This is a genomic window from Corallococcus praedator (genome assembly GCF_003612125.1).
GTDB lineage: Bacteria > Myxococcota > Myxococcia > Myxococcales > Myxococcaceae > Corallococcus > Corallococcus praedator.
On sequence record NZ_RAWI01000021.1, the window covers coordinates 1 to 51719 of the forward strand.

At 70.0% G+C, this 51719-nt stretch carries 41 protein-coding genes; 13 read left to right on the forward strand and 28 right to left on the reverse strand.

Annotated features, from left to right (window positions below; genetic code table 11):
- Positions 1-505 (reverse strand): rhomboid family intramembrane serine protease (locus D7Y13_RS04610; protein ID WP_279637067.1); only part of this gene is annotated, 505 nt, incomplete at its 3' end.
- Between the two features lie 240 nt (positions 506-745).
- On the opposite strand from D7Y13_RS04610, the gene D7Y13_RS04615 reads away from it, so the two are divergent.
- Positions 746-2551, forward strand: coding sequence for an FHA domain-containing protein (locus tag D7Y13_RS04615; RefSeq protein ID WP_120583002.1), 1806 nt, complete (start codon positions 746-748; stop codon positions 2549-2551).
- A 45-nt stretch (positions 2552-2596) separates the two neighbouring features.
- Positions 2597-3190 carry a response regulator gene (locus D7Y13_RS04620; RefSeq protein ID WP_014398871.1) on the forward strand — a complete coding sequence of 198 codons (594 nt, stop codon included), beginning with the start codon at positions 2597-2599 and terminating at the stop codon, positions 3188-3190.
- Here the strand turns inward: D7Y13_RS04620 and D7Y13_RS04625 are convergent.
- Genes D7Y13_RS04625 through D7Y13_RS04635 form a run of 3 tightly spaced genes read right to left on the reverse strand, consistent with a single transcriptional unit; the run spans position 3187 to position 5591 of the window.
- Entirely contained in the window at positions 3187-3951 is a 765-nt protein-coding gene (locus tag D7Y13_RS04625) for an enoyl-CoA hydratase/isomerase family protein (RefSeq protein ID WP_120532007.1), read from the reverse strand. The two genes, D7Y13_RS04620 and D7Y13_RS04625, sit on opposite strands and share 4 nt — an antisense overlap.
- A 27-nt stretch (positions 3952-3978) precedes the next feature.
- Positions 3979-4191, reverse strand: a complete 213-nt coding sequence (locus D7Y13_RS04630) for a biotin/lipoyl-binding carrier protein (protein WP_120532008.1) — start codon at positions 4189-4191, stop codon at positions 3979-3981.
- A 50-nt stretch (positions 4192-4241) separates the two neighbouring features.
- Positions 4242-5591: an acetyl-CoA carboxylase biotin carboxylase subunit gene (locus D7Y13_RS04635; protein WP_120583003.1), complete on the reverse strand. Its 1350-nt coding sequence runs from the start codon at positions 5589-5591 to the stop codon at positions 4242-4244.
- A 173-nt stretch (positions 5592-5764) separates the two neighbouring features.
- Here D7Y13_RS04635 and D7Y13_RS04640 point away from each other — a divergent pair, with 173 nt between their 5' ends.
- Positions 5765-6109 (forward strand): hypothetical protein, encoded by a 345-nt coding sequence (locus tag D7Y13_RS04640; protein WP_233595403.1) that lies wholly within the window; start codon positions 5765-5767, stop codon positions 6107-6109.
- Positions 6110-6117: 8 nt separating this feature from the next.
- Here the strand turns inward: D7Y13_RS04640 and ftsZ are convergent, their stop codons facing one another.
- From ftsZ to mraZ, 18 genes are all read right to left on the reverse strand, one after another.
- Positions 6118-7347, reverse strand: a complete 1230-nt coding sequence (ftsZ, locus tag D7Y13_RS04645) for a cell division protein FtsZ (protein ID WP_120532011.1) — start codon at positions 7345-7347, stop codon at positions 6118-6120.
- A gap of 338 nt (positions 7348-7685) precedes the next feature.
- Positions 7686-15410, reverse strand: a complete 7725-nt coding sequence (gene agmC, locus D7Y13_RS04650) for an adventurous gliding motility protein AgmC (RefSeq protein ID WP_341870396.1) — start codon at positions 15408-15410, stop codon at positions 7686-7688.
- 336 nt (positions 15411-15746) lie between these two features.
- Entirely contained in the window at positions 15747-16982 is a 1236-nt protein-coding gene (ftsA, locus tag D7Y13_RS04655) for a cell division protein FtsA (RefSeq protein ID WP_120532012.1), read from the reverse strand.
- Between the two features lie 41 nt (positions 16983-17023).
- Complete coding sequence (locus D7Y13_RS04660; RefSeq protein WP_120532013.1) at positions 17024-17881, reverse strand: cell division protein FtsQ/DivIB; 858 nt, start codon at positions 17879-17881, stop codon at positions 17024-17026.
- Between the two features lie 132 nt (positions 17882-18013).
- A complete protein-coding gene (locus D7Y13_RS04665) occupies positions 18014-18970 on the reverse strand; it encodes a D-alanine--D-alanine ligase (protein ID WP_120532014.1) in 957 nt (318 codons plus the stop codon).
- Positions 18967-19899 carry a UDP-N-acetylmuramate dehydrogenase gene (gene murB, locus D7Y13_RS04670; RefSeq protein WP_120532015.1) on the reverse strand — a complete coding sequence of 311 codons (933 nt, stop codon included), beginning with the start codon at positions 19897-19899 and terminating at the stop codon, positions 18967-18969. Before murB ends, D7Y13_RS04665 begins: the two co-directional genes overlap by 4 nt.
- Before the next feature lie 3 nt (positions 19900-19902).
- Positions 19903-21324, reverse strand: a complete 1422-nt coding sequence (murC, locus tag D7Y13_RS04675; protein WP_120532016.1) for a UDP-N-acetylmuramate--L-alanine ligase — start codon at positions 21322-21324, stop codon at positions 19903-19905.
- Positions 21321-22490 carry an undecaprenyldiphospho-muramoylpentapeptide beta-N-acetylglucosaminyltransferase gene (gene murG, locus D7Y13_RS04680; protein ID WP_120532017.1) on the reverse strand — a complete coding sequence of 390 codons (1170 nt, stop codon included), beginning with the start codon at positions 22488-22490 and terminating at the stop codon, positions 21321-21323. Before murG ends, murC begins: the two co-directional genes overlap by 4 nt.
- The gene (ftsW, locus tag D7Y13_RS04685) at positions 22487-23650 is read right to left on the reverse strand and encodes a putative lipid II flippase FtsW (protein ID WP_120532018.1); all 1164 of its coding nucleotides are present in this window, start codon (positions 23648-23650) and stop codon (positions 22487-22489) included. Before ftsW ends, murG begins: the two co-directional genes overlap by 4 nt.
- Positions 23651-23655: 5 nt before the next feature.
- Positions 23656-25035, reverse strand: coding sequence for a UDP-N-acetylmuramoyl-L-alanine--D-glutamate ligase (gene murD / locus D7Y13_RS04690; RefSeq protein ID WP_120583004.1), 1380 nt, complete (start codon positions 25033-25035; stop codon positions 23656-23658).
- A gap of 24 nt (positions 25036-25059) precedes the next feature.
- Positions 25060-26238 carry a phospho-N-acetylmuramoyl-pentapeptide-transferase gene (gene mraY, locus D7Y13_RS04695; protein WP_120532020.1) on the reverse strand — a complete coding sequence of 393 codons (1179 nt, stop codon included), beginning with the start codon at positions 26236-26238 and terminating at the stop codon, positions 25060-25062.
- Positions 26239-27639: a UDP-N-acetylmuramoyl-tripeptide--D-alanyl-D-alanine ligase gene (locus tag D7Y13_RS04700; RefSeq protein WP_120532021.1), complete on the reverse strand. Its 1401-nt coding sequence runs from the start codon at positions 27637-27639 to the stop codon at positions 26239-26241.
- Positions 27640-27669: 30 nt separating this feature from the next.
- Positions 27670-29208: a UDP-N-acetylmuramoyl-L-alanyl-D-glutamate--2,6-diaminopimelate ligase gene (locus D7Y13_RS04705; RefSeq protein WP_120532022.1), complete on the reverse strand. Its 1539-nt coding sequence runs from the start codon at positions 29206-29208 to the stop codon at positions 27670-27672.
- A gap of 51 nt (positions 29209-29259) precedes the next feature.
- Complete coding sequence (locus D7Y13_RS04710) at positions 29260-31281, reverse strand: PASTA domain-containing penicillin-binding protein (protein WP_120583005.1); 2022 nt, start codon at positions 31279-31281, stop codon at positions 29260-29262.
- Positions 31278-31670, reverse strand: a complete 393-nt coding sequence (ftsL, locus tag D7Y13_RS04715) for a cell division protein FtsL (protein WP_120532024.1) — start codon at positions 31668-31670, stop codon at positions 31278-31280. The genes D7Y13_RS04710 and ftsL overlap by 4 nt, the downstream gene beginning before the upstream one ends.
- Positions 31667-32581 carry a 16S rRNA (cytosine(1402)-N(4))-methyltransferase RsmH gene (gene rsmH / locus D7Y13_RS04720; RefSeq protein ID WP_120532044.1) on the reverse strand — a complete coding sequence of 305 codons (915 nt, stop codon included), beginning with the start codon at positions 32579-32581 and terminating at the stop codon, positions 31667-31669. The genes ftsL and rsmH overlap by 4 nt, the downstream gene beginning before the upstream one ends.
- A gap of 7 nt (positions 32582-32588) precedes the next feature.
- A complete protein-coding gene (locus D7Y13_RS04725) occupies positions 32589-32972 on the reverse strand; it encodes an STAS domain-containing protein (protein ID WP_120532025.1) in 384 nt (127 codons plus the stop codon).
- Between the two features lie 61 nt (positions 32973-33033).
- Positions 33034-33486 carry a division/cell wall cluster transcriptional repressor MraZ gene (gene mraZ, locus D7Y13_RS04730; protein ID WP_120532026.1) on the reverse strand — a complete coding sequence of 151 codons (453 nt, stop codon included), beginning with the start codon at positions 33484-33486 and terminating at the stop codon, positions 33034-33036.
- Positions 33487-33722: 236 nt separating this feature from the next.
- Here mraZ and D7Y13_RS04735 point away from each other — a divergent pair, with 236 nt between their 5' ends.
- The gene (locus D7Y13_RS04735; protein ID WP_120532027.1) at positions 33723-34433 is read left to right on the forward strand and encodes a PilZ domain-containing protein; all 711 of its coding nucleotides are present in this window, start codon (positions 33723-33725) and stop codon (positions 34431-34433) included.
- 27 nt (positions 34434-34460) lie between these two features.
- Here D7Y13_RS04735 and D7Y13_RS04740 read toward each other — a convergent pair whose 3' ends face one another.
- Positions 34461-36269, reverse strand: coding sequence for an acyl-CoA dehydrogenase FadE (locus tag D7Y13_RS04740; protein WP_120583006.1), 1809 nt, complete (start codon positions 36267-36269; stop codon positions 34461-34463).
- 185 nt (positions 36270-36454) lie between these two features.
- A complete protein-coding gene (locus D7Y13_RS04745) occupies positions 36455-37360 on the reverse strand; it encodes a hypothetical protein (RefSeq protein ID WP_120583007.1) in 906 nt (301 codons plus the stop codon).
- Between the two features lie 52 nt (positions 37361-37412).
- Between D7Y13_RS04745 and D7Y13_RS04750 the strand changes: the two genes are divergently transcribed.
- The 7 genes from D7Y13_RS04750 (at position 37413) to D7Y13_RS04780 (ending at position 45072) form a co-directional block, all read left to right on the forward strand.
- Positions 37413-39626, forward strand: coding sequence for a serine/threonine-protein kinase (locus D7Y13_RS04750; protein WP_120583008.1), 2214 nt, complete (start codon positions 37413-37415; stop codon positions 39624-39626).
- 96 nt (positions 39627-39722) lie between these two features.
- The gene (locus D7Y13_RS04755) at positions 39723-39938 is read left to right on the forward strand and encodes a hypothetical protein (RefSeq protein WP_120532031.1); all 216 of its coding nucleotides are present in this window, start codon (positions 39723-39725) and stop codon (positions 39936-39938) included.
- 78 nt (positions 39939-40016) lie between these two features.
- Positions 40017-40985, forward strand: coding sequence for a CarD family transcriptional regulator (locus tag D7Y13_RS04760; protein WP_120583009.1), 969 nt, complete (start codon positions 40017-40019; stop codon positions 40983-40985).
- 91 nt (positions 40986-41076) lie between these two features.
- A complete protein-coding gene (locus tag D7Y13_RS04765) occupies positions 41077-41589 on the forward strand; it encodes a zinc metalloprotease (protein WP_120532033.1) in 513 nt (170 codons plus the stop codon).
- Positions 41576-42526: a hypothetical protein gene (locus D7Y13_RS04770; RefSeq protein WP_120583010.1), complete on the forward strand. Its 951-nt coding sequence runs from the start codon at positions 41576-41578 to the stop codon at positions 42524-42526. The genes D7Y13_RS04765 and D7Y13_RS04770 overlap by 14 nt, the downstream gene beginning before the upstream one ends.
- The gene (locus tag D7Y13_RS04775) at positions 42523-44358 is read left to right on the forward strand and encodes an ArnT family glycosyltransferase (RefSeq protein ID WP_120583011.1); all 1836 of its coding nucleotides are present in this window, start codon (positions 42523-42525) and stop codon (positions 44356-44358) included. The genes D7Y13_RS04770 and D7Y13_RS04775 overlap by 4 nt, the downstream gene beginning before the upstream one ends.
- Before the next feature lie 153 nt (positions 44359-44511).
- Positions 44512-45072 carry a hypothetical protein gene (locus D7Y13_RS04780; protein WP_120532036.1) on the forward strand — a complete coding sequence of 187 codons (561 nt, stop codon included), beginning with the start codon at positions 44512-44514 and terminating at the stop codon, positions 45070-45072.
- Positions 45073-45167: 95 nt separating this feature from the next.
- Here D7Y13_RS04780 and D7Y13_RS04785 read toward each other — a convergent pair whose 3' ends face one another.
- The 4 genes from D7Y13_RS04785 to D7Y13_RS04800 all read right to left on the reverse strand — a co-directional run bounded on the left by D7Y13_RS04785 (position 45168) and on the right by D7Y13_RS04800 (position 49953).
- A complete protein-coding gene (locus tag D7Y13_RS04785; protein WP_120532037.1) occupies positions 45168-45581 on the reverse strand; it encodes an ATP-dependent DNA helicase in 414 nt (137 codons plus the stop codon).
- Between the two features lie 156 nt (positions 45582-45737).
- The gene (locus D7Y13_RS04790) at positions 45738-46922 is read right to left on the reverse strand and encodes an iron-containing alcohol dehydrogenase (RefSeq protein WP_120583012.1); all 1185 of its coding nucleotides are present in this window, start codon (positions 46920-46922) and stop codon (positions 45738-45740) included.
- A gap of 13 nt (positions 46923-46935) precedes the next feature.
- On the reverse strand, positions 46936-48399 hold the full coding sequence (locus D7Y13_RS04795; RefSeq protein WP_199732717.1) for a glutamine synthetase family protein: 1464 nt from the start codon (positions 48397-48399) through the stop codon (positions 46936-46938).
- A 66-nt stretch (positions 48400-48465) separates the two neighbouring features.
- The gene (locus tag D7Y13_RS04800) at positions 48466-49953 is read right to left on the reverse strand and encodes an aldehyde dehydrogenase family protein (protein ID WP_120532039.1); all 1488 of its coding nucleotides are present in this window, start codon (positions 49951-49953) and stop codon (positions 48466-48468) included.
- 89 nt (positions 49954-50042) lie between these two features.
- Here D7Y13_RS04800 and D7Y13_RS04805 point away from each other — a divergent pair, with 89 nt between their 5' ends.
- The gene (locus tag D7Y13_RS04805; RefSeq protein WP_233595404.1) at positions 50043-50804 is read left to right on the forward strand and encodes a glutamine amidotransferase; all 762 of its coding nucleotides are present in this window, start codon (positions 50043-50045) and stop codon (positions 50802-50804) included.
- Positions 50805-50915: 111 nt separating this feature from the next.
- Positions 50916-51719: esterase/lipase family protein (locus D7Y13_RS04810; RefSeq protein ID WP_147452421.1), on the forward strand; the 804-nt coding region annotated here is incomplete at its 3' end.

Genomic DNA, 51719 nt, shown 5'->3' on the forward strand with positions numbered 1-51719 from the left:
CCGCCGCACGCACCCCGCCCGAAACGCCAGCCCCCCGCGTCCGCGACCGCAGGAAGACGCCCACCAGGAGCCCCGCCAGCAGGCCGCCCAGGTGCCCCGCGTTGTCCACGCCCGCGCTCGTCCACCCGAGCCACAGGAAGACGAGCACCGTGGGCAGCGCGCTCTCCCCGGAGAACCACCCGAAGCGCGCCTTCGGCCCGTTGCGCGAACGCCGCCCCAGCACCAGCAGCGCGCCCACGCAGCCGAACACGAGCCCCGAGGCGCCCACGCTCACCGTCGGCGACCACCAGAGCGAGCCCGCCATCGTCGCCAGGCCGGACACCCCCAAGAGCGCCAGGTAGTCCCACCAGCGGCACGCCCGCTCCACCGCCGAGCCCACCACCGCGAACACCAGCAGGTTGAGTCCCAGGTGCAGCCCGTCCCGGTGCAGGAGGTTGGCCGCCAGGAGCCGCCAGCCCTGCCCCACGTCCGTCACCAGGGGGCCGGCCTTGGCGCCCCACCGCACGAGCGCATCCACTCCGGGGGGGCCACCGGGCGCCAGCGCGACGTACAGAATGGCCTGCGCCCCGACCAGTGCTAGCGTGAGCCACGGTAGCCTCGACTCCCCACCCTTTCCGGCCAATCGACCGATGGACAACACTGCCTCCCTGACCCTGGGATGGGCAAAAAACCCTGTTGTTCCCGGGGGATACATGGCTTGTCTCGGCAAAGGGCATTCTGCTATAGCTGTACTCGGACCGGACCCGTGCTGAAGCTCATCATCGAAGACGACGAGGGGCGCAAGACCGTTGTTCCCTTCGTGCGCGACGAAATCACCATTGGCCGTCAGGAGGGCAACACGATCCGCCTGACCGAGCGCAACGTGTCACGTCGACACGCTCGACTCGTGCGCCTCAATGGTCACGTCGTGCTCGAAGACCTGGGGAGCTACAACGGCACCCGGATCAACGGTGAACGCGTCGCAGGCCAGCTCCCTCTCAAGGAGGGCGACCTCATCCAGATCGGCGACTACGATCTGGCGCTGCAGGTCGAAGGCGCGGCCGCCACCGCCGCCCCTACTGGCGCCATCACCGCCAAGGTGCCTGCCTCCCGCCGGGCGGAGCCCGACGACGAGGACGACGCCCCGGCGCCCGCCGCGTCGCAAGACGACGAAGAGGAGGACGAGGACGGCGCCGAGGATGGCGACGAACACGACCACACGCCTCCGTCGGCGGAGATGCGGCGCAACGCCACCTCCATCATCCGCATGGATCAGATGGAGGCGGACCGCCCCCGCAAGGTGGAGCGCGTCCCGGACGACGAGCAGCCCCGGCTGCTGGTGCTGTCCCCCACCGAATTCAAGGGCCAGGAGTACGACTGCAACCGCACGGAGCTGCGGATCGGTCGCACGTCGGAGAACGACATCGCCCTGGACCACCGCTCGCTGTCCCGCACGCACGCGAAGATCGTGCGCGAGGAGACCGGTGAGTGGCGCGTCATCGACATGCAGTCGGCCAACGGGATGACGGTCAACGGCGAAAGCTACGCCCAGGCCACGCTGTCGCACGGCGACGTCATCGAGATGGGCCACGTGAAGCTGCGCTTCGTGGGCCCGGGCACGCTGGCGGAGGACATCGCCGCGCAGAGCCGCTCGGGCTCGAAGAAGATGCTCGTGACCGCGGTCGTCGCGTTCCTGTCCATCGCCGCGGGCGCCGCCATCTTCGTGGTGAAGGGCGAGGAGTGGTTCGGTCCGCCGCAGCCGCCGCCCGTCGTCACCGACAATCAGCCCCCGCCGACGAACCCGCCCGACACCGCGCCTCCGCAGCAGCCTGAGACCGTGGTCGCGACGCCGGAGACGCCGCCGGACACGAAGACCCCTGAAGCCCCGAAGCCTCCCGCGGTGACCCGCGACGACTTCTACGCGGCCCTCAAGGACGGCAACCTCCAGAACGCCGCAGCCGTCCTGAAGGGGCTGCGGGAGACCGCGAAGGGGCCGGCGTCCGCCAAGGCGCTGGATGGACTGGAGAACGACCTCAAGCGGGAGACCGCGGCCGACAAGGGCCTCACCGACACGGAGACCGCCCTGAACCAGGGCAATGACGCGGAGGCCATCCGCGTCTTCGCGAAGGTGTCCAAGGACACGGTCTTCGCCAGCCGCTACAGCGACCTGGGCGCCCGGGTGGACGAGGCGAAGAAGAAGGCCGCGGAGGAACCTCCGCCGGAAGCCCCGGTCGCCGCCGCGGAGACCGACGCGACCCGGGAGAAGTTCAAGGTCATCAACCAGCAGGCCTATGACCTCGCGACCGCGCGCAAGTACGACGAGGCGCTCAAGGTGGCCCAGCAGTGCCCGGCCATCGCCGCCAGCAATCCGGATTGTGCGCTGCTGCTGGGGTACCTGTATGCCAAGGTCAAGGACTTCAAGAAGAGTGAGGAAAACTACGAGCGTTTCCTCACCCTGGCCCCACCGGATCACCCCCGCCGGACGCGGGTGATCGACATCCTGAAAGTCAACAAGGCCGAAGGGGCAGGCTCCCCCCAGGACAAACCTTCCGCCCAGAAGACCAGTCAGTAATTCCCCCCCGCAGCACTTCCCTCAACCTTGCAGCGAGGAGACGCTGTGCAGATTCGCATCCTGGTAGTTGATGACGAGCAGGACAACTGCGACTACCTCAAGCTGGTGCTGACCCGTGAGGGCTACGAGGTGGTCACCACCACCGACCCCACCCAGACGGTGGACATCCTCCGGGGCTCTGACTTCCACCTCGTCATCCTCGACATGATGATGCCGCAGATGTCGGGCACCGAAGTGTTGGAGCTCATCCGCAAGTACGACACGGACATCGCGGTCATCGTCGCCACGGCCTATCCCACGGTGGACACGGCGGTCGCCTCGCTCAAGGCGCAGGCGTCCGACTACGTGAAGAAGCCCATGGAGCCGGAGCAGTTCACGGCCGCCGTGCGCAACGCCCTCCAGAAGAAGGGTCTGTCGCAGGACCCGGAGGCGGACCTTCACCGCGCCATCGGCCGCACCATCCGCGACGCCCGCAAGACGCAGGAGCTCACGCTCAAGCAGCTTGCCCGCCGCACCGGCCTGTCCGTGTCCCTGCTGTCGCAGATTGAACGCGCGGAATCCTCCGCGTCCATCTCGTCGCTCTACAAGATCGCCTCCGCGCTCCAGCTGCGCATGGGCGAGCTGTTCGGCGACACCTAGCGCCCGTTGAACAGGGGCGCGCGCTTCTCCAAGAAGGCCGCGCGCCCCTCCTTCGCATCCTCGCTGCCGAACGCCTCGCCGCGCACCTGACGCAGCCGCGCGACGTCCTCCGGAGCCAATCCGGAGCGCGCCAGCAGCCCGAACGCCTCCTTCATCCCCGTCACCGCCTTCGGGGCCTGCGCGGCCAGCGTCGCGCACAGCGCCAGCGCGCGCCCCTCCGCGTCCTCCAGGCACTCGTCCAGCAGCCCCCACGCCAGGGCCTCCGCCGCCGGCAGCCTGCGCGCGGTGAGGAACAGCTGCTTGGCCCGGGACAGCCCCACGAGCCGCACCGCCCGCGCCAGGCCCTCCGGCGAGTACACGATGCCCAGCCGGGCCGGGGGCATGAGGAAGAACGCGTCCTGGGCGCCCACGCGGAAGTCGCACGAGGCCGCCAGGTCGAAGCCCGCGCCCACCGCGCCGCCCTGCACCAGCGCCACCGACGGCACCGGGTGCCGCTCCAGCTTCAGCAGGCACGCCACCAGGGGGTCATCCGGCAGCCGCCCGTCCGCGCCGGGAGGCCCCAGGTGCGTCAAATCGTAGCCCGCGCAGAAGTGCCCTCCCTGCCCGCGCACCAGCAGCACGCGCACGTGGGGGGCGGGCTCCAGCGCCGCGTCCAGGCGGGCCAGCAGCGCGTCGTTGAGGGCATTGCGCCGCGAGGGGTTGGAGACGGTGAGCACCCGGACGCCGCCCTCGCGGTCCTCCACTTCCAGCGTGGGCTCCATCGCCGTCTCCTGGAACACGGGCCCGGACTAGCCGAGCACCACGAGGACGTCGCCCTCGTTGACCGGCTGCGCTTCCTTGCAGCGGATCTCCTTCACCGTGCCGCCTTCGTCGGTCTCCACCGGCATCTCCATCTTCATCGACTCGAGGATGACGAGCGTGGTGCCGGGCTCCACCTTGTCGCCGACCTTCACCTCGATCTTCCACACCGTGCCCGTGATGTGCGCCGCAACGTCCGCCATGAACCAGTCCCTCCTCGGGTGTGAAAACGATGCGCGGCCTGCCCGCGCTCCTACGGCTTCGCGTGATGATCCAGGAAATGCGTGTCCAGCTCGCCCGCGCTGAAGGCAGGGTCCTTCAGGATGCGCAGGTGCAGCGGGATGTTCGTCTTGATGCCCTCGATGCGGAAGTTCTCCAGCGCCTTCACCGCGCGGGCAATCGCCTCGTCGCGCGTGGCGCCGGTGATGATGAGCTTCGCGATCATCGGGTCGTAGTTCGGCGTCACCACGTCGCCCTCGGCATAGCCCGAGTCCAGGCGCACGCCCTCGCCCGTGGGCGGCTGGTACACCTTCAGCGGGCCAGGGGACGGGAAGTACTTCACCGGGTCTTCCGCGTAGATGCGGAACTCCAGCGCCGCGCCCTTCCGCTTCACGTCCTCCTGCTTCACCGTCAGCTTCTCACCCGCGGCGATCCGCAGCTGCCAGCCGATGAGGTCCAGGCCCGTGGTCAGCTCCGTCACCGGGTGCTCCACCTGGAGCCGGGCGTTCATCTCGATGAAGTACACCTGCCCGTCCGAGTACAGGAACTCCACCGTGCCCGCGTTCGCGTAGCCGAACGCCTTCGCCGCGGTGACGGCCGCCGTGAAGAGCTTCTCCGACAGCGCCGCGTTCTTCCCGTTCGCGAACAGCACCGACGGGGCCTCCTCCACCACCTTCTGGTGCCGGCGCTGGATGGAGCACTCGCGCTCCAGGCCGTGGATGAGGTGGCCGTGGGTGTCGCCCAGGATCTGGACCTCGATGTGGCGGGGCGCCGGGAAGTAGCGCTCCAGGTACACGCCCTCGCGGCCGAAGGCGGCCTTCGCGCGGTCCGTGCACTGACGGTAGACCTTCTCCAGCTCCGCGGGGGTGTTCGCCGCCGCCATGCCGATGCCGCCACCGCCGCTGGCGGCCTTGCACAGCACCGGGTAGCCGATGCGCTCCGCGGCCTCCAGGGCGCTCTGCACGTCCGGCAGCACGCCGTCGCTGCCGGGCACCACGGGCACGCCCGCGGCGGACACCAGCTTGCGCGCCTGGCTCTTGTCCTTCATCCGCGCCATGGCCTCCGGCGGCGGCCCCACGAACACCAGGCCCGCGTCCGCGCACGCCTGCGCGAACTCGCCGTTCTCCGACAGGAAGCCGTACCCGGGGTGCACGGCCTGCGCGCCCGTCTTCTTCGCCGCCTCCAGGATGGCGGGGATGCTCAGGTAGCTGTCCTTCGCCGGCGCGGGACCGATGCGCACCGACTCGTCCGCTTCCTTCACGAAGGGCAGCGTCGCGTCCGCGTCCGAGTACACGGCGACCGTCTTGACGCCCATGCCTCGGGCCACCGTCCCGATGCGGCGCGCGATTTCACCCCGGTTGGCGATGAGCAGCTTCTGGAACATGGCGGAAACCCCGGCGTTGCGAAGGGCGGCCAAACTAACCCCCACCCCCCTGCCTGACAAGCGCTCGGGCAGGCGCGCAACAGGTCCGTACAGTCCCGTAAATTTGCGGGGTTGAGGACCCCTGGCGTACCTTGCCCGACGTGAAGCCTCCCTCGACAGGAACGGAAGGCGTCGTGGACCTGCATGGTGCCCGTCGCGCTCGCCGTCTGGATTTGTACCGCACCCGGCTCAATGAGCGGGTACAGGACACTCGCGCCAATCTGGTGACGCTCTACCAGGGCGGCACCCTCTTCACGCCCGACGGCACGAAGCAGGGCCGCTCGCTGCTCAAGGCCCTCCAGTTGCTGCAGCGCGTTGGCCCCAAGCTGGAAGAGCTGGCCGGCAGTGGCGTCCTGCCCGCCCCCCGTGCGTCGGAGCGCATCGACGCGCTCTACGACGAGGTGGACGGCCTGTTCACCCGCTGTGACCGCCTCACCGGCCGGGGCACGGCGAGCGTCGCCCGCCTCCCCCGCCGTTAAGCCCTGCCCTACGGCAGTTCCGTCTGGCCCTGACGGCGCAGGAACGTCGGGATGTCGAACTGATCCTCGTCCAGGGGCAGCGCCGCGTCCTTCACCACCGACGTGCGCGCGCTCTGCATGGAGGACTTCGGGTTCTCCACCGTGGACATGCTCGGACGGGGCGTGCTCTTCGCGGGCACCAGGCTGGCCACCTCCTCGCGGGAGGAGGACAGCACCGACGGCGCGGGACGGCTGGGCAGCGGGACCTGGACCACCTGCGCCATGGGCCGCACCTTGGCCGCCTCGCGGTGCACGAAGCCCGTGGCGATGATGGTGATCTTCACCTCGTCCTGGATCTGCTCGTCGATGAGCGACCCGAAGATGATCTCCGCCTCGCCGTCCGCCGCGTCGTGCACCAGCGTCAGCGCCTCGTTGACCTCCTGCAGGGTCATGTCGCGGCCGCCCGTGATGTTGATGAGCAGGCCGGTGGCGCCGTCGATGGAGACGTCCTCCAGCAGCGGGCTGGAGATGGCCTGCTGCATGGCGATGACCGCGCGCCGGTCGCCGCAGGCGTTGCCCGTGCCCATGAGCGCCAGGCCCTTGTCGCTCATGATGGTCTTCACGTCCGCGAAGTCCACGTTGATGTAGCCGTGGTACTGGATGAGGTCGCTGATGCCCTGCACGGCGTTGAGCAGGACCTCGTCCGCGCGCTTGAAGGTCTCCAGCAGCGGCATGGGCTCGTTGGAGAGCGACAGCAGGCGCTGGTTGGGGATGGTGATGAGCGTGTCCACCGCGGCCTTGAGCTCCACGATGCCCTGCTCGGCCTGCTTGCGGCGCTTGTTGCCCTCGAAGAGGAACGGCTTGGTGACGACGCCGACGGTGAGGCAGCCCAGGCTCTTGGCGATGTCCGCGATGATGGGCGCGGCGCCAGTTCCGGTGCCACCGCCCATGCCGGCCGTCACGAAGACCATGTCGGCGCCTTCCAGCACCGCGGCGATCTGATCGCGCGACTCCAGCGCGGCCTCGCGGCCCATCTCCGGGTTGGCGCCGGCGCCCAGCCCCTTGGTGAGGGCCTGGCCCAGTTGCAGTCGGGTGGGCGCCTTGCTGGCGGCGAGCGCCTGGACATCGGTGTTGGCGGCGATGAAATCGACGCGATCCAGCTTCGACAGAATCATCGTGTTGACCGCGTTGCAGCCCGCCCCGCCCGCGCCCACGACACGAATCTTCGCGGCCTGCTTGTTCTGCTCGAACTGGTCCATGTCGTTCCTCTTGGCGGAAGCACCCCAGCGCCGTCCGCGATGACTGCCGCCTTCGACAATCATCAGGAAGTCGGGCGCTTTGGCAAGTATTCCGCTACCAGCCTGTAGCGCCCTGCTGCGGTGTCGAGTCCTGACGCCCACTTACGCGCGCGGCGTCAGCAGTCATGCGTGCGCGTCGGTGGGTGAAACGCCCTCTTGACTCGCGCGCATGACTCGCCGTGGTCGGTTGTGCGCGCCTCGCACGCCTGGGGACGTGTGGAGACGGGGTCCGGATGACGAAAAGGCCCGGCTCCCTCTACGGGAACCGGGCCTTCGCGCTCAAGCACGACGGTGAAGGACTACGGGGCCGGACGCTCGATTTCGACCTTGCCCATCTTCACGATGTTGAACTCCACGCGGCGGTTGTTCTCCCGGCCCGCGGCCGTCTTGTTGGAGTCCACCGGCTTCGTCTCGCCGAAGCCCTCGGAGGTGAGGCGCTCCTGCGCGATGCCGTCGTTCACCAGGAACGTGCGCACGTTGGCGGCGCGGCGCTTGGACAGGTCCAGGTTGGCGGCGTCCTTACCCTGGTCGTCCGTGTGGCCCTCGACGCTCAACAGCTCCACCTGCGGGTTGGCGCGCAGCACCGCGGCCACCTGCTTCAGCAGCGGGAACGAGCGCGGCAGGATGACGTCCTTGCCCGTGGCGAAGTAGACCTTCTCCAGGATGAGGATGCGCTCGCCCTCGACGAGCACCTTGACCTTGCCCTTGTCCGGGCAGCCGTCCTCGTCGGTGACGCCGTTGATGGTCTCCGGCTCCAGCGGGCACTTGTCCGCCGTGTCCGGGATGCCGTCCTTGTCGTTGTCCGGATCCGGGCAGCCGTCCTCGTCCTGGAAGCCGTCCTTGTCCTCGGGCGCGTTCGGGCACTTGTCGTCCGGATCCATCAGGCCGTCGCCGTCGGAGTCCACCGGGGCGGGCGGAGGCGGAGCGGGCTTGGTGTCCGGGCAGCCGTCGGTGTCCTCGTACGCGTTGACCGTCTCCGGCTCGTTCGGGCACTTGTCCGCCGTGTCCGGGATGCCGTCGTTGTCGTTGTCCGGGTCCGCGCAGCCGTCCGCGTCCTGGAAGCCGTCGAAGTCCTCCGGCCCTTCCGGGCACACCGGCCGGGGAGGCGCCGGGGCACGCTCGGGGGTGCTGTAGCTGAGGCCCGCGAGCACCCGGAAGGTGGGCGTGCCGTAGCCATGCGTCAGGCCCGGGCCCGCGCCCACGTGGGCGGCGAGCCCGCTGGTGGCGCGGTACTTCAGCGCCGCGAGCAGCTCCAGGGGGATCTCCTCTTCATCCTGCTGCTTGAAGCCCAGCGCGCCCGCCAGCGTGGCCTCCACGGCCAGGGGCACCTTGCCCAGTTCGAAGGGCACCTGCGCGCCCAACCCGTACGCCAGCGCGCTGCCGGTGTTCAGGTTGCGCAGCTGCTGCGACTTGCGCAGGTCCACGCCCACGTTGGCCAGCACCCGGAAGCGACGGCCGTACTCGGCCACCAGGCGCGGGTTCACGGACACGCCCGACCCGCCGAGGAAGTCCGAGGCGCCGCCGGTGGGCAGCGACACGGGCACCGCCAGCGACAGGCCGTAGCTCTCACCTTCCAGCAGCCGCGCCTTCGGGATGAACCGCAGGTCGCCGATGCCGCCGCCGCTCACCCCGTTGGCGAAGGAGGGGTCCACGGCCGGCGAGTTCTCCGAGCCCTGGATGGTGATGGGCAGCACGACCCCGATTTCGAACCGGTCGAGGAAGCCCACCGCGCCCATCAGGTCCACGCCCACCTGGCTCTTCACCAGGGAGGTGACGTACTCGTCCTTGCGGGGGTCGAAGAAGTTGAGCGGCTTGTCGGCGTAGTTGACCGAAAGCCCCACGTTCCACCCCAGGTGCCGCTGCACCTTCGCGCCGTGCAGGCCGAGCACGTCCGACACGCCCGGACCCGGCTTGTACTGCTGCACGTCGATGGCCTGCGACACCGCGCCGGCCTGCGCCAGCGCGGCCGGGGCCGCGAAGAGCGCGGCCACGAACATCGCGACAGCCCCACCCGCGCGGGCCAGGAGCTGCCCGGCCTTGCGGATGCGGCGGCCCACCAGGGGCAGGGCCAGCAGCATCAGCGCGAAGGGCGCCAGCGAGCCCGTCCCACCCGTGCTGCAGCCGTGGCCCACGACGAGGAAGTCGTCGTTGGCGTCGAGCGGGTTGGAGCCGCCCTGCACCTCCACGCCGTCGTCGATGCCGCCCTCGTCGGTGTCCTTCTTGTTCGGATCCGTCTCCGTGGCGTCGCGGCGGCCGTCGTGGTTGGCGTCTTCCGCGCCGTCCTTCAGGCTGTCACCGTCCGTGTCCGGGTTCTTCGGATCCGTCTTCGTCGTCGGATCGGCGTCCGGCTTGAAGTTCGGAGAGGACTTGTCGGTGCCCGGAGGCGCGGTCTCGGCGGTGACGCCCAGCTCCGTGCCGTCGTTGATGCCGTCGTTGTCGCTGTCCGGGTCCAGCGCGTCGAGGGTGCCGTCGCCGTCCGTGTCGGTCAGCCCGTCGATGCCGTCCGCCACGCCGTCGTCGTCGGTGTCGGAGTCGAACGGATCCGTACCGGCTTCGATTTCACGCTGGTTGCTGATGCCGTCGCCGTCCGCGTCGTTGTCGTCCGCGGGGTTGTTCGGATCCGTCTCCAGCACGTCCACGCGGCCGTTGTGGTTCGCGTCTTCGATGCCGTCGAACACGCTGCCACCGTCGGTGTCCTTGTTGAGCGGGTTGGTCTTCGTGGCGGGATCCTGGTCCGCGACGAACTTCGTCGGGTCGGTGTCGTCGCCCTGGGGCTCGGTGAGGCCCAGCTCCAGACCGTCCGTCAGGCCATCGCCGTCGGTGTCCGCCTCGTTCGGGTCCGTCTCATCCGCGTCCACGATGCCGTCGTGGTCCTTGTCCTCGTTGCCGTCCAGGATGCCGTCGTCATCCGAGTCGTCGTCCAGCGGATCCGTGCCGCCGACCTTGACCTCGACGCCGTCGGGGATGCCGTCGCCGTCGGTGTCCGGGTTGTTCGGATCCGTGCCGATGATGGCCTCTTCCACGTCCGGCAGACCGTCGTTGTCCGAGTCCGCCGTTCCCGTCGAATCCACCGTGAAGGTGGAGGACGCGGTCGAGCTCGTGGCCGTACCGTCCGTGGACACCGCCGTCACCGTGTACGTGCCATTGGCCAGCGGGCCGGGCAGCGCCTGACTCCAGCTGCCAGAAGCATCCACCGCGATGGGGCCGTAGTTCGTGCCCTGGAACGTCACCGTCACGCTCGTCGCGTTCGCGGTCGTGCCCGTCACCGTCACCGAGGTGGAGGCGACGGTCGAGCCGTTGGCCGGAGCGGTGATGGCCACCGTCGGCGCCGCCACGTTCACCGTGAAGGTGGAGGTCGCGGTGGGGCTGGTGTTGCCCGCCGCGTCCTCGGCCACCGCGGTCACGGTGTACGAGCCGTTGGTCAGCGGGCCCGGGAGCGCCTGGCTCCAGTTGCCCGAGGCATCCACGGCGATGGGGCCGTAGTTGGTGCCCCGGAAGGTGACCGTCACGGACGTGGCGCCCGTGGACGTACCCGTCGCCGTCACGTTCGGGTTGGTCACCGTCGAACCGTTGGCCGGCGTGGTGATGGCCACGGTCGGAGCGGTCAGGTCCACCGTGAAGGTGGTGGTCGCGGTGGGGCTGGTGTTGCCCGCCCCGTCCACGGCCACGACGGTCACGGTGTACGTGTCCTCATCCAGCGGACCCGGCAGCGTGTAGCTCCAGTTGCCGGAGGCATCCACCGTGATGGGGCCGTAGTCCGTGCCTTCGAAGGTCAGCGTCACGGACGTCGCGTCCACGGAGGTACCGGTCACCGTCACCGTGGAGGTGTTGACGAACGCGCCGTCGGCCGGCGTGGTGATGTCGACCTCCGGGCCCGTCAGGTCCACCGTGAAGGAGGTCTGGTCGGGCGTGCTGGTGTTGCCCGCGGCGTCCGTGGACACGGCCGTCACGGTGTAGTCGCCATCCGTCAGGGTCACCGGCAGCGTGAAGTTCCAGTTGCCCGCGCCATCCACGGCGATGGGGCCGTGGTTGGTGCCCTGGAAGGTAAGCGTCACGGACGTGGCGCCCGTGGACGTACCCGTCACCGTCACCGTGTCGGTGCCAATCGTCGAACCGTCGGCCGGCGTGCTGATGGCGACCGTCGGATCGGTCAGGTCCACCGTGAAGGTGGATGTCGCGGTGGAGCTGGTGTTGCCCACGCTGTCCACGGCCACCGCGGTCACGGTGTACGTGTCTTCGGCCAGGGGGCCGGGCAGCGTGTAGCTCCAGTTGCCGGAGGCATCCACCGTGATGGGGCCGTGGCTGGCGCCGTCGAAGGTGAGCGTTACGGACGTCGCGCCCGAGGACGTACCCGTCACCGTCACGGTATCGGTTCCCACCGAGGTGCCGTTGGCCGGGGTGCTGATGGCTACCTGCGGGCCAGTCAGGTCCACGTCGAAGTTGGAGGTCGCGGGGGTGCTGTCATTGCCCGCCGCGTCCGTGGACACCGCCGTCACGGTGTACGCGCCTTCGGTCAGGGTGACCGGCAGCAGGTAGCTCCAGTTGCCGGAAGCATCCACCGTGATGGGACCGGAGTCGGTGCCCTGGAAGGTGACCGTCACGAACGTCGCACCCGTGGAGGTACCCGTCACGGTCACCGTGCTGGTGCCCACCGTGGAGCCGTCCGCCGGAGAGCCGATGGCCACCGTCGGAGCGGTCTGGTCCACCGTGAAGGTGGAGGTCGCGGGCGTGCTGGTGTTGCCCGCCCCGTCCGTGGCCGTGGCCGTCACCGTGTAGTCCCCATCCGAGAGGGGGCCGGGCAGCGCGAAGCTCCAGTTACCGCCCGTCACCGTGATGGGGCCGTAGCTGGCGCCGTCGAAGGTGAGCGTCACGAAGTCCGCGTCCGTGGCGGTGCCCGTCACCGTGACGTTGGGGGTGTTCGTCGTGGAGCCGTTGGCCGGCGTGGTGATGGCGACCACCGGGGCGGTCTGGTCCACCGTGAAGGTGGAGGACGCCGTGGTGCTGTTGGTGCCACCAGCGTTCGTGGACACCGCCGTCACCGTGTACGAGCCATCGGCCAGGGGGCCGGGCAGCGCCTGGCTCCAGTTGCCCGAGGCGTCCACCGTGATGGGGCCGTAGTCGATGCCCTGGAAGGTGACCGTCACGCGCGTCGCGTTCGCGGACGTACCGGTCACCGTCACGCTCGGATTGGCCGTCGTGGAGCCATTGGCCGGCGTGCTGATGGCCACCGTCGGCGCCGCCACGTTCACCGTGAAGGTGGAGGTCGCCTGCGCGCTGTTGGTGCCGTACGCATTCGTGGACACCGCCGTCACGTTGTACGTGCCGTTGGGCAGCGGGTTCGGGGTGAGCACCTGGCTCCAGTTACCGCCCGTCACCGTGATGGGCCCGTAGTTGGTGCCGTTGACGGTGAGGTTCACCGTCGTGGCGTTCGCGGCCGTGCCAGACACCGTCACGTTGGCGGGATTGGTCACCGTGGCGCCGTTGGCCGGCGTGGTGATGGCCACCGTCGGGGCCGGCACGGCCACCGTGAAGGTGGACGAGGCCTGGGTGCTGTTCGTCGTGCCGTTCGAGGACACCGCCGTCACGGTGTAGCTACCGTTGGTCAGCGGGCCCGGCAGGGCCACGCTCCAGGTGCCGCCGCTCAGTGTGGCCGGGTAGTCCGTGCCCTGGAAGGTCACCGTGACGCTGGTCGCGTTCGCGGCCGAGCCCGTCACCGTCACGTTGGGATTCGTCACCGTCGAGCCGTTGGCGGGCGCCGTGATGGCCACCGTCGGGCCCGCCACCGTGAAGGTGGAGGTCGCGGCCGTGCTGTTCGTGGTGCCGTTGGTGGACACCGCATTCACGGTGTAGCTGCCGTTGGCCAGGGGGCCCGGGACCGTGGCGGTCCAGTTACCGCCCGTCACCGTGTAGGGGCCGTAGTTCGTCCCGTTCAGCGTGAACGAGACAGACGTCGCGTTCGCGGCCGTGCCCGCGACCGTCACGTTGGTGGGATTGGTCACCGTCGAGCCGTTGGCCGGCGTGGTGATGGCCACCGTCGGGGCCGGCACGGCCACCGTGAAGGTGGAGGTCGCCGTGGTGCTGTTCGTCGTGCCGTTCGTGGACACCGCCGTCACGGTGTACGTGCCGTTGGCCAGCGGGCCGGGCAGCGCCTGACTCCAATTGCCGCCCGTCACTGTAGCGGGACCGTAGTTCGTGCCCTGGAACGTCACCGTCACGGACGTGGCGTTCGTGGCCGTGCCCGTCACCGTCACGGTGGGGTTCGTCACCGTGGAGCCGTTGGCCGGCGCGGTGATGGCCACCGTCGGCCCGGCGACGATGGTGAAGGTGTTGGTGTTGCTCTTGAGACTCGCCAGGCCGTTGCTCTCCGCGTACGCGTAGACGGAGTGGGCCGCGACGGAGAGCTGGACGGTGGGCGTGAAGGTCCAGTTGCCCGAGGCATCGGACATCGTCCGACCAATCTCCTGGTTGTCCACGACGACGACGATGGTCGTGTTCGCCGGGCCCGTGCCGGTGAAGGCGGGCGTCCGGTTGGTCGTGGTGGAGCCATTGGCCGGCGTGACGACAACCGGCGCAGCGGGCGTGGTCAGCGGAGACGTGAGCGTGTTGACGACGCCGACGTTGCCAGGTGCCGCCCCGTACGACGCACCATCATAGATGGAACTCGCGAGCGCCTGCGTACCCGCCGCGCCACCCGAGGTCGCAGTGGCGGGCGTCGTCGTGCAGTTGAGGGTCGCGCCCTGGAGGAAGATGTTGCCACCGCCGGCGCCGCCGCCCGTGCCGTGCTCCACGGCAGTGCTGCTGCCGCCGCTGCCACCCTTCGCGGAGACGTTGCCAGCGTTGCAGCTCAGCGCGCCATTGAACCGCAGCGACACCGTACCACCCGCCCCACCACCACCCGCGGCGTCATTGTCAGAGCTTCCGCCAGCAGTGCCATCCGCGCTGATGGAGCCAGCGCCCGCGAGCGAGCCACCACGAATGAACACGATGCCACCGGCATTGCCTCCCGCGCCGCTGGTGTCGTCGTTGCCATGGCCACCACCGCCACCACCGCCGAACAGGAGCCGGGTCGTCGGATCGAAGAGCATCCTGCCGCCCCCCATACCGCCCACGGGTCGCGCGGGGCCTTGGTCCCCCGTCCAGGTTCGACCGCCGATACCGCCCGCGCCGCCATTACCACCACCGCCACCACCCGAGTTGTGACAGATGCCACCACCGCCACCGTTGAGAACGTTGCCACGACCCAGGGCGGTCGCGGCCGGGGGGGGCGACAGCGGCACCTTGAACTTGGCCGGGAAGACGCTCTCGCCCTTGACGGCACCGCCCGGGTACGGCTCGTCGTTGGCCGTGCACAGGTCGCCACCACCATTGGTCTTCTCGCCTCCCCGGAAGCCCGTGCCGTTGGCGGAGATGGTGCCGTTGTTGATGACCGCGCCCTGGGCCAGGAACACGACGACGCCACCCAGGTTGTCCGTGGAGTCGTCGTCGTTGGACCAGACCTTCGCGACGATGCTCGCGCCCGCGTTGATGGTCACAGTCGTGTACTCCGGCACGCGGATGACCTGCGCGGAGGTACGAATCGCTGTCGCCGACGTACCGCCCAGGAACTGCTGCGTGAGCGTCGTCCCGGTGGCGAAGTTCAGACGGGTCGCGGTGAGCGACGTCACCCGCGCGAACTGCCAGCGGCCCACATTCTCCGCCGTGAAGTTGAACGGGCCCGCTGTGCCAGACACCGGCGTGGTTCCATTCCAGCCGGTGGTCTGGAACACCATCACCAGATCGCCCACGGCGAAGCCCGTCGTGGACGTCACCGTCACGAAGGTGGCGCCCGCGTTCGCGGTCGCCGTCAACCGCGTGTACGTGTTGATGACCGTGTTGGGGCCAGCGACGGTCAACGCTCCGTTGTGGCCGTTGCCAAGGCCGAAGGTGTCCGGTTCGGCCATGGCCGGCGGCGCCATGAACACGGCGCACAGCAGGGCCAGGAGGCCCGCGGCGGAGCGGCGAACTCCCGGCAAGGGCGTCAGCAACCGCGTCTTCTTTTGTGGAGTCATAAGGTCAGGGGCTCGCGCGAACAGCGGGATGGTTCCGAGGGCCTGAAGCCCCCCTAGCAAGCCGGGCGCCATCCTCTGTCGGATTTTCATTCCCACCAAATCCGGGCACTTGCGCGGCTTGCCCAGCGTCCTTACGAGCGGCGTCCGGAAGGTGGATCCAGTTTCCAGAATCTGGAAGGCCTCCAGCGTCTCCGGCTGACGCGTCAGCGTGCGCCGTTGACGCGTCAGCCCTACCCCGCGCGTCCCCCCCAGAAACGCGAAAGGGCCCCCCGAAGGGAGCCCTGACTCAGCGTGTCACCACCCCGGGTGTCGCTAGAAGATCTCTTCCAGCCACTCGCGCATCCGGCCCTTCACCTTCTTGTAGACGTTGCTGTCCTCGCGGTTGCGGAACATGCGGCGGTCCATGTGACGCGCGCCGTAGACGACCAGGCCCACGCCCGTGGCGTACATGGGGCTCTTCACCACGTCCACCAGACCGCCAATGCCGCGCGGCATGCCCCGGCGCACCGGCAGGCCCAGCACCTCTTCGGCCAGCTCCGGCATGCCCGCGAGCAGTGTGGAGCCGCCCGTGATGACGATGCCGGAAGCGAGCAGGTCCTCGTAGCCGCACTTCTGGATCTCCCGGTGCACGAGTTGGAAGATCTCCTCCACGCGCGGCTCCAGAATCTCGGAGAGGATCTGCCGGCCCAGGACGCGCGGCTGACGGCCGCCCACGCTGGGGACCTCGATCGTCTCGTCCTTGTTGATCATGGACGCGAGCGCGCAGCCGTACTTCTGCTTGATGCGCTCGGCCTCGTGCGCGGGGGTGCGCAGCCCGATGGCGATGTCGCTCGTCAGGTTGTTGCCGCCCAGGGCAATCACGGCCGTGTGGACGATGGAGCCGCCAGAGAAGATGGCGATGTCCGTGGTGCCGCCGCCGATGTCGACGAGGCACACGCCCAGCTCCTTCTCGTCCTCGCTCAGCACCGCCTCCGCGGACGCCAGCGGCTGCAGCACGATGTCGGAGACATTGAGCCCGGTGCGGTTCGCGCACTTGACGATGTTCTGCGCGCTGGAGACGGCGCCCGTGACGATGTGCACCTTGGCCTCCAGGCGCACGCCCGCCATGCCCAGGGGCTCCTTGATGCCGCCCTGGTCGTCGATGATGAACTCCTGGGGCAGGACGTGGATGACCTCCCGGTCCAGGGGGATGGCCACCGCCTTCGCGGCATCGATGACGCGCGCGATGTCCGCCTCGCGGACCTCCTTGTCCTTCACCGCGACGATGCCCTGGGAGTTGAAGCCCTTGATGTGGCCGCCGGCGATCCCCGTGTACACGTGGGAGATCTCCGCCCCGGCCATCAACTCGGCTTCCTCCACGGCGCGCCGGATGGACGACACCGTGGCCTCGATGTTCACCACGACGCCCTTGCGCAATCCCTTCGACGGATGCGTGCCGATGCCGATGATGTCGATCCCGCTATCGGTCAGCTCGCCGACGATGGCGCAGATCTTCGTCGTGCCGATGTCGAGGCCGACGATGATCTCCCCCGACTTCTGCTTCGCCATGAAACCTCCCAGGCCCCTTCACTCTCGTGAAGGAAGCATCCTCACTGCGTCGAGCCCCCGCTCCTCACGGAGTCGGACCCGCTCGAAAGCCTCACCGCCACCCAACCCGGTCGGGCACGGTTATCCAGGCGAATGATCTCGGCCGCAAGCCCCCTTGTGCTGAGCTCGCGACGAACGCGCGCCAGCCGCTGGAGCTTGACTTCCGTATCGCCCGCGCCGAGGCGCACCTCCTGCCCCGTCGCCGTCACCAGCGCAAGCCCGCTGTTCTCCAGGCGCACCTCGGACAACCGCTCGGATCGCCCCGGCAACAGCCGTGCATAAGCACGGGTTACATCCAAAGCCTCGCGGAAGCGCGCACGCACCGCGTCCGCGTCCGCGACGTACGCATCGCGCTCCAACCCCGTGACGAGCGGCAGGTCCAGCCCGTCCCCAGGGGTGACGCGCTTGAAGGGCTCGCCCTCCTCGTCCAGCACGTACAGGTCGCCCAACACCGCCAGTGCCGCCGGCGCGTGCTCCGACACCTCCACCGACACCCCGCGCGGAAACCGCCGCGTCACCTCCACCGTGCGGACCCACGGGTGCTGCCCCATGGCCTTGGCCAGCGCCGCCGGCTCCAGCGACCACAGGTTCTGCCCCGCCGCCAGCCCCGACAGCTTGAGCAGCTCCGGGCGCGACGCCCGCTCCAGCCCGGTGAACGTCACCGACTCCAGCGCGAAGCGCGGAGACACCCGCGCCCAGGCGCGCAGTTCGATGCCGCCCCACACCAGCGCCGCCGTCGCCACCGTCAGCCCCAACGCCTTCGCCACCCGGGGCCCATGCGAGCGCACGGCGCCCTTCACCGCGGTGTTGCGCGTTGCGGCGTCCTGGTGCCGGCGTTTCTTGTTCTTACCGAAGGCCATGGGGAGGGATGCGCATGCTGCGTGCGGACACTGCTTGACGCCAGTTTTTGGCTACAGGCACGTCGCTGTAGCGGCCCGGACGGACACCCCGGCCCTGCAAGGGGCCGGAACTCCAGGGGACACGTCGCCGGCTCAGGCCTTGAGCGACGCGCCCCGGAGCAACCGCTCACACAGCGCCGGGAAGTCGATGCCCCGCCCCGCCGCGATTTTCGGCAGCAGGCTGGAGGCCGTCATTCCGGGCAGCGTGTTGATTTCCAGCAGGAAGACGTCGCCCGCTTCCGTGACGATGACGTCCGAGCGCGAGCCGCCCGAACACCCCAGCGCCACGTGCGCGGCGAGCGACACCTCGTTGACGCGGGCATAGAGGTCCGGCGGCAGGGGCGCGGGGAACAGGTACTGGGTGCCGCTGCCGGCCTTGTACTTGGCCTCGTAGTCGTAGAACTCGCGGGCCGCCTTCACCTCGATGACGCCCAGGGCCTCGTTGTCCAGCACGCCGCCCTGCACCTCGCGACCCTTGATGAACTGCTCCACCAGCAGGGTGCCCGCGTGCTTCGCGGCGTCCTCGACGGCGGCCGCGTAGTCCTCGCGCGTCTTGCAGATGTGCACGCCCACGCTGCTGCCCTCGCGGCTGGGCTTCACCACCACCGGGAAGGGGAAGGGCAGCCGGTCCGCCTGGGCCAGCGCCGCCTCCGCCGAGGGGAAGGCGCGGTAGGGGGGCGTGGGGATGCCGCGCGAGACGAAGATCTCCTTCGCGTACACCTTGTCCATGCCCACCGCGGAGGCCATCACGCCGCTGCCGGTGTAGGGGATGAACATGGCTTCCAGCAGGCCCTGGATGCAGCCGTCCTCGCCGAAGCGGCCGTGCAGCGCGAGCCACGCCACGTCCACCTTCTCCGCGATGAGGCGTGCGGGCAGGTCCTTGCCCACGTCGATGTCCACCACGTCGTAGCCCAGGCCCCGGAGGGCGCCCGCCACCGCGGCGCCGGTGCGCAGGGAGACTTCGCGCTCGGAGGAGAGGCCGCCGTACAGCACGCCCACGCGCTTGGCCTTCAACTCTTCCGGGGTGAAGCCACGGGAACCGAGGGTCATGGAAGGAACGCTCCGACGAACTTGACTTCGGGTTGCATGGAAACGCCCGAGGCCTCCAACACCCGCTGCTGCATCAGGGTGATGAGGCCCCGCACGTCGCGAGCGGCCGCGCCGCCCAGGTTGACGATCCAATTGGCGTGCAGCGTGGACACCTGCGCGCGTCCCAGGGTGTGCCCCTTCAGGCCGACAAGTTCAATCAGCCGCCCGGCGGCGTCGCCCGGCGGGTTGGTGAACACACTGCCGAAGTTGGGCTGACTCAAGGGCTGCGTGCGCTTCCTGTACCCCAGGTCCGCGTCCATCGCCGCCTTGCTGGCCACGACGTCACCTTTGGGAAGCACGAAGCGCACGCGGGTGACGATACCTCCAGGCGGCAGCGTGGCGTGACGGTAGGTGTGGGGCACCTGCGCTTTCGTCAACCACCCCACGCCGTCCGCCGTGGCGACCTCGATGGCCTCCACCACGCGGAAGCACTCGCCGTTCTTGGTGCCCGCGTTCATGGTCACCGCGCCGCCCAGGGTGCCGGGAATGCCCGCGAGGAACTCCGCGCCCACCAGCCCCTGCGCCCGCATCACGTTGACCAGCCGGGCAATGGCCGCGCCCGTCCCCAGCGTCACCCGCCCCTCGGCCGGGCCGACGTCCAACTCTTCCGGGAACAAATCCGAGGGCAGCTTGAGCGTGATGCCGGGCACGCCGCCGTCGCCCACCAGCGTGTTGGCGCCGCCGCCCAGCACCGTGACGGGGACGCCCTCGTCGCGGGCGAAGCGCAAGAGGTCCACCAGCGCGTCCGCGGAACGGGGACGCACCAGGGCCTCGGCCGGGCCGCCCACGCGCACGCTGATGAGCGGCGCCAGGGGTTCGCCCGGCTTCACGTCCAGGCCCGGCAGCCGCGCCAGGCGCGCCGCGAGCGGTGTGACGACACCCGCCTCCATCCCCTACCCGCCCTTCGCCGCGCCCATCAGGTTCAAGAGGTCCGGGCCCACCTGGGTGATGTCCCCGGCGCCCAGCGTCAGCACCAGGTCGCCTTCGCGCACGCGCTCCTGGAGCGCCTTCGCCACGTCCGCGCGCTTCTCCACGAACGTCACGTCGCGGTGACCGTGCGCGCGGATGGCCTCCGCCAGCGCGTCCCCGGTGGCGCCCGCGATGGGCTCCTCGCCCGCCGCGTACACGCTGGTGACGAAGAGCACGTCCGCGTCGTTGAACGACGTGGCGAACTCCTTCATCAGGTCGTGCGTGCGCGTGTAGCGGTGCGGCTGGAAGGCGGCCACCACGCGGCGCCCGAAGGCCCGGCGCGCACCCGACAGCGTGGCCATCACCTCCGTGGGGTGGTGCCCGTAGTCGTCCACCACGGTGATGCCACCCACTTCACCGCGCACGGTGAAGCGGCGCTGCACCCCGCCGAACTCCGCCAGGGCGCCGCGCACCGTCTCCAGCGGGATGTCCATCTCCTCCGCGATGGCGACGACGGCCAGCGCGTTGAAGGCGTTGTGCGCGCCCACCATGCGCACGCGGAACTCCCCCAGGTCCTCTTCGCGGCGGAACGCGCGGAAGGTCGTGGTGAAGCCATCCAGCGTGATGCCCTCCAGCCGGTAGTCCGCCATGTGCGAGCTGCCGTAGGTGACGAAGCGCTTCTCGATGCGCGGCAGCAGCGCCTGGACGTTGGGGTTGTCCAGGCACAGCACGTTGAGGCCGTAGAAGGGAACGCGGTTGCAGAACTCCACGAAGGCGGACTGGAGCGTCTCCAGGTCGCCGTAGTGGTCCATGTGCTCCGGGTCGATGTTGGTGACGACCGCGATGGACGGGTGCAGCTTGAGGAAGCTGCCGTCGGACTCGTCGGCCTCCACCACCATCAGCTCGCTCTTGCCCAGCTTGGCGTTGGAGTCGAGCACGTTCACCTTGCCGCCCACCACCGCCGTCGGGTCCAGGCCCGCCGCGGACAGCACCGTGGCCACCATGGACGTCGTCGTCGTCTTGCCGTGGCTTCCGGCGACGGCGACCGCGTACTTCAGGCGCATCAGCTCCGCGAGCATCTCCGCGCGCGGGATGACGGGAATCTTGCGCTGGCGCGCCGCCACCACCTCCGGGTTGTCCTTGCGCACCGCGGAGGAGATGACCACCACGTCCGCGTGCACCAGGTTCGCCGCGCGGTGGCCCTCGTACAGCGTGGCGCCCAGCTTCGCGAGCCGGCGGGTGATGTCGCTCTCGCGCAGGTCGGAGCCGGACACGCGGTAGCCCAGGTTGAGCAGCACCTCCGCGATGCCGCTCATGCCGATGCCGCCCACGCCCACGAAGTGCACGTGCGCCGCGTGGCGCGTCTTGTAGAGGCTGCCGGGCTTGTTGCTGACGGACTTGCTCATGCCTTGCTCCCGGGTGCCTTCTTCGAGTCCTTCGCGTCCTTCGACTCCTTGGGGCCTCGGTCGCGCCCCTGGGGCCCCCACGCCTGCGTCGTCAGGTCCACGCACACGTCCGCCAATTCCTTCGCGGCCGCGGGCCGGCCCAGGATGCCGGCCTTCTTCGCCATCTGCTTGAGCTTCGCCGGGTCCGTCATCAGCCCGCGCAGCGTCTCCGCCAGCTTCTGGCCGGTGAGCTCCGACTCACGGAACATCAGCGCCGCGCCCGCGTCCACCAGCGCCCGGGCATTCACCTCCTGGTGGTTGTCCGTCGCGTGCGGGAAGGGCACCAGGATGCTGGCCTTCTTGCACACCGTCAGCTCCGCCAGGGACGTCGCGCCCGCGCGACAGATGACCAGGTCCGCCTGGGCATAGGCGGAGGACATGTCGTCGATGAACTCCACCACCGTGGCCTGCGCGCCGAAGCCCTTGTCCGCGTAGCCCTTCTTCACCGTCTCCAGGTCGTTCTTGCCCGTCTGGTGGACGATGGACACCTGATCCTTCAGGTCGCCCAGCGAATCCAGCGCGTCCAGCATGCGGTTGTTGAGGCCGCGCGCGCCCAGGCTGCCGCCGAACACGAGCACGGAGAACTTCTCGTGCGCCGCGCTGCTGCGCAGGTAGTTGTCCATCAGCTTGCGGCGGATGGGGTTGCCAATCATCTGCACCTTGGCCTCGGGGAAGAACGCTTTGGCTTCCTCGAAGGCGGTGAAGACGACCTTCACGATGCGGCCCAGAATCTTGTTGGTGAGGCCGGGCAGCGCGTTCTGCTCCTGGATGGCGGTGGGAATCCCCATCATCCACGCGGCCAGCACCACCGGCCCGCTCGCGTAGCCGCCCACGCCCACCACCACGTCCGGCTTCTGGCGCGACAGGATGCGGAACGACGCGAGGAACGCCAGCGGCAATGCGATGAGGCCCTTGAGCAGGCCGATGAAGCCCTTGCCCTTGAGGCCCTGCACCTTCACGAACTCCAGCGGGTAGCCCTCCTTGGGAACCACCCGGGCCTCCAGGCCCCGCTCGGTGCCCACGAAGACGACCTCGTTGGCATGGTGGCGCGTGACGACTTCCTCCGCCAGCGCGATGCCGGGAAACAGGTGTCCCCCGGTGCCGCCACCCGCGATGAGCACCTTCACGCCGTCACCTCCCGCAGGTCCGTCGTCCCCGTCCGCACCGGCCGCGAGGCGCCCTGCGTGTTCGCGCTCAGCGACAGCAGCACGCCCGCGGAGCCCATCAGCACCACCAGCGACGTGCCGCCGTAGGACACGAACGGCAGCGTCAGCCCCTTCGTGGGCAGCAGGCCCATGGCCACGCACATGTTCACCGTGGCCTGGAACGCGATGATGGAGCTGATGCCCAGCCCCAGGTAGGTGCCGAAGGTCTCCCCCGCCGCGAGGCTCGCGCGGATGCCGCGCCAGAGGACGATGGCGTACAGGGACACGAGCAGGCCCACGCCGATGAGCCCCAGCTCCTCCCCCAGGATGGAGAAGATGAAGTCCGTGTGCGCCTCCGGCAGGAAGAACAGCTTCTGCCGGCCGTCACCCAGGCCCAGGCCGGTGATGCCGCCGGAGCCAATGGACATCAGCGACTCCGCCACCTGGTAGCCCACGTCATGCCGGTGGGCCCACGGGTCCATGAACGCGAGGATGCGCTTCATGCGGTAGGGGCTGGTCGCGATGGCCACGAAGGCCAGGGGCAGCGCCAGCAGCACCGACCCCACCAGGTAGCTGAGCTTCGTGCCCGCCGCGAACAGCAGCACGAAGAGCATGAACACCAGGAGCACGCTGCTGCCGAAGTCCGGCTGGAGCATGCACAGGAACACCAGGATGCCGCACAGCGCGAGGTGCGGCAGGAAGCCGATGGAGAACGTGGCCACCTTCTCCCGCTTCTTCGCGAGCGAATAGGACAGGTAGACGAGCCACGCGAACTTGGCGACCTCCGCCGGCTGGAGGCTGAAGCCCGGCAGGCGGATCCACCGCCGCGCGCCGCCCGCCGTCGTGCCGATGCCCGGAATCGCCACCAGCACCATCAGCACGATGGCCACCAGCAGCAGCGGGTACGCCAGCCGCGCCAGCCGCCGCCAGCCCAGCTTCATCATCACCGCCATGCCCACGACGCCCAGGCCCGCGGCCGCCAGCTGGCGCTTGAGGAAGTACAGGCTGTCCCCCAGCTTGTCCTGGGCGAGCACCGCGCTGGCCGAGTACGTCATGACGAGGCCCAGCGAGACCAGCGCCAGCACGGCGCACAGCAGGATTGGATCGAACCGCACGGGGGCGGTTGGAGGAGAGGTCTTCATGAAGGTCAGAGCGCTCCGACGAGGCGCTTGAACGTGTCGCCCCGGTCCTCGAAGTTCTTGAACTGGTCGTACGACGCGCACGCGGGCGACAGGAGGACCGTGTCCCCCTCCACCGCGAGCCCACGCGCCTTGGCCACCGCCGCGTCCAGCGTGCCACAGGCGTGCACCGGGGCCTCGTTGGCGTAGGCCCGCGCGAGCGCGTCCGCGTCCTGGCCGATGGTGAGCACGCCCTTCACCTTCCCCTGCCCCGCCTCCACCATGGGCGCGTACGGAGCGCCCTTGCCCTTGCCGCCCGCGATGAGCCACACGCCGCCCGCGAAGGCCTTGAGCGCCACCAGCACCGAGTCCACGTTGGTGGCCTTGGAGTCGTTCACCCACTCCACGCCGTCCAGCACGCGCACGCTCTCCAGCCGGTGCGGCAGGCCCGGGTAGCCATCCAGCCCCGCCTGCACCGCGTCCCGGGACACGCCGCCCAGCCGCGCGAGCAGCGTGGCCGCCATCGCGTTCTGCGCGTTGTGGGCGCCCCGGAGCGCGCGGTTGCGCAGGACGAAGTCCTCGCCGGAGAACTCCAGCCGGAAGCCGCCCTCCTGGGCCACCGCGAGCCCCGCCAGTCGGGGCGCGTCCGCCGCAGGGCGGCCCGTGACGCTGAAGCCGTACACCGGCACGCGCGCGGAGGCCGCCAGTTGCATCACCGCCGCGTCGTCCGCGTTCACCACCGCGAAGTCGCTGCCGGCGTGCTGGTTCATGAAGATGCGCGCCTTCGCCGCCCCGTACTCGCCCTGGCTCGCGTAGCGGTCCAGGTGGTCCGGCGTGAGGTTGAGGATGGCCGCGCCGTAGGGGCGCAGCGCGTGGATGCCCTCCAACTGGAAGCTGGACAGCTCCACCACCAGCGCGTCCCAGTCTCCGGGGGACATGGCGGCCTCCGCCAGCGGACGACCCAGGTTGCCTCCCACGAAGGTGCGCTGGCCGCCCCGGGCGTACAGCTCCCCGGTGAGCGCCGTGGTGGTGCTCTTGCCGTTGGTGCCGGTGATGCCCAGCAGCCGCGTGACGCCGGCCTGCTCCAGGACGCGCCCCGCCAGTTCGACCTCACCCCACACCGGGACACCCGACGTGCGCGCGGCCTCCAGCTCCGGCAGCGACAGCGGCACGCCCGGGCTCACCACCACCAGGTCCTGGCGGGTGAGCAGGCCCTCCGGCGTGGCGCCGGTGACGAGCGTCACGCCCTTCGCGTGAAGCTCCTTGACCACGTCGCCCAGAGCGTCCGCGGAGCGGGCATCCAGCGCCGTCACCTTCGCGCCGTGCTGGAGCAGCAGGCGCAGCGCCGCGACGCCACTCTTGGCCAGCCCGAACACCGCGACCTTCCGACCGGACAGCGAAGCGTTCATGGGCGGGACCGACCCCTTTGGGGACTAGCGCAGTTTCAGGGACAGCAGGGCCACGCCACCACAGAGGATGGCGACAATCCAGAAACGCACGATGATCTTCGGCTCGGCCATGCCCTTGAGCTCGAAGTGGTGGTGCACCGGCGCCATCTTGAACACCCGGCGGCCCGTCATCTTGAACGACGCCACCTGGATCATCACGCTCAGCGCTTCCGCGAAGAAGATGCCGTGGATGATGGCGGAGACCACCTCGTTCTTCGAGAACACCGCCAGCGCCCCCAGCGCGCCACCCAGCGCGAGCGAGCCGATGTCGCCCATGAACACGGACGCCGGGTAGGTGTTGAACCAGAGGAAGGAGATGCCCGCGCCCACGATGCTCGCGCAGAACACGGCCAGCTCCGCTCCGCCCGGCACCTGGAGGATGCCCAGGTAGCGGTACAGCGGCGTGGCGGTGAGGCGCGCGACGCCGTTCACCGTCTCCGTGTCCGCGATGTGCAGCGTGGTGCCCGCCACGTAGCAGAGCACGCAGAACGTCACCGCCGACACGATGGTCGGCACGATGGCCAGGCCGTCCAGGCCGTCCGTGAGGTTCACCGCGTTGGACGTGCCCACGATGACGATCCACGCGAACACGACGTAGAACCAGCCCAGGTCCGGGTTGAACCAATGCGACGGCACGAACGGCAAGGTCAGCCGCGTGTCGATGAGCAGCGTGGGCCCGAAGGAGCCGTCCGCCTTCGTCCACGTGCACATGAGGCCGAAGATGGCGATGAGGAAGAAGACGGTCTGCAGCACCATCTTCTTGCGCCCCGCGAGGCCCTTGGAGTTGCGCTTGGACAGCTTGAGCCAGTCGTCCAGGAAGCCGATGAAGCCGTAGCCGAAGGTGAGGAGGATCATCACCCAGACGCCGCGGCTCTTCAGGTCCGCGAACAAGAGCGTGCCCGCCGCGATGCACAGGAGGATGAGCGCGCCACCCATGGTGGGCGTGCCCTTCTTCTTCTGGTGCGAGTCCGGCGTGTCCTCGCGCACGTTGCTCTGCCCGTGCTGCTTCAGGCGCAGCCGCGCGATGAGGCGCGGACCGATGAGCATCCCCAGGAGCAGGGCGAAGACGCCCGCGGCGATGATGCGGAAGGTCGGGTAGCGCAGGAAGTTGAGGACGCGCCCGGCCTCGGTGTTCTGGATGAGCTCGTACAGGAGGTACAGCACTTAGTGACTCCCTTTGGGGGCGGCCGTGCCCGTCAGGGCGGCCACCACGCGCTCCAGTCGCATGCCGCGACTGGCCTTCACCAGCACCACGTCACCGGGGTTGAGCCGGGGCGTCAACCACGCGACCAGGGGCTCCACTTCGGTGAAGTGCGCGGCGGATGCTCCCAGCTTCGCGCTCTGGTGACCGTCCTCGGACCGGGGCCCGAAGAACGCCACCAGCGACGCGTGCTTCGCGACGAGCGTGCCCAGCTTCGCATGCTCCTCCGCCTCGCCCGCGCCCAGCTCCAGCATGTCGCCCAGCACCGCCACCGCGCGTCCCCCCTGGGGCACCAGCGTGCCCAGCGTGACGAGCGCCGCCTCCATCGAAGCGGGGTTGGCGTTGTAGCAGTCATCCACCACCGTCACGCCGGCCTGCCCGTCCAGGATGTTGAGCCGCCGCGCGTACGGCCGCGCTGACTCCAGGCCCCGCACGCACTCCTCGGGGGAGTAGCCCAGGGCCAGCGCCGTCGCGAACGCCGCCGTCGCGTTCTGCGCGTTGTGCGGTCCCACGAAGTGCAGGCGCACCGGCCAGTCCTGCTGGGCGTAGCGGACCGTGGCCACCATGCCGTCGCGGCCCAGCGTCTGGATGCCTGTGAGCCGCACGTCGGCGGCCTCCGCGCGGCCAAACGTCAGGTGCTTCGCGCCACTGCGCGCGGCCTGGTGCACGATGTGCTCATCGTCCAGGTTCACCACCGCGGTCGCCTGGGGAAGCAGCTCGCGGAACAGCTCGCCCTCCGCCTCGGCCACGCCCTGGAGGCTGCCCAGCCCTTCCAGGTGCTCCGGTTGGACGACGGTGATGACGCCCGCGTCGGGCTGCACCCGGCGCGTCAGCCGCTCGATCTCCCCCGGCTGGTTCATCCCCACTTCGATGACCGCCGCCACGTGGGACGGCTCCAGCCGGAAGAGCGTCAGCGGGACGCCAATCTCGTTGTTGAAGTTGCCCTCCGTCTTCAGCGCCGGGCCTCGCGTGGCCAGGATGGCGCCCACCATCTCCTTGGTGGTCGTCTTCCCGTTGGAGCCCCCCACCGCCGCCACCGGGATGCGGAAGCGGCGGCGGTGCAGCGCGCCCAGGCCGCCGAGCGCGGCCAGGGTGTCCTCCACTTCGTACAGCGGGAAGTGGGCGGGCAGGGCTGGAAGCGCCCTGCCCTTCTTCACCACCGCCCCCGCGGCCCCGGCGCGCATGGCGCCGTCCACGAAGTCGTGGGCGTCGAAACGCTCGCCCTGGAGCGCCACGAACAGGCACCCCGGGGTGAGCGACCGCGTGTCGGTGCGGACGTCGGGAAACCCCGCGGGAACAGCGTCCCCGCGGCGGGTCGCCCCGGTCGCCTGCACCACCTCATCGTCGGAGAATCGAGCGGCCATGAAGGGGGGTGGCGTTCGGCCTGGTGGAGGTCAGCCCGGGATGCGGTTGGCCAGCGCCTTCGCGGCGACCTCGCGGTCGTCGAAGGCGTGCTTCTCGGAGCCCACCGTCTGGTAGGTCTCATGGCCCTTGCCGGCGATGAGGACGACGTCGTCGTCCTTGGCCAGGTTGATGGCCTGCTCGATGGCGGCGCGGCGGTCCGCGTCCACGAGGTAGCCCTTCTCCCCGACCTTCGCCTTGCCCGCGGAGATGCGGCGCAGGCCGCCCTTCTCCAGGCCCGGAGTCACCTCGGAGATGATGGCCTCCGGGTCCTCCGTGCGGGGGTTGTCGCTGGTCACCATCACCAGGTCGGCGCCCTCCGCGGCCACCGTGCCCATCAGCGGGCGCTTGCCCTTGTCGCGGTCGCCGCCGCAGCCGAAGACGACGATGACGCGGCCCTTGGCCAGCGTGCGCGCCGCCTCGATGGAGCGCTTGAGCGCGTCATCCGTGTGCGCGTAGTCCACCAGCACGGCCGGAGCGGGACCGCCCCGGTGGTTCTCCGCGCGGTCCATGCGGCCGGACACCTTGGAGACCAGCTCGATGCCGCTCTTCACGTCCGCGCGCGAGATGCCCGCGCCCAGCGCGATGCCCGCCGCCAGGAGGATGTTCTCCAGGTTGTGGGGCCCGAGCAGCTTGCTCTTCACCTTGATGTCGCCCGCGGGCGTCTTCACGGTGGCCTCGATGCCCTTGAGCGAGAAGGTCGCGTCCGAGGCGGAGATTTCACCGGGCCCCAGGCGGCTGAACTTCCACGCCATGCGCTTCTGGCCGCGCAGCTCGTTGTAGATGCGGCTGGCGAAGGTGTCGTCGCCGTTGACCACCGCGGTGCCCGTGGCGGCCAGGTTCTCCGCGAAGAGCTTGCGCTTCACCTGGAAGTACTCCTCCAGGTCCTTGTGGTAGTCCAGGTGGTCGCGCGACAGGTTGCTGAAGCCCACGGCCTTGAAGGTGAGCCCGTGCACGCGCTCCTGCGCGAGCGCGTGGCTGGACACCTCCATCACCACGGTCTCCACGCCGGCATCCACCATCTCGCGGAAGATGCGGTGCAGCTCCAACGGGTCCGGCGTGGTGTTGGCCAGCTCCGTCGTCTTGCCGCCGAACTTGTAGCCCAGCGTCCCGATGACGCCCGGGGCCGGAGAGCCGGAGTACATGGCGGCCGTCGCGAGGATGGCCTCCAGGAGGTACGTCGTCGTCGTCTTCCCGTTCGTCCCGGTGACGCCCAGGAGCGTCAGCTTGTCGGCGGGGCGGCCGTAGAAGTTCGCCGCGATGAGGGCCAGCGCCTTGCGCGCGCTGCTCACCTTGAAGAACGGCACCTGCGAGGACTGCCCCTGCTTCTCGGACACCACCGCCACGGCGCCGCGTGACACGGCTTCACCAATGAACTGGGCCCCGTCTTCCTTCAGGCCGGGCACGGCGATGAAGAGGTCCCCCGGCTTCACGCGCCGCGAATCCTGCGTCACTCCCGTGACGTCAACCGCGGAACGGCCGCCCGAGGTCTGCTCGGCTCCACACCCTGCGAGGACATCCGTCAGCTTCATCTCTTCCCCTTCACACGCATTGCTGATGCGGGGCCTGGAAAGGACACGGCCTCATTGCCGCGTCGCCAGTTCCAGCGTCACCCGGGCCCCCTTCTCCACCAGCGCACCGGCGGGGGGGGTCTGAGACACCACTCGTCCACTGCCTTGCAGCTGTGGCTCCAACGCCGCGGCAAGCAACTTCACCACGGCTTCGCGTCCCGCCTGACCCTGGACGTCCGGCACACGCACCGTGCCGGGCTCCGGGGTCTCGGTCACCGCTTCCGCCAGGACGGCCCGTACCGGGACGGCCTTCGCCAGTGCCTTCGATGCCGGAGGGGGCACCGGAGGCGCGGCGGCCGCGGCCACCTCGGCGGGTGCCACCGTACGAGACGGGGGCACGGCCAGGTGGGCCATGGCGGCGGTAGCGATTTCCTTGAAGGCGGGGGCAGCCACGTTCCCCCCGTATACGTCCGTCTTCGGTTCGTCCACTACCACGAGAATCACCGCGCGCGGGGCCTCGGCCGGCACCATGCCCGCAAAAGACGCGATGCGTTTGTCGGAATATCCACGCGCGACGGGGTCCGCCTTCTGGGCGGTGCCCGTCTTTCCGGCCACGCGGTAGTCGTCCATGGCGCCCTTGGGAGCGGTTCCTCCCTTGACCATCACGCTCTCAAGCATGCCCACGACCTGCCGCGCCACCCTCTGGGAAACGACCCGGCGCAGCTCCGTGGGCTGGTTCTCCAGCAGCACCACGCCGTCCGGGTCCACCACCTTGGAGACCAGGTACGGGCGCATCAGCACGCCGTCGTTGGCCAGCGCCCCGTAGGCCGCCGCCAGCTGCACGGCGGTGGAAGTCATTCCCTGGCCGAAGGATTGGGTGGCCAGGGAGATGTCCGATTTCGGAAACGGGATGACGCCCCGGCTCTCCCCGGTCAGCGCCAGGCCCGTGCGCTCCGCGAAGCCGAAGGCGTGGTAGGCGGCGACCATCTTCTCGCGGCCCAGGGCGTCCGCGACCTTCGCGGCGCCGATGTTGGAGGACACCTGGAGGATGCCCTGCGGCGTCAGCCACCCGTGCGGGTGGGTGTCGTTGATGGTGTGGCGGCCAATGCGGAAGGCGCCGTTCTCACAGAAGGTCAGCGTCTCCGGGGTGATGACCTTCTCTTCCAGCGCGGCGGCCACCACGAAGGCCTTCATCGTGGAGCCGGGTTCGAAGGCGTCCAGCGCGGCGCGGTTGCGGATGGCGTTCTTCACGCCGTCCTCCGGCGTGTTGGGGTTGAAGCGCGGGTTGTTGGCCAGCGCCAGCAGCTCCCCGGTGCGCGGGTCCAGCACCACCGCCATGCCGGCGATGGCCTTGGAGTCATCCACCGCCTTCGCGAGCGCCTTCTCCGCGACGTACTGGAGGTGGCGGTCCAGCGTCAGCGTCACCGCGGCGCCCTGGCGCTCCAGCGGATCCAACGCGCCCTGCACCATCAGCTTGCGGCCCTTGGCGTCGCGGAAGCCGGAGGTGCGCGCGTTCTGGCCGGACAGCTCATCCTCGAACGCCAGCTCCAGGCCTTCCAGGCCGTGGCCGTCGGTGCCCACCATGCCGACGATGTGCGCGCCCAGCTCGCGCTGCGGGTAGAAGCGCTTGGGCTCCTTGGTGAAGCCCAGGCCCGGAAGCCCCAGCGCCTTCACCGCCTCCACCTCCTGCGGCTTCGCCTGACGCTTCACCCACGCGAAGCGCCGGGCGCGGCCGATGCGCGAGGCGACGTCGTTGGGGTCCAGGTGCACGGCCTTCGCGAGCAGCCGCGCCGCCTGCCGCACGTCGGGGAGCATGGACGGGTCCACCCAGATGGAGTCCACCTCCACGCTCTGGGCCAGGGGCGTGCCGCGACGGTCGAAGATGTCGCCCCGGCGGGCCGGGATGTCGATCTGCCGGACGTACTGGTCCTGCGCCAGGCCGCGCAGCTTCTCCTGCTGGAAGACCTGGAGGTAGACCGCGCGGGCGAACGCGGTGCCCAAGAGCACGAGGAACAGCCCGAACAGCAGCTGGACCCGCAGCTTGAGCCACTTCGCGTTGGATTCGGGTGCCCGCGCGCTCTTGAAGTCCCTCACCGCTGCGCACCCCGCTCCGCCACGCGCACGGCCGGCGCCGACGAACGGGCCTGCGCGGTGCGCGAGTCCTTCACGCGGTCATCGCCCACGGAGACCACCGCGCCGCCCCGGGGCATCGCCATGCCCAGCTGCTCGCGCGCCACGCGCTCCAGGCGGCCCGGCGCCTTGAGCGTGGCCAGCTCCAGCTTGAGCCGGTCGTTCTCCCGGGTCAGCGAGCGGCTTTCGCCCTCCGCGTTGGACAGCCGGTAGCCCATGTCCACCACCAGCACGCGGCTGGTGACGTGGAGGATGCCCACGGCGGCGAACAGCGTGAAGAGGAACACCGCGGGCAACAGGTGCATCAGCACGCCCGCCACGGACACGGTGTTGCGCGAGAGGGCCTTGCTCATCGGACTTTCTCCACCGCGCGCAGGTGCGCGCTACGAGAGCGGGGGTTGGCCTCGACTTCCGCGTCGGAAGCCGCGACGGCCTTCTTGGACACGAGGGCGAAGTTGCCCTGGCTGTTGCACACGCACACCGGGAAGCCCGGCGGACACGTGCACCCTCCCACCAGGGCCTTGAAGGCTTCCTTCACCTTGCGGTCCTCCAGGGAGTGGAAGGAGATGACCGCCGCGCGGCCGCCCACCTTGAGCAGCGACGGCAGGGACGCCAGGAGCGCGTCCAGCGCCTCCAGCTCCCCGTTCACCGCCATGCGCAGCGCCTGGAACGTGCGGGTGGCCACGTGGATGCGGTCGGGCCACGCCTTGCGGGGCACCGCCCGCTTCACCACCTCCGCGGCCTCCAGCGTGCGCTGGGGCAGCGCGCGCTTGAGCTCCCGGGCGATGGGCCGCGCGAAGGGCTCTTCCCCGTAGTCGCGGAGGATCTGCGCCAGGTCGCGCTCGTCGGTGATGGCGATGAGCTCCGCGGCGGTGGGGCCGGTGTCGCCCATGCGCATGTCCAGCGGGCCGTCCTTCATGAAGGAGAAGCCGCGCTCAGCCACGTCCAGCTGGGGCGAGGACACGCCCAGGTCCACCAGCACGCCATCCACGGGCAGCAGGTCCTGCGCGACGCTCGACAGCTCCGCGAAGTTGCCCTGCCGGGCCTGGAAGCGCGCGTTGCCGCCCATGCGGGCGGTGGCCGCCGCGAGCGCCACGGGGTCCCGGTCCACGCCCACCACCGTGGCGCCCCGGGCGAGGAGCGCTTCGGTGTGGCCTCCGCCCCCGAGGGTGCCGTCGAGGATGACCTTGCCCTCTTTCGGGAGCAGGACGTCCACCGTCTCGTGGAGCAGGACGGTCTGGTGGTGGAAGTCCACGGGGGTCAGGGGGTGCTCAGACGAAGGGAGCGCGCGCGAGCGAGAAGGCGGCCCGGGCATCGTTCATGTGCGGGTACAGCTCGAAGGTGTCGTGGGCGCCGGCCGCGCGGAAGATGGCGGCCAGGTACGGCGACAGCCCGGACAGCTTCACGTCCCCACCGGCGCGGCGGAACGCCTCCGTGCGGGCCATCAGCGGACGCACGCCCCGGTAGTTCAGGTGCGACACGTCCGCGAAGTCCACCACCACCTGGCGGATGCCCCGGTGCAGCTTGTGCATCAGGTCCTCGCACAGCTGGGTGAGTTCCTCCTCGCCCAGCTCACCCTCGAGCATGAGGGTCTCCACGCGCTCGGAGGCGGCCAGCGCCGCCCTGTTCCGTCGAACCTCCTGCACCTGGTCCATGCGCTGCCACCCTTCCAGAGCACCACTTGGCGAGAACTTCCGGCTGCTGTCGACTTCCTGGCTACGGCTGGCGCAGTTCGCCCAGCACCCTCAACACGTCCTGGGAGGTGGCTTCCTGGCGCGCATCCGCCTGCGCCTTCGCCCAACCGTCCAGGCTCCAAAGCTCGATCACCTTCACCATCCCCGCCCACACCACGTCCTTCTCCAGCTTCGCGTACGTCCTGAGCGACGGCGGGATGAGCAGCCGGCCCAGCTTGTCCAACGGGCACTCCTGCGCGCTGGCCACGTACAGCCGCATCAACGTCTTGACCCCCGGCTCCATGGGGTTGCGCCGGGCGAGCGCGGTCTCCAACGCCTCCCACTCCCGCACCGGGTAGGCGTGGAGGCAGGGGTCCAGGGCCGTGGTGACGATGAGCCGCTCGTCGTAGGCGCCCACCAACGTCTCCCGGAGCTTCGCCGGGAGGCTGGTGCGCCCCTTCGCGTCGATCTGGTGCTCATAGACGCCTCGGAACACGCGGGACGATCCACCTTTTCAGCCCAGCACGGGTCGGACCACCACTCCTTCCCACTTCTTACCCCTCTGCGGCCGGCATACATACGCGCCCCCCCCAGGGGGGTCAAGAAACCGCAACAGGTTGGAACACCGCGCGCCCGCCGCCGGACATCCCGGAGGGCACATGCGGGGCGGCCTACCCCTGGAGGTGGGGCAAACTTGAGTTTTTCCGCTCCCAGGCTGAGAGTGGTGGCCGCGTGAGCACGAACGTTCGACTGAAGGTGGCCTACAAGACGCCGCAGTCGCTGGTCGGCGAGTACACCCGCAGCGTGGGCCTGGGAGGCGTCACCCTGGAGACGCGCAAGGCGCTGCCCCTGGGCACGCGCTTCACCTTTGAGCTGCACGCGGGCGGCATGCCCCGTCCGGTGGAGGTGCTGGGCGAGGTCGTCAAGGTGGAGCCCCGCCCGGGCGAGCGCTTCCAGCTCACCATCCGCTACGACGGTTCGGAGGATCGCAGCGGCCTGGACGCGGTGCTCCAGCACATCTTCGCCCAGGAGGAGCAGAACGGCCTGCGCCGCTTCCCGCGCCTGCCGCTGCACGTGCGCGCGAAGGAAGGCGACCCCCGGGCCCCGAACTACTTCGTGCGGGACATCTCGCGCGGAGGCGTGGGCCTGGAGGTGGAGGCCCCTGCCCTGCCCCGCGAGGTCCAGGTGGGCGCGCCCTTCCTCCTGGAGATGGACATGAAGGAGGGCCCCCTGCTCCTGCACGGAGAGGTGGCCTGGACCTCGTCGCTGCCGCGCAAGGGGACGACGGAGGCCGTCACCCCGGGCTTCGGCGCGACGTTCGGCCGGCTGCGGCCGGACATGCTCCAGCGGCTGGAAGCGCTGATGGCGCTGGAGCACCTGCCGCCCGGCCCCTGGCGGGCGCGGGTCAGCTTCGGGCTGGATGCCGTGTCGCGGATGCCCTGAACACAGGGCATCCGCTTCCAACAGGGACTACAGCGGGTTGTACGGGTAGCCGCCCGCGTCTTCCAGGCCCGCGACGATGGTCTCGCGCAGCTCCGCCGGGTCGTACGCCGTGAAGGCGTCCAGGGCGGAGAGCCGCTTGAGCTCCAGCGCGAGCACGTCGCCCTTGAGCGTGGCGCACAGCGCGCGGCGGGTGCGCTCGAAGGCGCGCGTGGTGGACTCCATCGCGTACAGCCGCACCAGCGACACGCGCAGCGGATCCTGCACGCCGCTGGCGGCGGACTGCCGGGTGCGCGTCACCATGGAGTCCAGCGCGTAGGCGTCCATCACCACGTCCGCCAGCGCGGCCATGACCTCCTGGTGCTTGTCCAGCTCCGTGCCGAACGTCTCCGCGGCCAGGCGCATGCCGTGGATGGCCAGGTGCTTGGCGCACTCGGCGGCGACCTCTTCGTTGGCCAGCGCGTCCTGACGGCCCGCGCGGGGACGCTCGCCCCGGTTCAGCTCCTCCGACACGGAGCGGGCCTGGGCGAACAGCGGCAGGTCGCCCTTCACCGCGCGCTTGAGCAGCATGCCGGTGATGAGCATGCGGTTGATCTCATTGGTGCCCTCGAAGATGCGGTTGATGCGTGCGTCGCGGTAGGCGCGCTCCACCGGGTACTCCTCGATGTAGCCCGCGCCGCCGTGCACCTGCACCGCGTCATCCACCAGGAAGTTCAGGGCCTCCGAACCGAAGACCTTCATGATGGAGGCCTCCGTGGCGAACTCCTCCATCGCGGCGATGACGTGCGCGTCGTAGTCCGCGTCCGAGCGCTCCTTCGCGGCGAGCCGTCCGTCCACGAGCCCCGCGGTGCGGTACGTCATGCTCTCCACCGCGTAGACGAGCGTCGCCATGCGCGCCAGCTTCTCGCGGATGAGCGGGAACGTGGCGATGGGCGCCTTGAACTGCTTGCGCTCCTGCGCGAACTTGAGCGCGTTCTGCAGCTGCAGCTTCATGCTGCCGATGACGCCCGCGCCCAGCTTGAGGCGGCCGTAGTTGAGGATGTTGAAGGCGATGCGGTGGCCCTTGCCCAGCTCTCCCAGCAGGTTCTCCGCGGGCACCTTCGCGTCCTCGAAATAGAGCGGACAGGTGGACGAGCCGCGAATGCCCATCTTGTGCTCTTCGGGGCCCACGGTGAGGCCGGGGGTGTCCTTCTCCACGATGAAGCCGGTGAACTTGTCGCCGTCCACCTGCGCGAAGACGACGAACACGTCCGCGAAGGCCGCGTTGGTGATGTACAGCTTGGAGCCGTTGAGCACGTAGTGCTGGCCGTCCGCCGTGCGCACCGCCTTCGTCTTCGCCCCGCGCGCGTCGCTGCCGCTGCCCTGCTCCGTCAGCGCGTAGGCCGCCACCCACTCACCCGTGGCGAGCTTCGGCAGGTACTTCGCCTTCTGGGCCTCGTTGCCGAACCAGACGATGGGCAGCGTGCCGATGCCGGTGTGCGCGCTGGACGTCACCGACCAGGAGCCCAGGAGGCTCATCGCCTCCGCGAGCAAGAGCGACGTCGTCTTGTCCAGCCCGGTGCCGCCGTAGGTCTCCGCGATGTCCACGCTCAACAGGCCCAGCTCACCCGCGCGGCGCAGCAGGTCGCGCAGGAGCGCGTTGTCCTTGCCCTCGATGCGCGCGGCCTGCGGCAGCACCTGCTCGCGGCAGAACTGGAGCGCCGTCTTGAAGAAGAGTCGCTGCTCCTCGGAGAAACCCTCCGGCGTGAGGATGCGGGTGGCGCCCACCTCCTGGAAGAGGAACGTCCCACCAGCGAGAACATCCTGGGGACGGGCAGCGGGCTCGGTTGCGGCGACCATCTACGACCTCCGGGAGGGACAGCGCCCTCCGTATCCAGCGAAAAACCAAGGCGCGGCACTGTAGAGCGCGCGACACGCCGGGGGTAGTAGCGACACGGGCGCGACACCTCAAGCGGATGCGCTTCCTTCCCCCGCCCCCATCCGCGCGCGCCCGGCCGGTGGGCGGGAGGCTTCGCTGTCCGTGATTACGGGGAACCCGCGTCCCGCGCGCCCGCGGGTGATGGCCGGGGCAGCGGATAGACGAGGCAGAGCGTGTCGAAGAGGGGCTCCTCCGGCGCGACGTACGTGCCCCCGAGCGCCCGCGCCACCTGCGCCACCTCCGTGCCGAAGGAGGGCACGAGGCACAGGTCGTCCGACGTGGTGAAGCGCCCCTTGAGCCGGGCAAGCTCCCGACGGAGCGTGGCGATGTCCTGACGCCCGCCGCGCACCGGCACCGTGGGGCCGTTGCGGTCCGGCCCCGGCAGCTTGCCCACGCTCGTCGTCAATTCGAAGCCGTCCGCGCGCTGGATGATGCGCAGCTTCCCGGGCGCCACCTCCTGGAGCCACGCCCGGAAGCCGTCCTCGTCGCGCAGCACCACGCGGTAGGCCACCGGCGCGTCCGGGTGCTGGAGCCACACGGAGGCGGCCTTGGTCTGGAGCACCGCCAGGAGTTCGGACACCTGCGCGAGGAACGTGTCGGCGTCGCCGATGACGAGCAGCACGCCCTTGCCGCCCACGCGTTGCGCCAGCCGCGCGGCGTCCACTTCACTGGCGGGAACGAAGGATTCCGCGCCCAGTCGCACCGCGTCTCCCGACATTTCCAGCCGGAGGACGTCTTCAGGCAGGGGCTCCCCGAAGGCCGGCGCGGACACGGGCGCGATGACCGCGTCCGCCCACGTCCCCGCATCCCTGGGCGCCACGGGGGACGCCACGGGGCGGGCGGCCTCTCCAGAGGGAGGGGAAGGCATGGGAGCCGGCGACGGGGCTGGCGGCGTATCGCGGCAGGCGCCCAGCGCCAGGCCACAAAGGATGAGCAGCAACCAGATGACGCGTTGAGAGGAGGCTGGCGAGCGCAGCGGAAAGTTCCACTCCGGGCGGCTGAATGGGCTCATGATAGCTTCTCGCGATTTTCCCGGTGGACTCCCAGCAGGAGCCGATTCGAACGTGCCGCAGCCTTCCGCGGGCCTCCAGTTCGGAAAGTACAAGTTGCTCGAGCGCATCGCGACGGGCGGCATGGCGGAGATCTACCGCGCCCGGATGACGGCGGTGGCGGGCATCACGAAGCCGGTGGTCATCAAGAAGATCCTTCCCGGCTACGCGGACGACAGCGCGTTCGTGTCGATGTTCATCAACGAGGCGCGCATCGCGCTGGGGTTGTCGCACGGCAACATCGCGCAGATCTTCGACTTCGGCGAGGTGGAGGGCGAGTACTTCCTCGCGATGGAGTGGGTGGACGGCCATCCGCTCTCGCACGTGATGCGCCGGGCCCGGGACAAGGGCCTTACCGCGCTGCCGCCGCCGCTGGCGGTGCTGGTGGCCATCGACATGCTGCGCGGCCTTGCGTACGCGCACACGCGCCTGGACGACAACGGCCGGCCGCTGCACATCGTCCACCGCGACGTCAGCCCGCAGAACGTGCTCCTGTCCTACGAGGGGCAGGTGAAGCTGGTGGACTTCGGCATCGCCCGGGCCCGGCTCGCCGGACGCAGCGAGACGAAGAACGACGCGGCCAAGGGCAAGTACGTCTACTTCGCGCCGGAGCAGGCCCGGGGCCAGCCGCTGGACGCGCGCACCGACGTGTTCGCCGCCGGCACGGTCCTCTACGAGATGCTCTGCGGGCGCCGGCCCTTCGAGGGCGCGCTGCCGGACGTGCTGCGAAAAATCTCGCAAGGTGACTTCCCCCGTCCGCGCGAGTGGACGCCGGGCATCCCCGCCGCGCTGGAGCGCATCCTGCTCACCGCGATGGCCACCAGCCCGGAGCAGCGCTACCCCACCGCGCAGGCCTTCGCGGAGGCCCTGGCGCGGCAGCTCCACGTCACCGCGCCGGACGTGTCCCAGAGCGAGCTGGGCCACTTCATGGGCTACCTCTTCGAGCCGGAGCTGGTGGACGCCGGCCGGCCCGTGCAGCTGCCCCGGGAGTTCATCGCCAAGGTGGGCCGCTGGAGCGGCGTGGCGGAGCCGCCCCCGGTGCAGACGCCGCCGGACTCGCCCCGGCACCCCACGCCGGTGCCGCACGGAGAGCCCCGGGGTGACGTCATCACGCAGCCCCTGCCGCCGCAGCCGTTGCCCACACAGGCCCCGTCGTCGCCCCCGCAACCCGCGTGGCCCCGCACGCTGCGAGGCTGGGCCCTGCGCGGCGCTCCAGTGGTGGCCGCGCTGCTGGCCATGTGGATGGGCCTGCTCGTGGGGGGCACGAACTCCTTCGCGGTGGAGCTCAGCTCCTCGCCCGCGGGCGCCACCATCCGCGTGGACGGCCGGGAGCTGAAGGAGACGACGCCCACGCTCGTCACCCAGCTCCAGGCGGACACCGAACACATGCTGGAGGTGTCGCTGCCGGGCATGGTGCCCTGGAACCAGCGCGTGAAGGCCGAGCGCGGCACCACGCTCGCGGTCCACGCCCGCCTGACGCCGAAGCGCCCGGCTGCGGCGCGAGCCCTCACCCGGCTCGAGTCCCCCGACGCCCTCTATCGCTCCGGCGGGCCCTTCATGCTCAGCGCGGACGCGCATGCCTTCCGCGTGCCCCCGTCCGCCGCGGCGCGCATGCGGTTGGATCCCTCCCGCACGTACGGCCTGCGCGCCAACGGGCACGTGTCGCTGGGGGGACCGATGCCGGTGACCCAGGCGGCGTACTTCCTGGAAGGAGGCGCGGCCCTGCCCGCGCGCGACAGCTTCGGCGTGGTGGGCACGGACGAGGTGCTGGTGCAGAACGCCTCCGTCCTCTACGTGTTCCTGTGGGACGGGCGCGCCTACGACAACCGCGGCGCCCTCCAGGTGCACGTGCGCGAACAGGCCAGCGGCGCCATCACCACCCTGCTGCTGGACGCGCGTCGCCACGCTGTCTCGCTCCCGCCCCACGAAGGCTTCACGCTGCGGGAGCTGGATGCCTCCACCACCTACCGCGTCGTCGTGCGGGCCGCGGCGGATCCGGCGCGCACGCGGGGCTTCAGCGGCGGCGCGGTGGATCAGGTGCTCGCGCTGCACGGCGAGGGGGACTCCCCGCTCACCGCGCCCGGCACGCTGGAGGTGCTGGAGGTCAACCGGCCCACGGTGATTCGGGGCGCGCGCTGGCTGCGGCTCGCGTTCCCGGACGACGACCCGGACGACAACACCGGCGGCCTCACGCTGGAGGTCACGCCGGTGGCGCCGCTGCACCAGTAGCGCGCCACGGGCCGCTACAGGGCGCAGGCGACCTGTTGCCGAAAAATTGATCATCCGGGCGTCGCCCCTACCCTTGCGCCGCAACGGAGGACGCTCATGAAGAAGCTGACGGCGGTGCTGGCGCTGGGAATCGCGGTGGTGGGGACGGTGGGACTTTCCGCTCGCGTGGATGCCCAACCTGGAGGCATGGCGGACGAGGGACCGACCGATGCCCAGATCGACGCTGTCCTGGACGCCCAGGCACACGAGGTCATGGGCCGGTTGTTGGAAGCACAGCGCAATGCCGCACGGATGACAAAGCTTCCCCGGTAATCTCGTGGCATCCGGCGGGGCACGGTGCTACGACCGGCGCTCGCTTCGGTGCTCATCACACCCGCCCACGAGGGGGCCATGCCAGAAGGGTCCGCTGCACTCCAGCTCCAGGTTGGAGACCGGGTCGTCTACCCCAACCAGGGGGTCTGTCGCGTCGCCGCCATCGATGTGAAGGAGGTGGCGGGGCAGAAGCTCACGTTCGTCACCATGCGCCGGGAGGAAGACGGCGCCGTCGTCATGGTGCCGGAAGGCAAGATCGTCTCCATTGGCGTGCGCAAGGTCGCGAGCGTCGCCGACGTGGAGGAGATCTATTCCTTCCTGCGCTCGGACAGCGACAAGGCCGACCTGGATTGGAAGCAACGCGCGCGCACCAACCTGGACCGCATGACCCAGGGCGGCATCCTGGGCCTGGCGGAGGTCGTCAAGGGCCTCCAGGTCCTGAGCGAGCTGCGTCCACTGCCCACCAAGGAGCGTGAGCTCTACGACAACGCCCGGCACCTGCTGGTGTCGGAGGTCGCCGCCGCGCTGGGCACCGCCGAGGCCAACGCCGAGGACTCCATCGACATCGTCCTCTTCCCGCCCGGCCGCGAGCGCCCCAAGCGCACCGCCGCCGAGTTCGCCCGGCCCGGAGGCGACGAGGACGACATGGACCTCGACGGCGACCTCATGGGCCTGGAGGGCGGAGAGCTGGACCTGCCCTCGGACGAGGAGCCGCCGGCCGAGCCCGAGGAGGAGTCCGCCGAGGAAGGTTCGGAAGAGGAAGGCGAAGCCAGCGAGGAGGGCTCCGACGAGGCGCCCAAGAAGCGCGGCCGTCCGCCCAAGGCCAAGCCCGCCGACGAAGGTGGCGAGCCCGCCGCCCCGAAGAAGCGCGGCCGCCCGCCCAAGCCGAAGCCCGAGGTGGCGGCGGAGAGCGCTGAACCCGCCGCCCCGAAGAAGCGGGGTCGTCCGCCCAAGGCCAAACCGCCCGAGGGTGCCGCCCCCGCCGAGCCCGCCGCCCCGAAGAAGCGCGGCCGTCCGCCCAAGGCCAAGCCGGCCGAGGACGAGTGAACCGCAGGACCTTCCGGCCCTCCCGGCCGCCCGCGTCGCGTCAGTCCGCGCGCCCGGCACCGCGAGGGCCTTCCCGCCGAGGTGACGCCCCGTGATTCGCGTCGTGACGCTGGACCCTTTCGACGACAAGCAGCTCGCCAAGTTCAACCGCACGCTCTACACGGCCTTCGGCGTGGGCAGCGAGCACAGCGGCCCCGCGGAGGCACCCGCGGGCATGTCCGAGCCCCTGGACGCCGAGAAGCTGCTGGACGAGGTGAAGGGCGTCCGGGCCTACAAGGACGACAAGGTGCTGCTGCTCACCTCGCGCAAGCTGAAGGACCGCGAGCTGCTCAGCGGCAAGGCCCCGACGACGGGCTTCGCCCGCTACGGCAAGGACCGGGCGGTGCTCACCATCGCGCCCTTCAAGGACCTGGAGAAGGACTTCAAGCCCATCGCGCGCCACGCGCTGCACCAGTTGGGCACGCTCTGGGAGCTGCACCACTGCCTGGATCCGCGCTGCTCGATGTATCCACCCTGGACGCCGTCCTTCAACCAGGGCGACCACATCTTCTGCACCTTCTGCCGCGAAAAGAGCGAGCAGAAGATCCGTCTTGCCAAGTCCTAGGCTCCTGCGCGCCCTGCCCCTCGTGGAGCTGGGGGGCCTGCTGCTCGTCGCGCTCCTGTGCCTCGCCTTCCAGTTGAGGCTGCCGGGCCGGCTCCCCACGGACGCGGATGAGCGCGCCGTGGCGGAAGTGCTAGCCCGCGACGCACGCCCCGGGGACGGCGTGCTGCTGTTCCCCTGGTGGACCGAGCGCGCCCGGCTCTTCGTGCCGTCCAACCTGCCCGTGCATGGGTGGCTCGACTCCGACAAGGCGGACCTGAGCGAACACCCGCGCCTCTGGGTGCTGGGCCAGCCGGAGCTGCCCCGCTCGGATGTCGGCGCGTTCGAGGCGGCCTTCCTCCCCGGACGCAAGGCGCTGGGGCCCGAAGCGCGCCTGGGCACGCTGTCGCTGCGCCTCTATGAGAACGGCCGCCACCGCCCCCGGCACTGGGTGGCGTCCGAAGTCGTGAGCCGCGCGCGCGTGTACCTGGAGCAGCCGGACGGAGCGCGCACGGACTGTCCCTTCGACGGGCGCGTGCACCGCTGCCCGGGGCCGCCGCACCTGTACGTCGCGCGGGAGTGGCACGAAATCCTCTACGAGCCCCGGAACTGCCTCTGGATGCACGCGCCCGGTGGGCCGCAGCGGCTGGTGGCGGAGTTCGACGGCGTCCCCTCCGGCCTGGGCCTGCGGATGGAGGGCGGCATCATCTTCGAGTTCGCGCACCCGAAGGACCCGCGCCTGAGCACCGCGCACCTGGGCGTGGACGACGCGGCCAGCGGCCAGCGGCTGCTGGACGTGCCCATTCCCCCGGGCCGTGAGGGCGTGCAGAAGGCGGAGGTGGTGTTGCCGCCCGGCCCCGCGCGCACGGTGAAGGTCTGGGTGCAGGCGGACAACGCGGAGTCGCGGCAGGTGTGCCTGGACGTGATGGCGCTGGAGCCGGCGGTGGGGGTGCGTCCATGACGGGCCGGGCAGCGACGCGCGATGAGAAGCTCGTGGCCTGGGTGCTGTGGGCGCTGGCCTTCGCGGCGCTGTGGAGCACCGAGGCCGCGGTGGGCTTCACGCGCGACGAGAGCGTCTACTTCGCGGCGGCGGAGGGCTACTCAAGCTGGTTCCGGCTGCTGGTGCGAGCGCCCGCGCAGGCGTTCACCGACAGCGCCATCGTGCGCGCGTGGGACTACAACCACGAGCACCCGGTGCTGATGAAGACGCTGTTCGGGCTGAGCCACATGCTCTTCCACGACGGCCTGGGCCTGCGCGACGCGCTGGCCTTCCGCATCCCCGCGTTCGCCATGGCGGCGCTGGTGCCCGCGCTGTGCTTCCTCTTTGGCAGCGCACTGTACGGCCGCGCCGCGGGGCTGTTCGCCGCCCTCTCCTTCCTGCTGGTGCCCCGGCAGTACTTCAACGCGGAGCTGGCGTGCTTCGACATGCCGGTGGCCGCGATGTGGCTGCTCGTCGTGTACTGCTTCTGGCGCGCGCTGGAGGACACCCGCTGGGGCATCGCGTGCGGCGTGGCGTTCGGGCTGGCGCTGGCGACGAAGCACAACGCCCTGTTCCTGCCGTTCGTGCTGACGCCCTTCGCGCTGTGGCGCGCGTGGACCGTGAGCGACGGCGTGCCGGAGGCCCGCGTGCGGCTGGGGCGCTTCGTGGGCCTGTTCGCGGCGGTGGCGGTGCTCTACGGCCTGCTCGTCGTCGCGCTGGGCGGAGGCGAGGCCTTCCAGAAGAAGTTCCTGCTCTTGAGCCCGCACACGCTGTTCTTCGTGGGGCTCGCGGTGGGCAGTGTGTGGCTGCTGCGCGACCTGGCCCCGGTGAGCGCGCCCGTGACGCGGGCGCTGGTGCCGGTGGCGGCGATGGCGGTGCTGGGCCCCGTCATCTTCTACCTGCACTGGCCCTACCTGTGGCACGCGCCGGTGGACCGCACGGCGTGGTACCTGGCCTTCCACGCGACGCACAACCACTACGCTTGGTTCTACCTGGGCACGCTGATGCGCGGGCCGCCCTTCCCGCTCACCTACGTCCTCGTGAAGACGGCGCTGACGGTGCCCACCAGCCTCTTCGCGCCCATGGTGACGGGGTTCCTCGCGCTCGTGGGCCGCGCACTCTTGAGCCTGAGCGCGCGCACGCGCGACTGGGTGCGGATGCCCACCGCCACCGAGGCCCTGGTGGGCGTCAACGCGGTGACGTCCATCCTGGTCATCAGCCACCCGCAGGTGCCGCACTTCGGCGGTGTGAAGCACTGGTTCCCGTCCATGCCCTTCCTGGGCATCCTCGCGGGCGCGGCGGTGGCGCGCGGCTGCTTCGCGCTCTGGGAGGTGCTGAAGGCGCGGCGCCCTTCCCTGCCGTCCTTCGCCGTGACGGTGCCGGTGTTCGCGCTGCTGCTCCTGCCCGCGCTGCTGGCCCTGGTGCACGTGTTCCCCTATGGGACGGCGGCGTACTCGGAGCTGGCGGGGGGACAGGCGGGCGCGGCGACGCTGGGCATGCAGCGGCAGTTCTGGTCCAGCCACGTCACCGGCGTGCTGCCGTGGATCAACGAACACGCGAAGCCGGGCGCGCGCGTCTACCTGCACGAGGTGAACGGCTTCTCGTTCCGCGACTACCAGCGCAACGGGATGCTGCGTCCCGACGTGCGAGCGGTGAACAGCCCGTTCGACGCGGACATCGTCGCGTACCAGTACCACCAGGAGTTCCGCGAGCACGAGTTCCTCACGTGGCAGGCCTTCGGCACGCGCACGCCCGTCACCGGGCTGTACCTGGACGAGACGCCGCAGGTCATCGTCTACCAGCGCCCCGAATAGCCCCTCGCGCCGCGATGACGCAGGCAGCCATGTGCACGACCGTGCACTCGGCGGGCACACGTGCGTTCGTGGACATCGCCACGGACTGGAGGGCGTGGGGCCGGGGTAGGATTGGGGACGTTGCGCCAATCCAAGCTCCCTGAGGAGGGACACATGACGCGCTGGACGGTCTTGGTGGCGGTGCTCGCGTTGGGCGCGGCCTGCAACGAGGCGAAGACGCCCGACAAATCCGCGCGGGTCCAGTTGAAGAAGACGGGCGCGGCGACGATGGAGGTCATCCCCTCCGCGGGCCAGCTGCCCTACTGCCTGCTGTACACGATGTCCGAGAAGGGCGTCATCCGGCAGCTCACGCTCACGCGGGAGAACCGCTCCATCCGCTGTGACGCGAACAGGCCCGTCGCGAACACCAGCTTCCGCATCCCCGTGCAGGAGGGGAAGGTGCGCGTCTACGTCTTCTTCTCCGACGAGCGCGTGCAGGCGGGCCCGGTGGCGCAGCAGCTCTACGACTTGCGCGACAAGGAGCGCGTCACCGCCATGGACATGCGCCTGCCGGGACGCGTCTTCGTGGAGACGCTGGAGTTCGTCCCCGAGACGGGCGAGCCGGAGATGACCGGCGGCGTGGTTGGCGCGGGCGGTGTGGTGACGTCCGACGGAGGCACCGGCCCCGTGAGTGGCGGTGGCAGCATGGAGCTCGTGGAGCCCGTGGACGACTGACCCCGGACGCGACGAAGCCCGAGGGTGGATGACCCGCCCCCGGGCTTCGGTACCGCTTCAGTGCGTGGCATCCGGTGAGAGGTCCTCGTACCGGATCAGTTCAGCCAGCCGCCGTTGGACTTCGAGCTGCTCCAGCCGCCGCGCTGAGCCAGACGCTCGCGCTGCTGCCGCTCCCGCTCCATCCGCGCCTGCCGCTCGCGCTCCTGACGCTCGCGCTCCAGCCGGGCCACCCGCTCGCGCTCCTGGCGTTCCCGCTCCAACCGCGCCTGCCGTTCCCGCTCCTGACGCTCGCGCTCCATGCGGGCCTGACGCTCGCGCTCCTGACGCTGACGCTCCTGCCGCTCGCGCTCCAGCCGGGCCACCCGCTCGCGCTCCTGACGCTCGCGCTCCATGCGGCTCTGGGCCTGGCGGCTCACGAGAGAAGAGGCTCCGTGGACGTTCTGGGCCATCACCGGGCTGCTGGCAACGAGCGCCACCACCACCATCACCTTCTTGAGCATCGCCTTCATGACCGCCTCCGTGAACCGCGTTGTGCTGCGTTCTGAACCTTCTGACGCAGGGGGGCCCGGTTGATTCAACGGCCCCAAGCACGCGGGGCCACCCCGATTCCCCTCGGAGCGGCCCCGCAGAAAACAATCTGAAATGCGCGCGGCGTGAAGACGGCTTCAGTACGCCTCGCGGGCCATGGCCAGCAGGTCCGCTTCCGTGACAGCGCGCGGATTGCCCTGGTGTGAAGCATCCAGGAACGCCTTCTGCGCGATGTGCTCCAGGTCCTTCTCCTGCACGCCCGCGTCGCGCAGCCGCGTGGGAATCCCGATGGCCGCCGCCAGCTTGCGCACGCGCTCGATGGCGTTGCCCGCGAGCACTTCCTCCCGCGCGTTGGACGTGTCCCCCAGCGCGGTGGAGATGCGCGCCAGCCGCGCTGTGCATGCCGCGCGGTTGAACTCCATCACCACCGGCAGGACGATGGCGTTCGCGAGCCCATGCGGCACCCCGGAGATGGGCGTGAGCGCGTGCGCCAGCGCGTGGCTCGCGCCCAGGCCCTTCTGGAAGGCCATCGCGCCCTCCATCGCCGCCGCCATCATGTCCGTGCGCGCCACCAGGTCGCGGCCTTCCTTCACCGCCGTCTCCAGCGAGCGGCCCACGCGCATCACCCCGTCGATGGCCACCGCGTCCGCGAGCGGATGGAAGCCGTTGGCCAGGTACGCCTCGATGCAGTGCGTGAGCGCGTCCATGCCCGTGGCCGCCGTCACGGACGGGGGCAGGCCCAGCGTCAGCTCCGGGTCGATGATGGCCGCCTTCGGCAGCAGGTACGGGCTGAAGATGACCGTCTTGCGGCCCGTGTCCGCCAGCGTCACCACGCCGGAGCGCCCCACCTCGGAACCCGTGCCCGCGGTCGTCGGAATGGCGATGAGCGGCGGCAGGTCGTCGCGCACGTACTGGTCGCCGCCCTTCGCGTCGTCGTAGCGGCTGAGCGGCGGCTCGTGCGTCGTGAGCAGTTGCACCAGCTTGCCCGCGTCCAGCGCGCTGCCACCACCCAGCGCGATGATGCCGTCGCTCTTGTGGGCGCGGTACGCCTCCAGGCCGGCGAAGACGTCACGCTCGGTGGGGTTGGGCTCCACGCGGTCGTAGACGGCGCAGTCCAGGCCCGCGGTCTTGAGCACGTCCGTCACGCGCGCGGCGAGGCCCGCCTTCACCACGCCCCCGTCCGTCACCAGCAGGGGGCGCTTCATGTTCAACCGCGCCGCGTGCGCGGGCAGTCGCTGGAGCGCGCCCGCGCCGAACACGATGCGCGTGGGCCAGGACATCTCCGTGACGCGAGGCTCCGAGGGAATGTCGAAAGGCTTCATGGGGAGGTCCCTTTCAGATGAGTTCCAGGTAGCGCTGCAGCTCCCAGGAGGTGACCGCCCGTTCGTACTGGCGCACCTCCCATTCGCGGGTGCGCACGAAGTGGTCGACGAAGCCCTCGCCCAGCAGCTCCTTCGCGCGCTCGCTGTTCTTCAGGAGCGCCACCGCGTCCTTGAGCGTGCGGGGCAGCGGCTTGGTGTTCTTCGCCTCGTAGGCGTTGGACAGCACGGGCGCGGGCGGCTCGATTTCGTTCTCGATGCCCCACAGGCCCGCGGCCAGGCTGGCCGCCATGCCGATGTACGCGTTCATGTCCGCGCCCAGCTGGCGGTACTCGATGCGCATGGACTTGCCGCTGTCGCCGATGACGCGGATGGCGCAGGTGCGGTTCTCCAGGCCCCACGTCGCGGTGGTGGGCGCCCAGGTGTTCTCCACGCTGCGCTTGTAGCTGTTGATGGTGGGCCAGTAGAGCGCGGTGAGCTCCGGCATCAGCGCCACCTGCCCGCCAATGTAGTGCCGCATCAGCTTGCTCATCCCGTGCTTCTGGGACGGGTCGTGGAAGAGGTTGTCCTCGCCCTTCAGGTTCCACAGCGATTGGTGCACATGGCCCGAACAGCCGGGCAGCTTGGGGTCCACCTTCGCCATGAAGCACGCGGACACGCCGTGGCGCGCGCAGATCTCCTTCACCACCGTCTTGAACAGCGCCGCGCGGTCCGCGGCCAGCTCCAGCGTGTCGTAGCGGATGGCGGCCTCGAAGACGCCTGGGCCCGTCTCCGTGTGGAAGCCCTCGATGTTGAGCCCGTACGCGTTGCAGCCGTCGATGATGGCGTGCACCAGCGGCGCGTTCATGGACGTGCGCAGCCACGAGTAGCCGAACATGCCCGGCGTCAGCGGCGTGAGCCCCTGAAAGCCCTTGTCGTGCAGGCTCTGCGGGCTCTCCTTGAAGAGGAAGAACTCGTACTCGGAGCCGAACTTCGGCAGGAAGCCCAGCTTGCGTGCGCGCTGCCCCATCTTCTGGAGGAGCTGGCGGGGGCTCGCCTCGAAGGGCGTGCCGTCCGGGTTCACGAAGTCGAGCAGGAACGCCGCGGTGTCCGGCTCCCACGGGATGATGCGCGCGGTGGACAGGTCCACCTTCGCGGGCGTGTCCGGGTAGCCCGTGTGCCAGCCCGTCACCTTCGTGTTGTCGAGCAGCTCGTCGCCCAGGTCCCACCCGAAGACGACGTCGCAGAAGCCCATGTTGCTCTTCGCGGCGCTGAAGAACTTCTCCAGGGAGATGTACTTGCCGCGCCAGACGCCATCCACGTCCACCGCGCCCACCTTCACCTTGCGGACGTTGCGCTCCTCCATCCACCGACGCGTGGACTCCAGGTCTCCCGGCTGACCGGCCGCCGCGCGCTCCGTGCCCGGGCCCTTCTCCTTCGCGCGGACACGGCGGGCCATCGCCGGATGGGTGAGCACCTTGGCCTTGGGACGCGACGCCATCGGGACCTTCCTTTTCGTCATTCGGATTGCTTCGGTGGAACGCAGCGCAAGAGGACGGCGCGGGCTTCAGGGCGACGGCAGCTTCGTCCACACGGCCTTCGTCTGGAGGTAGCCATCCAGCGCGAAGTGGGACAGGTCCCGGCCCCAGCCGGATTCCTTGTAGCCACCGAAGGGGGCCGCGTCGTCGAACTCGTTGAAGCAGTTGATCCACACCACGCCGCTCTTCACCTGCTTCGCCAGCGCGTGCGCCTTGGCCACGTCGCCCGTCCAGATGGACGCGGCCAGGCCGTAGGGCGTGTTGTTCGCAATCGCCATCGCCTCCGCGTCGTCGCGGAAGCGCAGGCAGCTCAGCACCGGCCCGAAGATCTCCTCCTGGGCGATCTTCATGTCCGGCTTCACGTCGCCGAAGATGGTGGGCTTCAGGAAGCAGCCCTTCGCCTTGAAGCCCTCCGTGTCGCGGGAGCCACCGGCGAGCAGCTTCGCGCCCTGCTGCTTGCCGCTCTCGATGTAGCCCAGCACCATCTCCATCTGCTTCTGGCTCACCAGCGCGCCCATCTCCGTGGACGCATCCAGCGGATCGCCCACCTTCAGCGCGCGCGCCTTCTCCGCGAGCTTCGCGACGAAGGGCTCGTAGGCGTTCTCGTGCACCAGCACGCGGCTGCCCGCGTTGCACGTCTCCCCCTTGTTGCCGAAGATGCCCCAGAAGCACGCCTCCACCGCGCGGTCGAAGTCCGCGTCCGCGAAGATGATCTGCGGGCTCTTGCCGCCCAGCTCCAGCGTCAGCTTCTTCAGGTTGCTCGCGGCGGACGCCTGGAGCAACCGGCGCGCGGTGCGGCCGGAGCCCGTGAAGGAGATCTTGTCCACGTCCGGGTGCCGGGCAATCGCCTCACCCGCGGGGTCGCCCAGGCCCGTCACGATGTTGATGACGCCCGGCGGGAAGCCCGCCTCCAGCGCCAGCGCGCCCAGCTTCAGCGCGGTGAGCGGCGTGTATTCAGAGGGCTTCACCACCACCGTGCAGCCGGAGGCCAGCGCGGGCCCCAGCTTCCAGCCGAGCATGCACGTGGGGTAGTTCCACGGGATGATGGCGCCCACCACGCCCACCGGCTCCTTGAGCGCGTAGGTGTGGAACGGGCCGTCCACGGGCAGCACCTCGCCCATGATGGTGCTGGCCATGTCCGCGAAGTTCGCGAGCGTGGCGGCGCCCGGTGCCACGTCGCCCCGGATGGCGTCCTTGAAGGTCTTTCCGTTGTTCAGCGACTCGACGAGCGCGAACTCCTCGCGGCGCTCGTAGAGCAGGTCCGCCAGCTTGCGGATGAGCTTGCCGCGCTCGCGGCCGGTCATCTTCCCCCAGGGGCCGGACTCGAAGGCGCGGCGCGCGGCCTTCACGGCGCGGTCCACGTCCGCGGCGGTGCCGGCGGGCACGTCACACAGCTTCTGGCCGGTGGCGGGGTTCGTCACCGCGAAGGTGCCCCCTTCGATGGGGTCCACATGCTGCCCGTCGATGAGCAGCTTGAGCACAGGGAGCTTGGGAGTGAGCGAACGAGCGTCGGTCATGGCGAAGCCTTTGGGTGAGCACGGCGCGCGGGCGATTTTGGAATGGCGGGCACCGGACACGGACGGCAGGACACGGTAGGAATGGCCCCATGACGCGGCAAGCTGCCCCCATGAAGAACGTCCTGCTCCTGAAAGCCGGCGACGCGGCGGAGTCCGTGCGGCTATCGGTAGGCGACTACGACCGGTGGTTTCTGCAAACCATCGGACTGTCCGGCCAACGCTTCGACATCCTCCCCGTGCACCAGGGCGCGCCCCTGCCGAAGGACGCGCGCGGCTATGACGCGGTGATGATGACGGGCTCTCCCCTGTCCGTGACGCAGCGCGAGCCGTGGATGGAGCGCGCCGGCGCCTTCATGGTGGAGGCGGGCGAGCAGGGCATCCCCGTGCTCGGCGTGTGCTTTGGCCAACAGCTGCTCGCTGAACAGTACGGCGGCAAGGTGTCACGCAATCCCCAGGGCCGCGAGACGGGCACCGTGGAGGTGACGCTGTCGGATGAAGGCCGCGCGGATCCGCTCTTCGCCGGCCTGCCGGAGCGCTTCGCCGTCCAGGCCACGCACGAGGACATCGTCACCCGGCTGCCCGAGGGCGCCACGGTGCTCGCGGGCAACGCCAACACCGCGCACCAGGCCATCGCCTTCCGCCCCAACGTGCGCGGCGTGCAGTTCCACCCGGAGATGCCCACGGACGCCATGCGCGCGGTCATCCTGGCCCGGGAGGAGAAGCTGGACGCGCTCGCCCAGGAGCGCGGGGCGGCCCCAGGGGAGTTCGTTCCCCGGCTCCTGTCCGGCATCGCGCCCACACCGCTCGCGCACCGGGTGCTGCTCAACTTCCTCCAGCACTTCACCGACTGAAAGCGGACAGACGCCCCGGGCTGATCCAAGCCGGGGCGACCAGCGCTCCCTAGCTTTGCCCCGTGTCGAGGGCGGCGATCCACGCACCGCCAGGGCGGGACGGGGGCGGCCATGAATCCGTTCGTGATGCAGTACCGGAAGATGAAGTGTCAGTTGAAGTACCTGACCAGCTACCTGGACCTGGATCCGCGTGGCAACCAGGTGGTGCGGCGCACGGACTTCAAGCGCTGCCCCCGGCCAGTGCTCCTCTTGCACGGCTTCTTCAGCACCCGCCGCGTCCTGGAGGTGCTGGAGCACCGCCTGCGCCGCGAGGGCTACTGCGTCTGGTCCATCCACCTGGGCGGCACGATGGACCGCTTCAACACGCACCGCATCGACGAGCTGGCGCGCAAGGTCCAGGGCAAGGTGGACCGGCTCTACGAGCGCCACCCGGAGATGGGGCCGCTCACCATCATCGGGCACTCGAAGGGCGGCCTCATCGGCACGTACTACGTGAAGCGCCTGGGCGGAGACACCCGCGTGCGCAGCCTCATCACGCTGGGCACGCCGCACCGGGGCACGCGCATGGCCTACCTGGGGTGCGCGACGCTCGGCTGGTTCAGCCGCAGCATGTGGCAGCTCACGCCCGTGTCGCCCTTCATCAAGCGCCTGGGTGAAGGCGCCTTCCCGCGCCACGTGCGCCTCACGTCCATCTACTCGCGCGACGACGCGGTGGCGCTCTTCCCCTCCTCCGTGCTGGACGTGAACGGCCAGCCCAACGTCTTCAACGTGGAGGTCTCCGGCGTGGCCCACGGCGAGCTGCTCACCCGCCGCTCCGTGTGGGAGGTCATCCAGCGCGAGCTGGCCCTGGGCTATGCTGGCGACGACGCGGTGACCGCGCTTCCCACGGCCCCGCCCCCTCCCCTTCCGGTGGCC

What these genes read in the sequence shown, in the direction of transcription:
- ftsA (WP_120532012.1), bottom strand. Translation starts at nt 16,982, where the DNA reads ATGGCGAAGCAGAAGTCGGGGGAGATCATCGTCGGCCTCGACATCGGC.
- D7Y13_RS04660 (WP_120532013.1), bottom strand. Translation starts at nt 17,881, where the DNA reads ATGGCCTTCGGTAAGAACAAGAAACGCCGGCACCAGGACGCCGCAACG.
- D7Y13_RS04805 (WP_233595404.1), top strand. Translation starts at nt 50,043, where the DNA reads ATGACGCGGCAAGCTGCCCCCATGAAGAACGTCCTGCTCCTGAAAGCC.
- D7Y13_RS04760 (WP_120583009.1), top strand. Translation starts at nt 40,017, where the DNA reads ATGCCAGAAGGGTCCGCTGCACTCCAGCTCCAGGTTGGAGACCGGGTC.
- D7Y13_RS04780 (WP_120532036.1), top strand. Translation starts at nt 44,512, where the DNA reads ATGACGCGCTGGACGGTCTTGGTGGCGGTGCTCGCGTTGGGCGCGGCC.
- D7Y13_RS04800 (WP_120532039.1), bottom strand. Translation starts at nt 49,953, where the DNA reads ATGACCGACGCTCGTTCGCTCACTCCCAAGCTCCCTGTGCTCAAGCTG.
- ftsL (WP_120532024.1), bottom strand. Translation starts at nt 31,670, where the DNA reads ATGAGCAAGGCCCTCTCGCGCAACACCGTGTCCGTGGCGGGCGTGCTG.
- D7Y13_RS04635 (WP_120583003.1), bottom strand. Translation starts at nt 5,591, where the DNA reads ATGTTCCAGAAGCTGCTCATCGCCAACCGGGGTGAAATCGCGCGCCGC.
- D7Y13_RS04625 (WP_120532007.1), bottom strand. Translation starts at nt 3,951, where the DNA reads ATGGAGCCCACGCTGGAAGTGGAGGACCGCGAGGGCGGCGTCCGGGTG.
- D7Y13_RS04740 (WP_120583006.1), bottom strand. Translation starts at nt 36,269, where the DNA reads ATGGTCGCCGCAACCGAGCCCGCTGCCCGTCCCCAGGATGTTCTCGCT.
- D7Y13_RS04745 (WP_120583007.1), bottom strand. Translation starts at nt 37,360, where the DNA reads ATGAGCCCATTCAGCCGCCCGGAGTGGAACTTTCCGCTGCGCTCGCCA.
- murC (WP_120532016.1), bottom strand. Translation starts at nt 21,324, where the DNA reads ATGAGCAAGTCCGTCAGCAACAAGCCCGGCAGCCTCTACAAGACGCGC.
- murD (WP_120583004.1), bottom strand. Translation starts at nt 25,035, where the DNA reads ATGAACGCTTCGCTGTCCGGTCGGAAGGTCGCGGTGTTCGGGCTGGCC.
- D7Y13_RS04665 (WP_120532014.1), bottom strand. Translation starts at nt 18,970, where the DNA reads ATGACCCTCGGTTCCCGTGGCTTCACCCCGGAAGAGTTGAAGGCCAAG.
- D7Y13_RS04790 (WP_120583012.1), bottom strand. Translation starts at nt 46,922, where the DNA reads ATGAAGCCTTTCGACATTCCCTCGGAGCCTCGCGTCACGGAGATGTCC.
- D7Y13_RS04725 (WP_120532025.1), bottom strand. Translation starts at nt 32,972, where the DNA reads ATGGACCAGGTGCAGGAGGTTCGACGGAACAGGGCGGCGCTGGCCGCC.
- D7Y13_RS04700 (WP_120532021.1), bottom strand. Translation starts at nt 27,639, where the DNA reads ATGGCCGCTCGATTCTCCGACGATGAGGTGGTGCAGGCGACCGGGGCG.
- D7Y13_RS04755 (WP_120532031.1), top strand. Translation starts at nt 39,723, where the DNA reads ATGAAGAAGCTGACGGCGGTGCTGGCGCTGGGAATCGCGGTGGTGGGG.
- ftsZ (WP_120532011.1), bottom strand. Translation starts at nt 7,347, where the DNA reads ATGGACCAGTTCGAGCAGAACAAGCAGGCCGCGAAGATTCGTGTCGTG.
- murB (WP_120532015.1), bottom strand. Translation starts at nt 19,899, where the DNA reads ATGGAGGCGGGTGTCGTCACACCGCTCGCGGCGCGCCTGGCGCGGCTG.
- D7Y13_RS04775 (WP_120583011.1), top strand. Translation starts at nt 42,523, where the DNA reads ATGACGGGCCGGGCAGCGACGCGCGATGAGAAGCTCGTGGCCTGGGTG.
- D7Y13_RS04785 (WP_120532037.1), bottom strand. Translation starts at nt 45,581, where the DNA reads ATGAAGGCGATGCTCAAGAAGGTGATGGTGGTGGTGGCGCTCGTTGCC.
- D7Y13_RS04705 (WP_120532022.1), bottom strand. Translation starts at nt 29,208, where the DNA reads ATGAAGCTGACGGATGTCCTCGCAGGGTGTGGAGCCGAGCAGACCTCG.
- ftsW (WP_120532018.1), bottom strand. Translation starts at nt 23,650, where the DNA reads ATGAAGACCTCTCCTCCAACCGCCCCCGTGCGGTTCGATCCAATCCTG.
- D7Y13_RS04795 (WP_199732717.1), bottom strand. Translation starts at nt 48,399, where the DNA reads ATGGCGTCGCGTCCCAAGGCCAAGGTGCTCACCCATCCGGCGATGGCC.
- D7Y13_RS04630 (WP_120532008.1), bottom strand. Translation starts at nt 4,191, where the DNA reads ATGGCGGACGTTGCGGCGCACATCACGGGCACGGTGTGGAAGATCGAG.